56 protein-coding genes and 2 tRNA genes (2 of these 58 cut by a window edge) are annotated in these 57,049 nt (G+C 62.1%); 29 read left to right on the forward strand and 29 right to left on the reverse strand.

Annotation, left to right across the window (positions count from 1 at the left end):
- Positions 1–402, forward strand: partial view of a LysR family transcriptional regulator gene (locus XB14_RS15090; protein ID WP_077962401.1) — the final stretch only. Its footprint begins 498 nt before the window's first position; the window shows 402 of its 900 coding nt (coding positions 499–900); its start codon lies off the left edge, out of view; it ends in the stop codon at positions 400–402.
- A 182-nt stretch (positions 403–584) separates the two neighbouring features.
- Here XB14_RS15090 and XB14_RS15095 read toward each other — a convergent pair whose 3' ends face one another.
- On the reverse strand, positions 585–1,784 hold the full coding sequence (locus XB14_RS15095) for a tyrosine-type recombinase/integrase (protein WP_077962402.1): 1,200 nt from the start codon (positions 1,782–1,784) through the stop codon (positions 585–587).
- Positions 1,785–2,115: 331 nt separating this feature from the next.
- Between XB14_RS15095 and XB14_RS15100 the strand changes: the two genes are divergently transcribed.
- The 5 genes from XB14_RS15100 (at position 2,116) to XB14_RS15120 (ending at position 4,608) form a co-directional block, all read left to right on the forward strand.
- Complete coding sequence (locus XB14_RS15100) at positions 2,116–2,328, forward strand: helix-turn-helix domain-containing protein (protein WP_077962403.1); 213 nt, start codon at positions 2,116–2,118, stop codon at positions 2,326–2,328.
- Complete coding sequence (locus XB14_RS15105) at positions 2,325–2,834, forward strand: DUF3102 domain-containing protein (RefSeq protein ID WP_077962404.1); 510 nt, start codon at positions 2,325–2,327, stop codon at positions 2,832–2,834. The genes XB14_RS15100 and XB14_RS15105 overlap by 4 nt, the downstream gene beginning before the upstream one ends.
- A gap of 88 nt (positions 2,835–2,922) precedes the next feature.
- Positions 2,923–3,168 (forward strand): hypothetical protein, encoded by a 246-nt coding sequence (locus XB14_RS15110; protein WP_077962405.1) that lies wholly within the window; start codon positions 2,923–2,925, stop codon positions 3,166–3,168.
- Positions 3,158–4,330, forward strand: coding sequence for a hypothetical protein (locus tag XB14_RS15115; protein ID WP_077962406.1), 1,173 nt, complete (start codon positions 3,158–3,160; stop codon positions 4,328–4,330). Before XB14_RS15110 ends, XB14_RS15115 begins: the two co-directional genes overlap by 11 nt.
- Positions 4,327–4,608 (forward strand): hypothetical protein, encoded by a 282-nt coding sequence (locus XB14_RS15120; RefSeq protein WP_077962407.1) that lies wholly within the window; start codon positions 4,327–4,329, stop codon positions 4,606–4,608. The genes XB14_RS15115 and XB14_RS15120 overlap by 4 nt, the downstream gene beginning before the upstream one ends.
- A gap of 127 nt (positions 4,609–4,735) precedes the next feature.
- On the opposite strand, the gene XB14_RS15125 is transcribed toward XB14_RS15120, so the two are convergent.
- On the reverse strand, positions 4,736–5,218 hold the full coding sequence (locus XB14_RS15125; RefSeq protein WP_077962408.1) for a hypothetical protein: 483 nt from the start codon (positions 5,216–5,218) through the stop codon (positions 4,736–4,738).
- 264 nt (positions 5,219–5,482) lie between these two features.
- Between XB14_RS15125 and XB14_RS15130 the strand changes: the two genes are divergently transcribed.
- From XB14_RS15130 to XB14_RS33260, 9 genes are all read left to right on the forward strand, one after another.
- Positions 5,483–6,457 carry a hypothetical protein gene (locus tag XB14_RS15130; RefSeq protein ID WP_077962409.1) on the forward strand — a complete coding sequence of 325 codons (975 nt, stop codon included), beginning with the start codon at positions 5,483–5,485 and terminating at the stop codon, positions 6,455–6,457.
- 292 nt (positions 6,458–6,749) lie between these two features.
- Positions 6,750–7,289, forward strand: coding sequence for a hypothetical protein (locus tag XB14_RS15135; RefSeq protein WP_077962410.1), 540 nt, complete (start codon positions 6,750–6,752; stop codon positions 7,287–7,289).
- A 3-nt stretch (positions 7,290–7,292) separates the two neighbouring features.
- Positions 7,293–7,871, forward strand: a complete 579-nt coding sequence (locus XB14_RS15140) for a hypothetical protein (protein ID WP_077962411.1) — start codon at positions 7,293–7,295, stop codon at positions 7,869–7,871.
- Positions 7,872–8,035: 164 nt separating this feature from the next.
- A complete protein-coding gene (locus XB14_RS15150) occupies positions 8,036–8,557 on the forward strand; it encodes an HK97 family phage prohead protease (protein ID WP_234804049.1) in 522 nt (173 codons plus the stop codon).
- A 144-nt stretch (positions 8,558–8,701) separates the two neighbouring features.
- Positions 8,702–9,043, forward strand: coding sequence for a P27 family phage terminase small subunit (locus XB14_RS15155; RefSeq protein WP_077962413.1), 342 nt, complete (start codon positions 8,702–8,704; stop codon positions 9,041–9,043).
- A gap of 306 nt (positions 9,044–9,349) precedes the next feature.
- On the forward strand, positions 9,350–9,583 hold the full coding sequence (locus XB14_RS15165; protein WP_077962415.1) for a hypothetical protein: 234 nt from the start codon (positions 9,350–9,352) through the stop codon (positions 9,581–9,583).
- Positions 9,570–11,852 (forward strand): phage tail length tape measure family protein, encoded by a 2,283-nt coding sequence (locus tag XB14_RS15170; RefSeq protein ID WP_179119596.1) that lies wholly within the window; start codon positions 9,570–9,572, stop codon positions 11,850–11,852. The genes XB14_RS15165 and XB14_RS15170 overlap by 14 nt, the downstream gene beginning before the upstream one ends.
- A gap of 61 nt (positions 11,853–11,913) precedes the next feature.
- A complete protein-coding gene (locus tag XB14_RS15175; RefSeq protein ID WP_077962417.1) occupies positions 11,914–12,234 on the forward strand; it encodes a hypothetical protein in 321 nt (106 codons plus the stop codon).
- A 70-nt stretch (positions 12,235–12,304) separates the two neighbouring features.
- On the forward strand, positions 12,305–14,446 hold the full coding sequence (locus tag XB14_RS33260; RefSeq protein WP_179119597.1) for a hypothetical protein: 2,142 nt from the start codon (positions 12,305–12,307) through the stop codon (positions 14,444–14,446).
- Positions 14,447–14,483: 37 nt separating this feature from the next.
- Here XB14_RS33260 and XB14_RS15185 read toward each other — a convergent pair whose 3' ends face one another.
- The 5 genes from XB14_RS15185 to XB14_RS15205 form a co-directional block, all read right to left on the reverse strand.
- A complete protein-coding gene (locus XB14_RS15185) occupies positions 14,484–14,795 on the reverse strand; it encodes a hypothetical protein (RefSeq protein ID WP_143348391.1) in 312 nt (103 codons plus the stop codon).
- Between the two features lie 128 nt (positions 14,796–14,923).
- Positions 14,924–15,415 carry a helix-turn-helix transcriptional regulator gene (locus XB14_RS33565; protein WP_234804050.1) on the reverse strand — a complete coding sequence of 164 codons (492 nt, stop codon included), beginning with the start codon at positions 15,413–15,415 and terminating at the stop codon, positions 14,924–14,926.
- Positions 15,412–15,726, reverse strand: a complete 315-nt coding sequence (locus tag XB14_RS15195) for a hypothetical protein (RefSeq protein ID WP_077962419.1) — start codon at positions 15,724–15,726, stop codon at positions 15,412–15,414. The genes XB14_RS33565 and XB14_RS15195 overlap by 4 nt, the downstream gene beginning before the upstream one ends.
- Before the next feature lie 54 nt (positions 15,727–15,780).
- The gene (locus tag XB14_RS32675; RefSeq protein WP_143348392.1) at positions 15,781–16,608 is read right to left on the reverse strand and encodes a ParB/RepB/Spo0J family partition protein; all 828 of its coding nucleotides are present in this window, start codon (positions 16,606–16,608) and stop codon (positions 15,781–15,783) included.
- Entirely contained in the window at positions 16,605–16,838 is a 234-nt protein-coding gene (locus XB14_RS15205) for a helix-turn-helix domain-containing protein (protein ID WP_234804051.1), read from the reverse strand. Before XB14_RS15205 ends, XB14_RS32675 begins: the two co-directional genes overlap by 4 nt.
- A gap of 104 nt (positions 16,839–16,942) precedes the next feature.
- Here XB14_RS15205 and XB14_RS15210 point away from each other — a divergent pair, with 104 nt between their 5' ends.
- Positions 16,943–17,272, forward strand: a complete 330-nt coding sequence (locus tag XB14_RS15210; protein ID WP_077962421.1) for a hypothetical protein — start codon at positions 16,943–16,945, stop codon at positions 17,270–17,272.
- Between the two features lie 337 nt (positions 17,273–17,609).
- On the opposite strand, the gene XB14_RS15215 is transcribed toward XB14_RS15210, so the two are convergent.
- The 10 genes from XB14_RS15215 to XB14_RS15260 all read right to left on the reverse strand — a co-directional run bounded on the left by XB14_RS15215 (position 17,610) and on the right by XB14_RS15260 (position 24,158).
- Positions 17,610–17,685, reverse strand: a tRNA-Phe gene (locus tag XB14_RS15215).
- Positions 17,686–18,021: 336 nt separating this feature from the next.
- Complete coding sequence (gene yacG, locus XB14_RS15220; protein ID WP_077962422.1) at positions 18,022–18,231, reverse strand: DNA gyrase inhibitor YacG; 210 nt, start codon at positions 18,229–18,231, stop codon at positions 18,022–18,024.
- Between the two features lie 5 nt (positions 18,232–18,236).
- Positions 18,237–18,857 carry a Maf-like protein gene (locus tag XB14_RS15225; RefSeq protein WP_034797002.1) on the reverse strand — a complete coding sequence of 207 codons (621 nt, stop codon included), beginning with the start codon at positions 18,855–18,857 and terminating at the stop codon, positions 18,237–18,239.
- A 148-nt stretch (positions 18,858–19,005) separates the two neighbouring features.
- Positions 19,006–19,224: a translation initiation factor IF-1 gene (infA, locus tag XB14_RS15230; protein ID WP_004435948.1), complete on the reverse strand. Its 219-nt coding sequence runs from the start codon at positions 19,222–19,224 to the stop codon at positions 19,006–19,008.
- Between the two features lie 271 nt (positions 19,225–19,495).
- Complete coding sequence (locus tag XB14_RS15235) at positions 19,496–19,963, reverse strand: low molecular weight phosphatase family protein (RefSeq protein ID WP_077962423.1); 468 nt, start codon at positions 19,961–19,963, stop codon at positions 19,496–19,498.
- A gap of 13 nt (positions 19,964–19,976) precedes the next feature.
- Entirely contained in the window at positions 19,977–20,453 is a 477-nt protein-coding gene (locus tag XB14_RS15240) for a UPF0262 family protein (protein WP_077962424.1), read from the reverse strand.
- Positions 20,450–21,754 (reverse strand): histidinol dehydrogenase, encoded by a 1,305-nt coding sequence (hisD, locus tag XB14_RS15245; RefSeq protein WP_077962425.1) that lies wholly within the window; start codon positions 21,752–21,754, stop codon positions 20,450–20,452. Before hisD ends, XB14_RS15240 begins: the two co-directional genes overlap by 4 nt.
- Before the next feature lie 50 nt (positions 21,755–21,804).
- Positions 21,805–22,245, reverse strand: coding sequence for a DUF2948 family protein (locus XB14_RS15250; RefSeq protein WP_077962936.1), 441 nt, complete (start codon positions 22,243–22,245; stop codon positions 21,805–21,807).
- A gap of 106 nt (positions 22,246–22,351) precedes the next feature.
- The gene (murA, locus tag XB14_RS15255; RefSeq protein WP_077962426.1) at positions 22,352–23,644 is read right to left on the reverse strand and encodes a UDP-N-acetylglucosamine 1-carboxyvinyltransferase; all 1,293 of its coding nucleotides are present in this window, start codon (positions 23,642–23,644) and stop codon (positions 22,352–22,354) included.
- A gap of 262 nt (positions 23,645–23,906) precedes the next feature.
- On the reverse strand, positions 23,907–24,158 hold the full coding sequence (locus XB14_RS15260; RefSeq protein WP_077962427.1) for a hypothetical protein: 252 nt from the start codon (positions 24,156–24,158) through the stop codon (positions 23,907–23,909).
- 151 nt (positions 24,159–24,309) lie between these two features.
- On the opposite strand from XB14_RS15260, the gene XB14_RS15265 reads away from it, so the two are divergent.
- Positions 24,310–24,384, forward strand: a tRNA-Thr gene (locus XB14_RS15265).
- Positions 24,385–24,709: 325 nt separating this feature from the next.
- Positions 24,710–25,423 carry a DNA helicase gene (locus XB14_RS15270; RefSeq protein WP_077962428.1) on the forward strand — a complete coding sequence of 238 codons (714 nt, stop codon included), beginning with the start codon at positions 24,710–24,712 and terminating at the stop codon, positions 25,421–25,423.
- A gap of 344 nt (positions 25,424–25,767) precedes the next feature.
- Here XB14_RS15270 and pncB read toward each other — a convergent pair whose 3' ends face one another.
- The 3 genes from pncB to XB14_RS15285 form a co-directional block, all read right to left on the reverse strand.
- Positions 25,768–27,072, reverse strand: coding sequence for a nicotinate phosphoribosyltransferase (gene pncB / locus XB14_RS15275; protein WP_077962429.1), 1,305 nt, complete (start codon positions 27,070–27,072; stop codon positions 25,768–25,770).
- 45 nt (positions 27,073–27,117) lie between these two features.
- Positions 27,118–27,717, reverse strand: a complete 600-nt coding sequence (gene pncA / locus XB14_RS15280) for a bifunctional nicotinamidase/pyrazinamidase (RefSeq protein WP_077962937.1) — start codon at positions 27,715–27,717, stop codon at positions 27,118–27,120.
- Positions 27,718–27,897: 180 nt separating this feature from the next.
- Positions 27,898–29,085 (reverse strand): polysaccharide biosynthesis/export family protein, encoded by a 1,188-nt coding sequence (locus XB14_RS15285; RefSeq protein WP_077962430.1) that lies wholly within the window; start codon positions 29,083–29,085, stop codon positions 27,898–27,900.
- A gap of 407 nt (positions 29,086–29,492) precedes the next feature.
- Between XB14_RS15285 and XB14_RS15290 the strand changes: the two genes are divergently transcribed.
- From XB14_RS15290 to XB14_RS15310, 5 genes are all read left to right on the forward strand, one after another.
- Positions 29,493–37,004: a type I polyketide synthase gene (locus XB14_RS15290; protein WP_077962431.1), complete on the forward strand. Its 7,512-nt coding sequence runs from the start codon at positions 29,493–29,495 to the stop codon at positions 37,002–37,004.
- Entirely contained in the window at positions 37,001–38,416 is a 1,416-nt protein-coding gene (locus tag XB14_RS15295) for an aminotransferase class I/II-fold pyridoxal phosphate-dependent enzyme (protein ID WP_077962432.1), read from the forward strand. Before XB14_RS15290 ends, XB14_RS15295 begins: the two co-directional genes overlap by 4 nt.
- A gap of 147 nt (positions 38,417–38,563) precedes the next feature.
- The gene (locus XB14_RS15300; RefSeq protein WP_077962433.1) at positions 38,564–39,403 is read left to right on the forward strand and encodes an SDR family oxidoreductase; all 840 of its coding nucleotides are present in this window, start codon (positions 38,564–38,566) and stop codon (positions 39,401–39,403) included.
- Positions 39,404–39,500: 97 nt separating this feature from the next.
- A complete protein-coding gene (locus XB14_RS15305) occupies positions 39,501–41,093 on the forward strand; it encodes an LTA synthase family protein (protein ID WP_077962434.1) in 1,593 nt (530 codons plus the stop codon).
- A 28-nt stretch (positions 41,094–41,121) separates the two neighbouring features.
- A complete protein-coding gene (locus XB14_RS15310; RefSeq protein ID WP_077962938.1) occupies positions 41,122–42,435 on the forward strand; it encodes a capsule biosynthesis protein in 1,314 nt (437 codons plus the stop codon).
- A 42-nt stretch (positions 42,436–42,477) separates the two neighbouring features.
- Here XB14_RS15310 and XB14_RS15315 read toward each other — a convergent pair whose 3' ends face one another.
- Positions 42,478–43,650, reverse strand: a complete 1,173-nt coding sequence (locus tag XB14_RS15315; RefSeq protein ID WP_077962435.1) for an MFS transporter — start codon at positions 43,648–43,650, stop codon at positions 42,478–42,480.
- A gap of 48 nt (positions 43,651–43,698) precedes the next feature.
- Here XB14_RS15315 and XB14_RS15320 point away from each other — a divergent pair, with 48 nt between their 5' ends.
- Entirely contained in the window at positions 43,699–44,223 is a 525-nt protein-coding gene (locus XB14_RS15320; protein ID WP_077962436.1) for an Lrp/AsnC family transcriptional regulator, read from the forward strand.
- A gap of 33 nt (positions 44,224–44,256) precedes the next feature.
- Here XB14_RS15320 and XB14_RS15325 read toward each other — a convergent pair whose 3' ends face one another.
- The 8 genes from XB14_RS15325 to XB14_RS15360 form a co-directional block, all read right to left on the reverse strand.
- Positions 44,257–45,267 carry a KpsF/GutQ family sugar-phosphate isomerase gene (locus tag XB14_RS15325; protein WP_077962437.1) on the reverse strand — a complete coding sequence of 337 codons (1,011 nt, stop codon included), beginning with the start codon at positions 45,265–45,267 and terminating at the stop codon, positions 44,257–44,259.
- A gap of 147 nt (positions 45,268–45,414) precedes the next feature.
- Positions 45,415–45,867 (reverse strand): RrF2 family transcriptional regulator, encoded by a 453-nt coding sequence (locus tag XB14_RS15330; protein ID WP_034797035.1) that lies wholly within the window; start codon positions 45,865–45,867, stop codon positions 45,415–45,417.
- A gap of 220 nt (positions 45,868–46,087) precedes the next feature.
- Complete coding sequence (locus XB14_RS15335; RefSeq protein WP_077962438.1) at positions 46,088–46,300, reverse strand: hypothetical protein; 213 nt, start codon at positions 46,298–46,300, stop codon at positions 46,088–46,090.
- A 512-nt stretch (positions 46,301–46,812) separates the two neighbouring features.
- Positions 46,813–49,353 carry a protein translocase subunit SecD gene (secD, locus tag XB14_RS15340; protein WP_077962439.1) on the reverse strand — a complete coding sequence of 847 codons (2,541 nt, stop codon included), beginning with the start codon at positions 49,351–49,353 and terminating at the stop codon, positions 46,813–46,815.
- 111 nt (positions 49,354–49,464) lie between these two features.
- Positions 49,465–49,872 carry a hypothetical protein gene (locus XB14_RS33570; protein WP_077962440.1) on the reverse strand — a complete coding sequence of 136 codons (408 nt, stop codon included), beginning with the start codon at positions 49,870–49,872 and terminating at the stop codon, positions 49,465–49,467.
- Positions 49,873–50,035: 163 nt separating this feature from the next.
- Positions 50,036–51,643, reverse strand: coding sequence for a 5-guanidino-2-oxopentanoate decarboxylase (locus tag XB14_RS15350; RefSeq protein WP_077962441.1), 1,608 nt, complete (start codon positions 51,641–51,643; stop codon positions 50,036–50,038).
- Positions 51,640–52,830, reverse strand: coding sequence for a pyridoxal phosphate-dependent aminotransferase (locus tag XB14_RS15355; RefSeq protein ID WP_077962442.1), 1,191 nt, complete (start codon positions 52,828–52,830; stop codon positions 51,640–51,642). Before XB14_RS15355 ends, XB14_RS15350 begins: the two co-directional genes overlap by 4 nt.
- A 17-nt stretch (positions 52,831–52,847) precedes the next feature.
- On the reverse strand, positions 52,848–53,471 hold the full coding sequence (locus tag XB14_RS15360) for a TetR/AcrR family transcriptional regulator (protein ID WP_077962443.1): 624 nt from the start codon (positions 53,469–53,471) through the stop codon (positions 52,848–52,850).
- 271 nt (positions 53,472–53,742) lie between these two features.
- On the opposite strand from XB14_RS15360, the gene XB14_RS15365 reads away from it, so the two are divergent.
- The 5 genes from XB14_RS15365 to XB14_RS15385 form a co-directional block, all read left to right on the forward strand.
- Positions 53,743–54,516 (forward strand): ABC transporter ATP-binding protein, encoded by a 774-nt coding sequence (locus tag XB14_RS15365; RefSeq protein ID WP_077962444.1) that lies wholly within the window; start codon positions 53,743–53,745, stop codon positions 54,514–54,516.
- A 36-nt stretch (positions 54,517–54,552) separates the two neighbouring features.
- Positions 54,553–55,335 carry a transporter substrate-binding domain-containing protein gene (locus XB14_RS15370; protein ID WP_077962445.1) on the forward strand — a complete coding sequence of 261 codons (783 nt, stop codon included), beginning with the start codon at positions 54,553–54,555 and terminating at the stop codon, positions 55,333–55,335.
- 97 nt (positions 55,336–55,432) lie between these two features.
- Positions 55,433–56,158, forward strand: coding sequence for an ABC transporter permease (locus XB14_RS15375; RefSeq protein WP_077962446.1), 726 nt, complete (start codon positions 55,433–55,435; stop codon positions 56,156–56,158).
- A complete protein-coding gene (locus XB14_RS15380) occupies positions 56,155–56,979 on the forward strand; it encodes an ABC transporter permease (RefSeq protein WP_077962447.1) in 825 nt (274 codons plus the stop codon). Before XB14_RS15375 ends, XB14_RS15380 begins: the two co-directional genes overlap by 4 nt.
- A 1-nt stretch (position 56,980) precedes the next feature.
- Positions 56,981–57,049: the beginning of a M20 aminoacylase family protein gene (locus XB14_RS15385; RefSeq protein ID WP_077962448.1), read on the forward strand. It continues 1,101 nt past the right edge of the window; the window shows 69 of its 1,170 coding nt (coding positions 1–69); the start codon lies at positions 56,981–56,983; the stop codon falls past the right edge of the window.

Consider the following 57,049-nt stretch of genomic DNA (forward strand, 5'->3'; position numbering starts at 1 on the left):
GACCCCTTCGTGCTTGCCTGTCGCCGCGACCATCCGCTGGCGACCTCGAAGCAGCTGACCTGGGCGGATCTGACCGGCCACCCGCTGATCGGTGTCAGCAAGACCAGCGGCAACCGCGCCGTGCTCGACCGGGCGCTGGCAACGGCACAGGTGCAGCTCAACTGGTTCTACGAGGTCAACCACCTCTCCACCTCGCTCGGCCTCGTCGAGGCAGGTCTCGGCATCTCGGTGATGCCGCGCCTGGCGACCCCCCAGGTCGAACACCCTGTTATCGCCACCGTGCCGCTGACCGCCCCCACCGTCAGCCGCACCATCGGCCTCGTCGAACGCCGCGGCGGACGACTATCGCCGGCCGCGATCAGGTTTCGCGAGATGCTGGTGCAGGAGTGGACGACGTATTGAGGGGTGGAGGCGACTGCGTCACAAAGCTGCGCACATGCGGGACGTTGCGCTTATCTTACTTTGGATACCAAACATTCCAGGGAAAGAATGGTGCCCGGAGGCGGATTTGAACCACCGACACGCGGATTTTCAATCCGCTTTGCAGCGTTGAAAACAAATAGAAAAATGTCGATTGTGTTGCATTATGTTGCACTTCCGAGAAGCACAGCCTGAGCGGCTGCCAGTTCATCCGCGAACGTGTCCACTGGGAACAAGTGACCATAGGTGTCTGCCGTGATGCTCACCGTTGCGTGTCCCATCCGGTCCTGAACGACCTTCAACGGGAGACCGAGACCACCATCCTCCTTTCGGTTGATGAGCCAAGAAGCGAAGAAGTGGCGCGCGCTGTGCAATCCGGAATACTTCGCATCCATTATGGGGTTTCCGTCGTCATCTTCTTCGCCAGTGTCGGTCGACACTCCAGCCTTGATCTGAACTGGCATCCAGCCGCGGCGGCGCATGTTTGCCAAGCCCTCGATCGATCCGGCGCCAGTCGGGAAACACAAATTCAGATCGCCTTTTGGGCAGACTTTCTTCCAGCCGGTCAGCGCCTCGGTAACCACCGGAGGAATCGGCACAGATCTCTCGCCAGCCTCCGACTTGGGCTGGCCGATCTCATTGAAGCGGTCGGCTCGTTGCCTGACGTGAATTATGCCCTTCTTGAGATCGACATCGCGCCATGTCAGGCCGCGCAGTTCGGACGCACGCAGCCCAGCGAAGATCGCGGTTAGGAAGAGTGGTCGCCAGCGCCCCTCGAGCGCGCCGACAATAGCGCGGATCTCTGCAGGGGTTGGTATGTCAACCCCGACGCGTAGTTTGCCCTTCTGGCGCTTCTCGACTCGTCTATCCACTCCCCGCTGACGTGTCTTCGATTTCTCCCTGACGACGTTGCGGGCCACGTGGCCGCGTTCCTGAGCGTCGGCGAGTAGCGAGCCAAGGCTGACCAGAACCTTTCGCACCATCGCAGGCGACCTGCCTTCCGACCGCAGCTTGTCTTCAAAAGACCGAACTGCCGCAACGTTCAACTTGCTGAGCTTGGTTGCACCCAGAAACGGCTTGATGTGAATTTCGACATGCTGTCGATACTGATCTGCAGTCGATCGCTCCAGCCCACGAGCATCGGCCGTGGCCAGCCAGAGTTCGCCGGCCTTGCCCACAGTCACGCTCTCCGACTCGGCTACGTGAACCCCGGCACGCACTTCGCCACGCGCCGTTAACAGAAAGTCGTCTGCCAGCTTGCGAGTTTTGAACTGTTTGAAACGACGCTTCCCCTCGCCGTCTCGGTATTCTGCGAGCCAGGCGTGAGCGCCAGAGGGAAGGGTTCGTTTTCTGATTGTTGCCATTACGCACCACTACCCGACACGCGGACATGCTGCAACATATTTCCAACCACTTCCACCCATTGACAAAAATGTAAATCGGACCTTTATTCATGGTGTCGACGTTGTGGTGGCGTCGAAGCGCGGGGTGGTGCCCGCATCGAGGTAAGGCTGCTCGGACGTAAGCCCTTATCCATCAGGACGCAGCTAAAGCTGCCTAGCCTGCCGAGCAGGTGGCGCCTCAGGCGTCGAGAAACTTTCAACCCGGTCATGGCGACCGGCACACCGAACCCTCTCGATTTCAACATGATTAGAACGACGCCAGGACTCTATCCCGCGCCGTAGAGGAGACACCATGATTCCAGCCAATGACAATGTATCCGCTGATATCCTGAAGGGCGCCGAGGAGATCGCCGCATTTCTTGGAGAGGATAGCCGCGCAATTTACTACGCCCTTTCAAAGGGCCGCCTGCCGCACTTCCGGGTCGGCCAGAACATCCGCGCCCGCAAGTCGACGCTGCTGGCGTGGATCGCCGAGCAGGAGCAATCGGCGAGGGCAAGCGCATGAGCGGCCCCATCCTTTCAAACTCCCTTGCCGTTGCGGCAGAGACGATCAGGGCTACCGTTGCAGAGGCCGAGGCTGCCGCACGAACGTCCGTGGATAAGTCGATAGAGGCGGGCCACGCACTCGTTTCCGCGAAAGCGCTGTGCAAGCACGGTCAATGGCTGCCATTCCTTGAGCGTGCCGGTATCCACGAACGGCAAGCCCGTCGTCTAATGCAGCTTGCGGAGGCGGGACTGAAATCGGACACGGTGTCCGATTTGGGCGGCATCAAAGCCGCGCTCGAGTTCATCTCGAAACGTAAGCGAAGCACATTCCTGTTTGATGCAGTCGAGTTTAAGGGCTGGGCAGGCATTCTGAACCCAGATGGCACCCATAACCCAGCAGTTGCTGACACGGTAGACCGTGATGTCCTCCATCGGGATATGGCACGTCTAACAGAAACAATGCGCTTGATGCAGGAAATGCACGACATGTTCGACGACCCAGAGACATTCGAGCGAGCCGTCTAGGCCACATCACCAATCATAAACTGCCATCACCCTACCGGCCATTGCCGGTTGGGTCGCGCCTTTGTGCGCCTTGACCCAGGAGACACTAATGAAAGTCTTGTATGCTCACCCCACCGGAGAGACCGGCCAGAGGGGTTGCGTGGCGTTCATCGATATCCAGATGAACGCCGATATTCGCATGTACGGCTTGAGGTTGGTTCGCCAGCCTGATGGGCGCTTTACTATCTATGCTCCCCAATTCGGCAGGCGCCAGGCAGCTACCTTTAGCAAGCCCCTCGCCGAGCGCCTCACCGAGCTTGCCGTCGAAGCGCTGGAGGCCGCCAATGAGCGGTAAAGCCAAGCAGGGAAGTCTGGAAAGTAAGTTCAAGCTGATGCAGCTTGTGCCCTTCGACAAGCGGATGAAGCGGAAGCACATCCTTGTCTATGGCTTCATTCTCGATTGGTTCCATTCAAAGTATGGCGACGCCCTCGCCAGTTCACGGCACGTGCTTGCCGAACTCAAGGAGCGCGACCCGTTCGGCCAGGGCCTCTATATGGGCGACGTCCACAGCGCACTCACCGAGCTTGTTGCGTGGGGCTATCTCTCCCAAGAAAAAGGTGCTGGCAGAAGAGCCAGCCGCTACGTCCCGGTGTGGTCAATTTTCGATAGCGTTCAGAAATCTCCGAACGCTACGGAAGACGAAATTAGCGTTCGGGAGCCTCCGAACAGTAGCGTTCGGGAAACCCAGAACGCTACAGGCGATAGCGTTCAGAAATCTCCGAACAAAGACCCATCTACCCCGATCCGGTCACAAGACCCGGAGACGGGGAAAGATGGACATGATTGCGCCGCGCCTGTGGCGCCGCCTGTGGCCCCGCTGGAGCGGGCCAAGGCGGAGACGGCGCAAGGAGGGTTTGAAGAGCTATGGAAAACGTACTTCCCCAAGCGCGGCCAGGGCGACAAGAAAAAGGCACGCGCAGCATATGAAAAGCTGGCTCCTGATGCAGGCCTGCATGCCGAGCTCGTTGAATCTGCTTCAGCTTGGTTTGAGGCGTGGGCTGCACAGGGCAAGCCAGACGCACCCCGCAAGCATCTCGATACGTGGCTGACCGATGAGCACTATGAATGTGATCCGCCGACGTCCTTCAAGCCGAAAGAGCGGAAAGCCAAGACCCCCACGCCAGAGACGGTCGACAAGCCACGTTGGCCGCGGGTGGTCGATATCATCATGGCCGATGTTGAAGACGACAGCGTCAGGTCAAAGCTTAAGTTGTTGTTCTGCGAGCGGGGCGAGCCGAAGACGTGGGAGCACGAGATTATCCTTCAGCACCCTAACATGGATATCCAACAAGGCGGCCAGGCTGAGTTCGGCAAGTTGTGCAGGGCTCTTGGACTGATCAACGTCACCGAATCCAGCGAACTTGAGAACCACGCCATAGAGATCATGCCGGGGAAGAAAGGCGCGCTGGAATATTATCCCGCGCCGGCAAACGACAACATGGAGATAGCAGCATGATGGACGCGACCGAAATCTACCACGCCACCAAAGATGCTTTCATCGACGCTCACCGCGAGATCAGCCACCCGCTTGTAATACCTCTGTCGCCGTTTCGTGCCGAGCGCATGCTGGCTGATGGTGATACCGATCCTGCCCACGTGACCGGGATCAGGTTCGATTCTGTGAAAGGGGAATGGCTCTTCGTCTGTCTCGTCTCGGATGGCACTGGCAGCATCTACGTTACCGAGGAAGATTCCTTGGAGGGAGAGCTTCCACCGATCGCCTCCAGTAATTGACGCTCGCACCAACGATTTCAGGAGAGCCGATTGACCAACGCCGAACAATTCCCTGAGCGGCCGTTGCGCGGCCGTCGCCTGACTTGGGCAGAGTTCTATCGAGAGCGCCCAGATCTAATGCCGGTCGCTAACGATAATCATAATCAGCCAGCCCGCCGAGAAAGCTCTTCGGCTGTTCTTTCTGGCGAATAAGCGCACCAAGGCCGAACAATCCCCCAATCGCCGCGGCAGAAGGCTGCTCGTTGAGCGGGGTGTAGTGTCCGTTGCGCAGGTCGGTCTCGACATGGAAGCGGTCATAACTTGTTTTCGCGAGGAAATGCGCGTGCAACTCCCTCGCGCCAAGGCCGTAGGCAGTGACGAGCTTGTCCTGGGCGTGTTCCATCATGCGACGGCGCAGGTCGTCAGTCTGCCCGATATAGATCGGCGAACAGCTACCGTCCGCCAGCCTCTTCACCATCACGTAGACGGACGGGATGGGCGGGAAGTCTGCAAACATCGAATAAACGTTCGTGACCCACCACGCGCCAGACCGTCCTTGCCAGTCATGGTGTTGCGGCGGCTGGCGCTGCGGGAGGGAACCCGAAAGAAGTCCGAAAATGCCAGTGCTCATTTCAAACGCTCCGTCGTGAGAATCGCCTCCACAATCCGAGCTTACCAGAACATTAGCGGAACTCAATAGTGGGCCATTTCGCGAAAATCATACCAGATATTGATTACCTCGCGAATTTTGCGCGCTGGATCACATAATGAACTATTTGTCAATAGGCATATTGACAAATTTGTAAAGCCGTCATAATTTCAACCTGCAATCCCCCCCACACAGGCCGCCGACACGAGTCGGCAACGACTTCCTCTTTTGAAAGGCTGCTCCCTTTTGAAGAAAATCACCCTGTCGAAAAATCCGCTTAAGCACATCCCCGCGAACGACAACCACGTTGACCCGAAGGACGTACCAGCCGCCGATAGACGACATTGGCTCGGCGACATTGAGCGTGGTGCCGGATTCCCGGCGATGGAGCGGCACCCATACCGTCGGGACACAAAGTTCCTTCGCGGTGCCAGCGGCCAACTAGTGCGCGATGAAGACGGATATCCTGTTCCGTTGGCATTTCAGTCCATCGTCATTAAACCGCGCGCGATCGCCTGGGCAGACGCGCATCTGTTCGACACTGGCGAAAGCGACGGGCCGGAGAGCGCACGCATCACACTGGCTCGCAAGGCCGCTGACGAGCGCCTCAAGGAAATGCCTCACCGATACCGCCTCTCAGTGATGGCCAACATTGCGGCGAAGGACGAAAGCCCGAAGCTGCTTGAAGACGCTCGCCCACTGCTGGCTACACCGGAGGAGCGCAAGTGGGCCGGCGAAGGCATGCCGGTGGAGGCTGAGTTTCGAACTGGTCGCATCAAAGAAACACTCCGCACCACTGCCGCTGATTTCGTTGACGTCTATGAGACCGCAAACATTGACCGCACGGAGATAAGCGACCGTCGCCTTGATGCCAGGTCCGCAGCAGCCTTCCTTCGTTACCGCCTCATGCATCTCTGGCGCCCCGCTGTCGACGCGCTGGTGTTCGGGAAGACCATGGCGGCCATCGGCCGAGACTATGGGGGCAACAAGGAAGACAGCGCCAAGCTTGGTCGACAGAAAGTCATCGACGCGTTGCTGCTGGCTAAGGAGTGCTTCGACGATATGCGCGACATGAAGGCTCGCGAGCGGGTCGCCGACAACGACAACGCGCCAATGGTCAACCCGCACGTCTCCACGCTGGGTCGAAAATCTGCTGGCCTTCCGATCCACTTCCACGTGGCCGCCAACGACAACCGAAGGGCCATCAAGAATGTTGCATAAGGGGGGGTGGGGGTCGCCCAGCCCAAATGTGATATAATGGTTGTATGATTTTGAATTGGCGTCCTTCGGGGCGCCTTTTTCTTTTCGACGGCAGGACCAAGGGTCGCGCTATCGAAAGCCGGGTCGAGCAGGATCCGGCACCCCATTTTGCTGAGTTCGGATGTAAAACCAGCAAAGACAGATCCGGTCCCGCTCCATGTGACCGGACCTTGAGGGCCAGAGCGCGCATCAACTCGCGCTCTGGCCCTTTCTTTTTTGGCCATCACAATCGTCAAATTCCAAAGGATAAAGAATGAGCACCACGAAAAAGGTGGTCGACGCCCTGGTGACGCATGCCGGATTCGATCCGCCGCGTTGCCGTGCTGTCGCTCGAAAACTGACCGATGCGGGCATCCTGCCCATGGGCGCCCCCGGCAAGGCTCCTGAACTTGAAGTCTGGCACTTCGTCGACCTTCTGATCGGTGTTTCCCTGGACGTGCCGCTTAGGGCCGTGCCGGAAACGGTGTCGGCGTATCGAAAGCTGGCGCCAGGTGGCGCCGACCTTTCCGGGGCTCCAGAACACTTAAATCGGTCGGCCGGGGACTTCCTGGACATCACGGCGGAAATGGCAGCCAACGGCACGCCCGATGCGCAGCGCGACGTTTCTGCATCGATGATCGAGGTGGTGAGCACTTGGCCAGAAATCGTCATCCGCGAGGCTTGTGCAACGCTTCGCTTCCAGCCCGTCGGAACCTTACCCGATCATTGGCAGGAAACAAAACAACGGCGCGCGGTCACCATCAACGGCGGCGCATTTGTTCGCGCGATCCGCGCAGCTTTCAAAGGAGAATGACAAATGGTTTTCAAGAAACCCTCTCCGGCAACTGAGCCCTTCCGCGTCCCCTCTCTCGGCGAAGTCGATCAAGATTACCGCGAGATCGAGCAGAAGATCGCTGGCCTGCGCAACGACCAGTCGACAACGGCTCTCGAAATTGTCGAGCTGGAGCAAGACTTGCGAGCGCGGCAAGCACCATCGATGCGTTCTGGAGTCGCGGCTCTCCTCGGAGAAGTCGTAGATACCACCTTGGAGCAGCGTCCTGCTCGACTGGCGGAACTACGCAAGCACGCCGGTGATATCGAGGCGGCAATTGAGATTCTTCAGCGTCGACTCGCAGAGCGTCGCGACCGAGCAAGCGCCAACGTCCGTGCTGCTGCCAAGCAAGAGTACGGCCGCCGCGTGAAGGCAGTTGCCGAGGCGCTGCAGCAAGCAAATGCAGCCCACTTGGAACTGATCGACATCGTCGACCAATTCGAACGCGAGGGCGTCTCTTGGACTGCACTCGGCCCGATGCAGCCGAACTTTCTGGGGAGCGCGTACGATGGTCACGTGCAGCGGTATGCTCGTGAGGCAAGGGAGCTTGGGTATGTCGATTGAGCGCGCAACCAAGAAAAGCGCAAAGGCGATGCGCAGTGTGACGCTTCCTGGCAAGCGGGCAGCGCACATGGCTACCGACCCTGTCGACATCGCGCGTGAGCTTCGGGCTAAGTCGCGCCTGGGGCAGCGAGAGGCCAAGTTGGCTGCCGCGGAGGCGAAGCTCCGTGGCTGAGAAAATCAGCGGCTATGCGGCCACCTTCAACTCACCGACTACCATAGCCGGTGAGTTTCGCGAGCAGTTGGCGCCAGGTTGTTTCACCCGCACCCTCAGGGAAAACCCCGACGTACTTGCCGTCCTGGATCATGATTTCGGCCGGATCCTTGGTCGTACAACGGCCGGCACGCTTGAGCTCAAAGAGGATCGCACTGGCTTGTGGTTCAACCTGCTACCCGACTCCACCACACCCAGCGGCCAGGAAGCCATTGGTACGGTACGGCGGGGAGACGTCAAAGGTTGTAGTTTCTCGTTCAGAGTTCGGGCCGAGCGATGGGAAGATGGCGGCGATCGGCTGCCCCTCCGCATCCTCGAAGATGTCGACTTGTACGAGATCACACTGACCGGCGTGCCGGCGTATCCGACGACCACGGCAAGCCTACGCGTCGACGGCAGCGCGAATACAGGATCGTCGGCCATTAGGGCCAAGGCCGAGGCTGCGATGCTGGCCCGGGGCATTCCCCTCGCCTGACTGGGAGGGGGCGGAGTCATCCTTCCGACCGCCTGAGCCGCGGATCGGTGCTGCCCCGCAGCGCACATTTGTGATGCCCCGGTTGCCTAAAAAATTCGACCCGCCGCGGGGGCCCCTTTTAAAGGATTCTGACAGGAGAAGACGGTGGCAAAATCACCGAAAACGCCGCCACATCTGCGGCCAGAGACGCAGAAATGGTTCAAATCTGTGCTCGCCGACTTCGATCTTGATGGCCATCACGTGCGCCTTCTGACGCTTGCGGCCGAGGCTCTGGATCAAGCAAAGACGGCCCGCGAGGTACTAGACCGCGACGGGCAGACCTACACCGACCGCTTCGGCCAGCCAAAAGCTCGACCTGAGGTCGATATTCTACAGAACGCGCGCATATCGTTTGCCAGGCTCATTCGAGAGCTCGCACTGGATGGCGTCGACGCGCCAGAAGCGCCGCGCGGGCCGAGAACGGCCGACTACGGGAGTCGTCGCTGATGCCGGTTCGCCGTAGGACAAACCGTCGCCACGCTGGCGAGGCTGAAGCGTGGGCGGGATACATGATGTCTGGCTTCGATTTCTTCGATGAACTTAGCGCTATCGGCCTCACCGAGGAAACCGCCTGGCCGATAGCTGAAGCCACATGGCGACGCATCGGCCAGGATGTTATCGCGCACATCGATCGCCTCCATGAGGGGTACTACCCACCTCCCCGCCCGTTCTGGGCCGAAGAGGAATTCGGGCCGCCTAGCGCGCGAAAGCGCTTGCGCTAAAAGGTCGCCGACAAACTCACAAGGAAACCCAATGACCAACCAAGCGAACGCCACCCCGTTGGCGGCTGCGCAGACCTGCGCGCGCGAACTCCTGCAATCGGGGCATGACTATCTCGATATCGCCAATGGCTTTTTCAGTGCGGCAGCCGGCATTCTATCGGTGCTGACTGGCCGTGAACCGGAAGTAGCCAAGCTCGCTACGGCCTGGGCACTCCTCGGATGCGCCATTGATGCTAAGGGGGCTCGCGCGGATGGCTGCAAATGACGATACCGCGCGCCTGTTAGTCTCGATTGAGGCGACGCACGCCAAATTCGAAAAGCAGTTGGCCTCCGTAGCCAAGGCCGCCGAGCGCGCGGCACGTAACACGGAAAGCGCCTTCCAAAGCGCGAACGACAATATCGGCAAGGGTTTTGACGGCGCCGCTCGCAAAGTCGAGCGATCGACAGGTGCGCAGCGCGCCGCGGTTTCCAATCTATCCGCGCAGCTGAACGATATCGGCGTGCAGTTGGCTTCTGGCACGTCGCCTTTTACCGTGATGGTCCAGCAGGGCTCACAGGTCTCGGCTGCCCTACAAGGTAGCGGCGGACTGGTTGGCGCGGTGAAGACGCTTGGCGGCGCCTTTACTCAGCTAGTCAATCCCGTATCCCTGGCGTCGTTCGCGCTGATAGGCCTCGCTGGATATGCGGTCCAGTACTTCACCAGCGTCGAGGACGGCGCCGCAGACTCTGACAAGGCACTGAAAGCCCACGCTGACCTGATTGCCGCCGTAGCGAAGGAGTGGGGCGACGCGGTCCCGTCACTCAAGGCATACGCTGAAGCGGCGAAGGAAGCGCAGAACGTTGCGCAACTCCGCGAAGCGACAGACCTACACATCGAGAAAATCCTGGCCGAAGCGCGCGCGCAGGTCAAAGGCCTGAGCGTCGATATCGCATCCCTCGTAGCTGACTTACGGGCCGCCGGCGCAAGTGATGAAAACATTCTCCGCATTCAGGATGCGTTTAAGGCTGTACAGAAGGCTGCCGCTGACGGTGGCGACGCAACGAAGCAAGTTGCCGAGCTCCAGACTGCGCTAAATTCGGCGTGGCTCGACGACGGTGTTCCCGCCGCGCAAGCGCTCAAGGCGCAGTTGGATCGCATCGCCGATGCTTATGCGGAAGTTGCAAAACGCGCCGCAGAGGCAAAGCGGCAATCGGAATCGGCGATTGGCAACAGGGCGCTTAACGATCCGAGGACTTGGCGTTCTTTCGGCCGCGGGGATTTCCAGAACGCGGATGGAACTATCCAAGGCTCAGGTACGATCTTGCCTGACAACGGCCCAACGCCTGCTAGCCGCCCACTGATCGAACTCGACGGGCTCGGCGATGCCGCAGGCAAAGCAGCAGATTCGTTTGAAGGTTTGGATGGGGCGGTCAGGCGCTACGTCGACAACGTCGTCAAGGCAGAGAGCGGTGGCAACGCCAGCGCCAAAAACCCGAACTCGAGCGCTACTGGCGTCGGCCAGTTCATCGAAACCACCTGGCTAAATCTGTTCAAGAAGCACTTTCCTGATCGCGCTCAGAACATGGCAGATGCCACGATCCTGGCGCTACGTGAAGATGCAGATATCTCGAAGGCGCTCATTGAGGCATATGCTCGCGAGAACGCCGGCATTCTTCGGCAGGCAGGTGTTTCGGTCAACGAGGCGGCGCTGCAGTTGGCACATTTCCTTGGGCCGCAGGGTGCTGTCAGTGTTCTGACTGCAAAGAGCGGCACGCCTGTGTCTCAGGTGCTCGGCCAAGGCGCGATCGCTGCTAACCCCTCCATTCTTGGCGGCGGCGCTACCGTCGACGACGTCATTGCTTACGCCCAGCGGCGCACGCAGGCCGTCCAGGGGGAAACCGCAGCCGTCCACCAGTTGAACGACGCTTGGGCAGGCTTGCGCGGCCCGACTGACGCGCACACGCAGGCAGTTAACCAGCAGTCGCAAGCTTATGACCAGTTCGGCCAGATCGCCCAGTCAGCCTTTCAGGGGCTGGCAAACGCACTGGCAGACGGGAAGCTTGAGGGCAGGGAGCTGCTGCAGATCGTCATGCAGCTCGTCCAGCAACTGTTCAGTATGCCTGGCGGTGGTTTTGGCGGTGGAGGCGGAGGCTTTTTCGGATCGCTGCTCGGTGGCATCTTCGGGTTTGCAAACGGAGGCGTGGCTTCTAACGGTCGTCCGCAGCCATTGAAGACATTCGCTCGAGGCGGCGTTTCTCGAACGGCGGCAATCTTCGGCGAAGCAGGGCCGGAGGCAGCAGTACCGCTTCCCGACGGACGCAACATCCCGGTTAAACTGATGGAGCCAAGGGTTCCGCGAGCGGCAACCAAGTCGAACGACACAGTAACAATCGTTCTTCAGGACGACTCTGGCCGCATGGCAGACATTGCGGACCAGCGGATCCAGACTGCGTCAGGAACCATCGTCAAAGTCGCCGTATCCGAATCCGGCAAGCGGGTGGTGCCGACCATGGCGAAATACCAATCGGAAAAATCCGGCGGCGAGTGGCGCTAGCCCTCTAGCCCTCCCCACCCAATTCCAGCCCGCCTCGCGGGCTTTTCTTATGTGAGAAACCATGACCAAAACTGTCTCAATCTTCAACATGCGCCGCATCAGCCACCAAGGGGAGAAATCCGATGTAGTGGCGTCCTTCAACGCCCACGTGGGTGACTTCCTCATCAGCCGCGCGCAGGTTCGCCGCCGCCATTCGGATGGCGGGCTGTTTGTAGCGACACCTGGCCGGGGTGACGACCGCGCGCACATATCGCTCACCAAATTCAGCCCTACGATGATCGCTTTATCGGACGCTGCGCTGACGATGTACGCGGCGTTCCGCGCCCCGGTCACTTTCGACGACGGCTCGACCTTCGACGACGGCACTGGCTTGGACCAGTAAGCCGCCAAAACCCAAAATCTAGTTTCTTCAGCCCTGGCTAGCGCCGGGGCTTTCTTTTATGGGAGATCCTATGGCTACGGCCGCAACAGTCTATCGAGACTATACGACCGACGGAATTCCCTCGTCGGGAAACCACAAGGTAAGAAAATCGGAGATTCGCCAGCTTCTCGGCGGCTACGAAGCGATTATTAGTGCCTTCACCTCGAATGGCGGCTTGGTTTACGACACCCTCGCGCTTCTGAACGCGGACCTCACGCGCGCTGACAAATCTCAAGCTTGGGTCGTCAACGATCCGGTAATGGCGAATAACGGCGTCTATGGCAAGAACGGTGCCCCAGGTACTGGTTCATGGTCGCGAAAAACAGACCTGCCATTCTCGTTCATCATCGCGAGCGACGTCGGCGCGGGCACGCCGAACGCCATCCAGGCGACGACAAGCATCCCAGTCAGCGGCAACGCGCTTGTCTGGACGAACATATTCGAGGCGAACACGGGCAGCCCGGTAACGATCAGCTTCAACGGCGCCGCGGCTCTCACGATCAAGACGAACTCTGGCAACAACATTGCGACTGGCGGCCTAGTCGCCGGCATGATCGTGCTTGGTATTGTTTCCGGAACGACCTTCCGACTGGTCAGCGATCAGGCGAGTGCGGCAATCGTTGCTGCGGCTGAGGCTGTACTCGCCGAGTTCAAGACGACCTATTACGGCCCGCTCGCGGCAGACCCGACGCTGAACCCGGAAGGCGGCGCGGTGAAGCAGGGCGACCTCTACCTCAACACCACGTCTCAGGTGATGAAGTACTATTCCGGTTCGGCTTGGGTCTCGATCCAGGCGCCGGATCCATACGCGAGTGATGCCGAGGCGACGGCAGGCACAGCAACCAACCGGAATATGAACCCGGCGAAGGTTAAGAAGGAGATCGAGACCGTCAGCCTGACGCTCGATCAGATGGCCAATGCGGAAACGCTCACTGCGATCATCAATAGGACCGGACTGGCGCCGCAGATGCTGGGTGCGCAGGCTAGCGACACAAACCACTCGCCAATGATCAATGCAGCGATCGACCGGCTCATCACTGCTGGCGGCGGCACGCTCTGGCTGCCGCCCATGGCTGGCGATTGGAAGATCGGCACGGCCATCAGTTGCCACAAAACCGGATACACTGGTTCCTACCTGAAGGTGCGGGGCTTGGGGGACAAGGCCAGGCTGAAATGGTTGAACACGACAGGAGACATGATCCTGATCGGCAATGGCACGAACCCGGTCTATTACGTCACACTCGAAAACCTTTACCTCTATGCGGGTGGCGGTGCGCGTACGTCGGGCATCGATATCAAGGCGATCAAGGCAAATGTCGTCAACATCAACGACGTTGTGACAGATGGCAGCTATGCCGGCTTTTATGGGGAAGACTTGAATTCGGTCTACCATAAGCTTGTGCACTACAACATGCCGAACCAAACGACGGGCGCCGGCGTCACCGTCCGAAGCAACCCGGCCGGATCGGGGCGTACTGACATTGTCAAGTTCGACGAGGTCACGGTGCAGGCATACAACGCCGGCTCCTATGGCCTGATCGTCGACGGTCGCGTTGCAGGCGTTCACACGGATGGCTTCTATGCGCTCGGTTGCAACCGAGGGCTACAGCTCACGTCTTCGGCAACCGCACTCGCAGACGTGCCCAATTTCTGCGACTTCCGGAAGTTCGAAGTCGACCGCGCCCTCAACATTGGGGTTGTGATCGAGAAGGCCTACAGAACGGAATTCAGCAGGTGCGACATCTCGAACACCTCTGGTGCGATGGATAGCCCATATCCTCAGGGTAGCAATGACGACTGCGCTATGTTCCTTAGCACCGGGGCCTGGGACACGAAGGTCATCGGCGGTCGCATCGGCAACTGCCGCACCCAGGCAGTCAACCTGCAGGGGCGGAACACGAAGTTTATCGGCACTACATTCAATGACATGTCAAAGATCGGCAGCGCCGGCGCGGCTGCCGTCTACATCGCAGCGACTGCAAACGGCTTCAATTTCCGCGATTGCACGGTCGAAGGCTTCAGCCGGGCGTCGTACGCGTTTCAAGTTGAGGCTGCAGCGAAGAATGGGTCCATCCGCGACACCCTCTACAAGGACGTCGTCACGGCGTATGCGACTTCGTTCCCCGCTACCGTTTCGAACGCCGGACAGATCCTGTGCGACTACACGTACTAGAGAAGGTGGGCGCCTACCCCTCATCGCGTTGCGGTAGCTACGCCTTCGACGCCACCGTCGAGCATTCGAACCAGAATTCATAAAGCGGCTTGCTCAGCAGATAACCCCGCGTGATCTTGCAGCCCCCGCGGCCAGTATTCGCAAGATGCTGCTGGGCGGCCGCCTCGAGCTTCTGTTCCGGCGTCATTGTATCGGCCAGTCCAAGGGTGGCGCCTTGGGCTGCGCCAATCGCCATGGTCTTGCCGAGGCTCGGCGCGACCATCAGAGAATTGTCAGTCTTGTGGTCGTAGACCCGGTATGTGTCATCGGCCATCTTCACGTGATGGACCGGGAATTTGTAGGTATTCATGCGCGACATACTCTCGCCTGTTGCGCATGACGAAACGCCCACGGCGACTGCTGCCGTGGCCAGTATCCTAAAATACATCGAGTCGCCCCTCCGTTGCCGGCGGATGTTTGCTCGACTCTGGGTGGTGGTCAAGGGGAAAGCCATTGCTCAAGCCTGGCCGCTTCTTCCTTGCCCAATTTGGTCAGCGCGTAGTGGCGTTGGCCAGCTTCATCCATACCGATCGACTTCACTGCGCCCTCGGTCATGAGCTTGTCTATTGTCCGCTGCCCTGCCCCACGGATCTGATCAATCGTGTCGCATTCCGGGTGCTCGGCCATAAACACAAGAACACGTCGTGGCCCTTCCCTAAGTTTGAGATGAGGTCGGAATGCCTTGCGCGCTTCCTGTTTCCCGCCGTACTCCCTCATCCACTTGCCGTAAGCGTCTTCCGGCTCCGCGGAGGATCCGAGACCACTGAGCTCGTCGAGCTTCGCATCGATCGCCCTACGGTCCCACTTGCGGGTTCCAGGCACAGCCGGCGGCATCTTGTGGCTTGCTACCCACATGGAGAAGCATGACGGTGATATGCCGCAGTAATCGGCGGCTTCCTTGCGGCCTATAAGGCGGGGAGCGTCATTCATGGCGCAGCATCTCCCCATTTGCTTTTGGGCTTCCTAACGCGATCCCTCTTCCACAGGCCCAGCCTTTCCTCGCCGTCTGGAGCGGCCGCCGCGAAGCCGGCAGTGATGCCAAAGTACCCATCGTAGAACTTCCGCACGAGCGGCACAGGTCTCCCATCGTGGAGCGGATCGATGCGCGGAAAACCTTTGCGCTCCAGTTGCGGAACAACCGCTTTGATCCACATCGAAGCGCGATCTTTGCCGACGATTGCGACGGCAAGCTGTTTGTCGGTAGCGAACATGGGAAGTTGTGAGAGCGGATCATTCATCATTAGGCGCGCGCCCGTTTCTTTCGAGCCTGGCGGAGCATGGTAAGTGCGTCGGGCCTATTGGATTTCTTTATCAGGCGCTCGCGTTTTTCTGCTTTGGTTTCTTCCTTGAGGAGCAGCGGAATATCCTCGACAGCTACCAACGTAGCCCTGCCGATCTTCTTGCCGACGCCGATGCGTCTGGCTTTCTCCCAAACCGTGCGAGCCGTCACGTGCACACCGCTGGACGTCGTGATACGACGCGCGATTTCTTCGGGCGTGAGCAGGCCGTCGAGGATGGTCGGCACCATGGCCACCTCCATGAAAGAGCAAAGACGTTGCCGCCGGCACTGATGCCGGATGCTTTTGCTCGCCGGATGCGGCGCGATCGATGAGTTCTTTGCGCTCATCTTGCGGCAGCTTGATAAGGGCATCCATTTCAACGCCGCTGTCCAAACTCGTGTTGACGATCGCGGAAACATCATCGCCCAGTTCGCGGGCGCGCCGTAGTTTTCGATTGATGTCAACCTTGCTTGCGCCGGTAACCTCGGCGACTTCGGCAGCGAACTGTTTGTTGCCTCGTCCTGTTTTCGGTAAAGTGGAACAAGTTGTTTCACTTTTCCCGTTGATTTCCATCCAGATTGCCTGCCGCCGCAAAATGTATGCGCTCTCTTCTGCCGGTGTCAGCTCAGACCGAGCAAGGTTCTCGTCGATCTCCATTAACTCAGCATGCAGATCGTCGACATCATAGACGATGCACTCAACTGCGACTTCGCCTCGCTTCTGCAGTGCGGGTAGCCTGTGGTGACCGTAAATAAGAACTGGCACGGCGTCGCAAATCTCGCCATCGTGCAGCACGAAATCGGCCGCGATGTGGAAGCTATGGGCTTCAATTGGCGCGGTCAAGCCTGGCGGTCACGCAGGCGAACGCCTGGGCCGTTGCCGTTCTGGGCGATAAAGATGATGCCGGCTTGCTCTAGAGCGGCCTTAAGCTTGGCGCTGGTGGCCTGGTTGAGGCCGCCACGTTCATTTTCGAAGCGCGTGATTGTGGCCGTCGTTACGCCTGCCAGTGAAGCGAGTTCACGAACCCCGATTTTAAGGGCCGCGCGAGCCATCCTCAGTTGAGCCGAATCCATAGTTATTACCCTGTGACAAATTATTGATACGGGGTGTTGACTTTGGATTTGTCACCCTGTATCAAATACCTATTACAGGGTAACAAGTCAACGAGGAGACCAACATGACCACCAAAGCAAGATTAAGAGTAGTACCTCCCATCGCTCACGAACCGGAAGAAGGACTAAGATTAAGACGCGCAACCGGGGAAGCCGGTTTAGAAAAAGCGCAGGGCGCCGAGAAAGGCCGCCCGCGCCAACCTTGGTCGGAAGACATCTATAACGTTCAAATGATGGCCAAGATCGCGGTGACGCTCCTCAACGAAGTCTTCAGTAACGTTCGCGCGATGGAGGATCTCCACGAGATTGCTCTGCACGAGCAGATTGGATTTGACGAGCTATGCTTCCAAGTCCATGCGCTGCGACACGCCGCCGAGGCGTTGCAGCCACAGTAGTTTCCCTGCGGCACCTCCGCAGCCTTGCCGCGCTCCGTTCTTCGTCGAGCGCGGCCTTTTATCAGAGACCCCCGCGCGGGGCGGCTCGGTGCTTGGACCATCGAGTCGGGCGGGTGGCGGTATCTCACAGGTGCCGTCGCCCGTCACCCATCCAAAGCCCACCACAGCGCCGTCGGCCTCACCAGCCGGCGGCCTTTTCGTGTTGCACACGTGTTGCATGGAGTGATTTGCAACACGTGGTAACGCATTGATTTCATTGGATGCGTGTTGCATCGTGTTGCAACACGTTCGCTGCACGGTCAATTTGGGTAAGCATTTGATTTTGCTTGTAAATTAATGGTGCCCGGAGGCGGATTTGAACCACCGACACGCGGATTTTCAATCCGCTGCTCTACCAACTGAGCTATCCGGGCATCCTGCCGTTTCGGGCAGCGGTTCCTCTCGGAACCCTCGGGGCGCTTGTTTGTGCCCCGGAAGCGAGCGGGGTTATAACATCTTGTTCGGCGGTGTCCAGCGGCAAATGAAAGTTTTTTGACCGGAATCCTGTGGACAGTGGAAAAAACCGAAAAATCAAACGGATTCAGAGAGATCGCACTCGCGCCCTTGCGCGGTGCGCACGGGAAACACCGCCCGAAAACCTAAGCAATCGCCGCATACGAGGCCGGGACGCCGGGCGACGGCGAACACTTAGACGACAAGAGGTGGTCGGAAATGCCGAGCCCCTGCTCGGCGCAACTGGCGGACGGGCGTCAACGCTCGTCGTCGTCGGCCTTCGCTTCGTCGTCGGCAACCGGAATGGCGTAGGAGCCGGAGAGCCAGCGGTTGAGATCGACGTTGCGGCAGCGATCGGAGCAGAAGGGATAGTGTTCCCGATGCGACGGCCGTCCGCATTCCGGACAGGGCCGCGGCGCCCGCAGGGGTGCGACGTTCGAACCGCTTTTCTTCGTATCGTCGGTCACTGGCTTCAGCCTTCCAGCCAACGATTGTGCACGTCGTAGCCTTCACCGACAAGTAGGCTGACGGTTTCATAGAGCGGCAGGCCGACGACGTTGCTGTAGGAGCCGACGAGCTTGACCACGAAGCTGCCGGCGATGCCCTGGATGCCGTAGCCGCCCGCTTTGCCGCGCCATTGGCCCGAGGCGAGGTAGCTCTCAATATCGAAGCCTGAGAGGCGCTTGAAGCGCACCTTGGTATCGACCACCTTCTGGCGCACGGTCTTGTCAGGGGTGATCAAGCAGACGCCGGTATAGACGCGGTGGCTGCGGCCGGACAAGAGATGCAGCGCGCTCGACGCTTCGCTGACGAGTTCCGGCTTCGGCAGGATACGCCGGCCAACGCAGACGACCGTATCGGCCGCCAGGATGTAGCTTCCGTCCCAGCCGGCTTCACCCTTGACCGCAGCCAGGGCTGCCCGCGCCTTTTCGGCCGACAGGCGCCTTGCGAGCGAACGCGGATGTTCGGCACGCTTCGGCGTCTCATCGAGATCCATCGGCATCAGGCGCGCGGGCTCGATGCCCGCCTGCGCCAGAAGCTCGACGCGACGCGGCGAACCGGACGCCAGTATCAGTTTCTTGGCCACTGTCATCGGAACGAGCCGTCACTCCAGAGCAATTCCAGCAAAATGCGGGTAGGCGGTTTACGTCTGAAATTGCAATCCAACCAAAGGTTAGAGCGTTTTCGCGATTCGAAGAAGAAGCGGAAATGCTCCAGGAATTGCTAAGAGCCGGAGCGGCTTACTTGAAGCGGTAGGTGATACGGCCCTTGGTGAGGTCGTACGGGGTCATTTCAACGAGAACCTTGTCGCCGGCAAGCACGCGAATGCGGTTCTTGCGCATGCGGCCAGCCGTGTGCGCGATGATCTCATGCTCGTTTTCGAGCTTCACGCGGAAGGTCGCATTCGGAAGCAATTCGGTGACCACGCCCGGAAATTCAAGGACTTCTTCTTTCGCCATGTAGGACTGTTCTTTCTATCTTTGTTTAGGGAACCGTCAGGTATCCCGAAAAATTCGCCGGAAACTACACAATCGACGAGGATTTGTGAACCATCTAAGACCGGCTTTTGCGCTTTTGTGACGGGCTACTGCGCCGCGCGTCGGATCAGAAGCGCGAAGCCGCTATAGCACTTCGTACCGCTCCATGTCTCTAGTCTTAAATCGATCGGGATTTCAGCCGCCATGGAAGCAACGGAGACTGGGGACCGCGCGCGGATTTTCCGCAGCACTCTCAGGGGTTTTCCGGCTTCCTGGAGCCAACCAACCGATGATTGATCAGCGTCGACAGATGATCGCGCACGGCGCGATAGGCATCGACGATCTGCTCGCGCGTGCCGGCAGCAACCGTCGGATCCGGCGTCGGCCAGTAGACCACGTCGACGGCCATGGAGCGCGTCAATTCGAGCGCCTTGTGATGCGCCTCCGGCGCCAGCGTGACGATGAGGTCGAAATAGTCGTCTTCCAACTCGTCGAGCGTGTGCGGCTGGTGGCGGCCGAGGCTCAAGCCCACTTCGGCCATCACCACGTCGACGAAGGGGTCGCGTTCGCCATGTCGCACGCCCGCGGAAGCGACATAGGTTCCCTGTGGCAGCGCCGCCTTGGCAAGGGCCTCGGCCATCGGCGAGCGGATGGCGTTCATGCCGCACATGAAGAGGACCGAGCGGGGCGCTTTCAAGTGCGGTGCCTCGGTTCCCGTCATGCCGGTCCCCGCCCTACCCGCGCCAATAGAGCACGCAGACGAGCGTGAACAGGCGTCGGGCGGTGTCGAAGTCCAGCCGGATCTTGCCGGAGAGGCGATCCATCAGGGTCTGCGAACCCTCGTTGTGAATGCCGCGACGCCCCATGTCGATCGCCTCGATCTGGCTCGGCGTCGCCGAGCGGATCGCCTCGTAATAGCTTTCGCAGATCATGAAATAGTCTTTCACGATCCGTCGAAACGGCGTCAGCGAGAGGATATGGGTCGCGACATCGTCGCCCTTTTCGGTCGAGATCGCGAAGACCAGCTTGGCGTCGACGAGCGAGAGATTAAGCCTGTAGGGGCCGCCGGGGTGGCCGGCCGGCTCGAACAGGTTCTCTTCCAGCAGGTCGAAAATCGCAACCGCGCGCTCATGCTCCACGTCAGGGGTCGAGCGGCCGATGGTCTCGTCCAGAACGACATCGCAGAGACGCTGATTGCGGTCCGCCTTCATCCAGCATCCCCGAGATTGAGGCGAATGGCGACGGAGCGCGCATGGGCCTCAAGGCCCTCGGACTTGGCAAGCACGATCGCCGCCGGCCCGAGGATCCGCAACTGCTCGGCATCAAGGCGCAGGATCGAGGTACGCTTCATATAGTCGAGCACGCCGAGGCCGGAGGAGAAGCGGGCCGAACGGGCGGTCGGCAACACGTGATTGGAGCCGCCGACATAGTCGCCGATAACCTCGGGCGTATGGCGTCCGACGAAAATCGCGCCGGCATTGCGGATCCTGGCGACCATCGGCTCAGGGTCGGCCAGTGCCAGCTCGAGATGCTCCGCGGCAATGCGGTTTGCCAGAGGCACGGCCTTTTCGAGGTCGGGCACCAGAATGACGGCGCCGAAATCGCGCCAGCTCGCCGAAGCGGTTTCAGCCCGCGGCAGGGTCTTCAACTGCCGTTCGACCGCATCCTCGACTGCCTGGCCGAATTCCGCATCGTCGGTGATCAGGATCGACTGGGCGCCGACGTCGTGCTCGGCCTGGGCAAGCAGATCGGCGGCGATCCAGTCCGGATCGTTGTGCCTGTCGGCGATGACGAGCACCTCGGAGGGTCCGGCGATCATGTCGATGCCGACCGTGCCGAAAACCTGGCGCTTGGCGGCGGCCACATAGGCATTGCCCGGGCCGACAATCTTGACGACCGGTTCGATCGTCTCCGTGCCGTAGGCAAGGGCGGCCACAGCCTGCGCGCCGCCGATGCGGTAAATTTCCTCGACGCCGGCAAGCCTTGCCGCGGCGAGCACCGCCGGGTTGATCTTGCCGCCCGTTGCCGGCACCACCATGACGATGCGGGGAACGCCGGCGACCTTTGCCGGCAGCGCGTTCATCAGCACCGAGCTCGGATAGCTCGCGGTGCCGCCCGGCACGTAGAGGCCGACGGCATCGACGGCCGTCCAGCGCGAGCCGAGGCCAACGCCCATGGCGTCTTCATAGATATCGTCCTTCGGGCGCTGGCGGGCATGGTGCGCCTCGATGCGGGTGGCTGCGACCTTGAGCGCGCCCAGCACTTCCGGCTCAACCGCCTGGATTGCCGCATCGATCTCCGCGGCGCTGACGGCCATTGGAGTGGTCGAAAAATCGATACCGTCGAAGCGCTTGGAATAGTCGGCGAGCGCTGCGTCACCACGCACCCGCACGTCATCGATGATCGCCTTGACCACCGCATTGACGTCCTCGGACACCTCGCGCTTGGTCGTCAGGAATGACGCGAACTCTTGTTCGAAGTCACCGTCGAGAAAATTGAGCCTGATTGCCAAAACGAAAGTCCTTGTATGCCAGTGTCATATGCCTCGTTCGGAGCGCGGGCTCACGCACCTTCCGGATGCTTGGGCTTGAAAGCGGTTTCCCACGCGCCGCCGGTATCCGCAAGCTGCGTTTCGATGCATTCGACGTCAAGCGCAATCGAGGCGTCACCGGCCAGAACCAGTTCCAGCGTGCCTTCCGGGCCTTCGCCCTCTACCGTGAACTTCAGCGCCAACAGGTCAAGAACCGCCTCGCCATCGCGTCGGTCGAAGCCGACGGAGCGAACTGCATTTACCCGCTTGAACAGGAGGAGCGCACGCCGACGCTCGAAGGAACGACGCTTGCCCTCAGCCGTCTCCCAGACGAAGCGATTGACGACGAGCGAAAACTGCTTACGGCGGGCATCGTATTCCAGGCCCGATACCTTGAACACGGCATCCTGGACATGGGCGGAGACGACAGCGAGATCCTCCTCGTCGAGCGCCAGCAGCTTCAATCCGGTCATGCCATCCATTCCTTTCGTTTCGCCGCACATCTTGCCGTGCCACAATTGAAATGGACATAGGATGTTGCGCCTGAAACCGCAACGGTATCAGGCGCAACCGATCAAATCAGTCGCTGACGCGCTCGACGTGCGCGCCGCAACGGGTAAGCTTCTCTTCGAGCCGCTCGAAGCCGCGATCGAGGTGATAGACGCGCGAGACCATCGTCTCGCCTTCGGCGGCAAGACCGGCGATGACGAGCGAGACTGAGGCGCGAAGGTCGGTCGCCATCACAGGCGCGCCCTTCAGCCGGCTGACACCCTCGATCTTGGCCGTCTGGCCGGAGAGCGAGATCTTTGCGCCGAGACGGGCCAGCTCCTGCACGTGCATGAAGCGGTTCTCGAAGATCGTCTCGGTGATGTGCGAGGTGCCCTTCGCCATGGTCATCAGACCCATGAACTGCGCCTGCAGGTCGGTCGGGAAGCCCGGGAAGGGGTCGGTGACGATATCGACCGGCTTGATGCCGGCGCCGTTGCGCACGACACGGATGCCGCTGTTGGTCTCGGTGATCTCGGCGCCGGCGCGGCGGATCGCTTCCAGCGCCGTGTCGAGCAGCGCCATGTCGGTGTCTTCGAGAATGACGTCGCCACCGGTCATCGCGACAGCCATGGCATAGGTGCCGGTCTCGATGCGGTCAGGAAGAACGCGGTGACGGGCGCCGGAGAGCGAGCGAACGCCCTCGATCGTGATCGTCGACGTGCCCTGGCCGGTAATCTTGGCGCCCATGGCGTTGAGGCAGTTGGCAAGGTCGGCGACCTCAGGCTCGCGCGCGGCGTTGCCAAGCACCGTGGTGCCGTTGGCAAGGGTCGCTGCCATCATCAGCACGTGGGTCGCGCCGACCGATACTTTCGGAAACGTGTAGCGCGCACCGATCAGGCCGCCCGCGGGCGCCGTCGCATTGACGTAACCACCGTCGATCTCGATGTTGGCGGAAAGCGCCTGCAGGCCCTCGATGAAGAGATCGACCGGACGCGTGCCGATGGCGCAGCCGCCGGGCAGCGATACGCGTGCCTTACCTTCGCGGGCGAGAAGCGGGCCGATCACCCAGAAGCTCGCGCGCATCTTCGAGACCAACTCATAAGGGGCGGTCGTGTCGACGATGTTGCGGCAGGTGAAATGGATGGTGCGGGCGTAGCTCTCGCCCTGGCGCTCGCGGCGGCCGTTGACGGAGATGTCGACGCCATGGTTGCCGAGAATACGGATCAGCTGCTCGACGTCGGCCAGATGCGGCACGTTTTCGAGCGTCAGCGTGTCGTCGGTCAGAAGCGACGCAATCATCAGCGGCAGGGCCGCGTTCTTGGCGCCCGAAATCGGGATGACGCCGTTAAGCTTGTTGCCGCCTACAATCCTGATGCGATCCATGAGGCCTCTTGAACGGGCTTGGCCCGCCTTTCCAAAATAATCCGATATTGTCTGAAGGCGCCTCTTTAGTGGAGACGCCGCGAAATTAGAAGTGCCTTGAACGCCGCGCATCCCTTTAGACGCCTGGCGCTGTAACATTTAAGTCGCTGCACAGCCTCCCTTCTCGATCGGGCCCGATTTACGGAATAGTGCAGTCGAACACCCGATGGTCACGCCAGCGGCAAAATAGGAACGAAGCGACGAATGCCGCCTCCCGTCGGTACTAATCTTGGGATTCGTCCGTTTTTGCGGCAGGAAGACCGCTGACGTCATCGGCGGCGCCGGATCGGCGCGCCCGCATCTGCTGCTTGCGGCGCATGAGGTTGTCGCGCAAGTTCCTGGCAAGACGCGCCTTTTTCAGGTCCGCCTCGGTCGTATCCTTCTTCTTTTCCCGGCGCACCTTGCCCTCGGCCTGCCGTTCGTCAGGCGCAGGCGCGGCTTTGCCGTCTTCTTTGTCGTCTGTTTGCATGTCCATGCCTTAGCGCAAAACCAGGGGCTTCGGAAGCGGCGAGGACTTTTCTCACAGCTCTTCACGAAAAACTTCGAATTCCGGCTTGCACTCCCCGCTCACCTATGGCAATAGCCCCCTCGCTTGATGCGGCTGACACACAAACCGGCCGCCAGATGCTGCTATAGCTCAGGGGTAGAGCACTCCCTTGGTAAGGGAGAGGCCGAGAGTTCAAATCTCTCTAGCAGCACCAGTTTTCTTCCAAGACAATCAGACCCTTGATCCTGACGAACTGGTCGTGATGCCTCGCCGGGTTTCGTCGGCGCTGCTCCCCCGCTAAGCTGCCGCTTCGCCGGTGTCGACCGACGCCCTCAGCCCTTGCCTCGATTTCGGGCACCACAGGGGTCAATTCACCTCGGCCAGCATCTGCGCTATCCTCCGATTCGGGCGCGCCCACGCCTCCCCCCCTCCAATCGGGAAAGTAGATTTCATACGGGGCATTTTCATCATCGAACCGACTGTTCGGGCATTGAGCATAAGGAGGGAGTGCGAAGATCGCTCGCATCAGGAGGTTACCGATGACGTTGTCTGCGCCCATCTATCATTTGAAGCGCGAAGCAAAGCGCCTGTCCCGCGATCTGGGAGTTCCGCTGCATGAAGCTCTCGATCGCATTGCCGTGCGCGAGGGCTGCGCGAGCTGGAGCCTGCTTGCCGCTAGGCATGCCGCCGCAAGACCCGATGGCGCACTGCTTGCGCGGCTGAAGCCCGGGGATCTCGTTCTTCTCGGCGCCCGGCCCGGTCAGGGCAAGACGCTGAAAAGTCTCGAGCTTGCCGTCGATGCGATGAGGTCGGGGCATCAAGCCTTCTTCTTCACGTTGGAATATACGGTCAGGGACGTGATCGATCGTTTTCCGGCCATTGGAGCGGACTATGCCCGATTTGCGACGCTCTTCGAGATCGATTGCTCCGACACGATCAGCGCCGACCATATCGTCGGCAAGTTGGCGTCGGCAGCGCGCGGTACGCTGGTTGTCGTGGACTATCTCCAGCTTCTCGACCAGAGGCGCGAGAACCCCGCGCTTGGCGACCAGATCCGCACCCTAAGGTCTTTTGCGCGGGAACGCGGCTTGATCTTCGTCTTCATTTCGCAGATCGACCGGGCCTACGAGGCGACAGAAAAGCCGTTTCCCGACATTCACGATATCCGTCTGCCAAACCCGGTGGATCTCCGGCTTTTTGACAAGACCTGCTTCCTGAACAAGGGAGAGCTCCAGTTTCGAGCGATGAATTGACACCCGGTGCCGGGCCGACATCGGGAACGTATTTCGCGGTGTCGCGTTACCGCTTCAAAGGCAGCAACGCGGAGGCTCTTCAATGAAAGGCATCGTACTCTGGCTCATGGGCGTGCCGCTCATCGTCATCATCCTTCTCTACATGTTCGTATTCTAGAGAAGCAAAATGCAACGGCAGGTTGGCATCTTAACACAACCTTAAGAATCCACTGCCAGATTTGACATCGCGATGATGGACAATCGCAACATCTTTGATCCCCTTTTGAAACCGGCTTTTGCCGGTTTCTTTTTTTTTCAGGAATGCTCAACACTCGGCGTCGTTTGACTTCGGCGTTACTTGGCGGTCAGACCTTGACGGCCTGCTCGACGAAATCCTGGGAGCCGAAGAACTTGAGGTAGCGCTCGACCTCGGCCGGATCGCCGGTCGCCTTGCGCGGGTTGTCGGAGAGCTTCACCGCCGGCCGGCCGTCGGCTTCGCTGACCTTGCAGACGATGGAGATCGGGTTGAGGCCGCTGATTTCCGTCGGGGCACAACCGGCAAAATCATTGGTGAGGTTGGTGCCCCAGCCGAAGCTCATGCGCACGCGCCCCTCGAAATGCCGGTAGGTCTCGATGATCGTGTCGACGTCGAGACCGTCGGAGAAGATCAGGAGCTTTTCGCGCGGGTTGCGGCCCATCTTCTTCCACCAGGCGAGGATTTTTTCACCGCCTTCGATCGGCGGCGCGCTGTCCGGCCGAAAGCCCGTCCAGTCCGCCACCCATTTGGGTGCATCGCGCAGGAATGCCGCCGTGCCGAAGGCATCCGGCAGCACGATCAGGAGATTGCCGCCATAGAGCTGGTTCCAGTCCTGCAGCACCTTGTAGGGTGCTTGAGCCAGCTCCTTGTCGTTGCGGGCAAGGGCTGCGGCCACCATCGGAAGCTCATGCGCGTTGGTGCCGAGCGCTTCCAGATCCGTATCCATGGCAAGCAGCACGTTGCTGGAACCCGAAAACGAGCTTCCGATCCCTTCTTTCAGCGCCTCGACGCACCAGCGCTGCCACAGGAAGCTGTGCCGGCGGCGCGTGCCGAAGTCGGAAATCCTGAGGTTCGGATACTGCCGCAGGCGCTCGACCTTGGACCACATCTTTGCCTTGGCGCGGGCATAGAGCACGTCGAGGGTAAAGGGACCGAGGCCCTTCATCGCCGAGCGCGATCGCAGCTCGTTGATGATCGCCAGCGCCGGGATCTCCCACATGGTGGTCTCCGCCCAGCGGCCGCGGAAGGTCAGCTCGAACTGGCCGTCGCTGCGCTTCAGCTCATAGTCCGGCAGGCGGAACTTGGCGAGCCAGCCAAGAAACTCCGGCGAGAAGATCTGCTTGCGGCCGTAGAACGTATTACCGGCAAGCCAGATCATTTCCTTCTTGGAAAAGCGCAGCTCGCGCGCATGATCGAGCTGGTCGCGCAGTTCCTGCTCGTCGATCTCGTCGGCAAGCCGCACCGTCTTCGTCCGGTTGATCAGCGAGAAAGTCGCGTCGACATCCGGATAGAGCTGCCAGATCATCTGCAGCATCAAGAGCTTGTAGAAATCCGTGTCCAGCAGGCTGCGCACGATCGGATCGAGCTTCCAGGCATGATTGTAGACGCGCCTGGCGATATCGGTCTTCGTCATCGGTGAAATTGCTCCTTCCCCTTGGGCGAGGCTAGATCATCTCGTCTAGTTCAGCTCGACGCCGGCATCACGCATGCGCGTGATCATGGCCTGAAGCGAACCGTTGAGATCGATGCCTCGACAGGCGTCGAGAATGACGGTCGTCGAAAACCCCTGCGCAACCGCGTCGATGGCGGAGAAGGCGACGCAGAAATCCGTCGCAAGGCCGCAGAGCGTCACCTTCCTGATGCCGCGATCCTTGAGATAGCCCGAAAGGCCTGTCGGCGTGCGGCGATCGTTTTCGAAGAAGGCGGAATAGCTGTCGATCTCAGGCCGGAAACCCTTGCGGATCAAAAGCTCGGCGCGGGTCCATTCGAGCGCCGGATGGAAATTAGCGCCGGCGCTGCCCTGGACGCAATGATCCGGCCAAAGCGTCTGCGCGCCGTAGGGCATGGCGATCATCTCGAACGGGCTCTTGCCGGGATGGCTGGAGGCAAAGCTGGAGTGGCCGGCCGGGTGCCAATCCTGGGTCAGCACCACATGCTCGAAGCGGCCAATCAGGCCGTTGATCATCGGCACGATCTCGTCGCCGCCGGCAACACCGAGCGCTCCGCCCGGGCAGAAATCGTTCTGCACATCCACGACGATCAACGCTTTATCCGCCATCATTCACCTCTTGGCCGATCAATCCTCATCGATCACCAAAATCGATTTAAGTCCAAGATCAATCACAGAATTTGAGCGGCGACAAGCCAGTTCCGCATCCATCCGAAATCGGGAAGACAGATAAGCAAAAAGGGCGCCGGTCCAAGCCCGACGCCCTTAATCGAATGCGATCGAAATCGATCAGTTTCCGAGACTGTTGATGTTGTCGGCGATCGAGAAGCCGGAATTGGCGATGCCCACCGGCTGAGCGACGAAGTTCAGGAACTTCGAGAAATCGACCGACGGGTGACGCGAGGCGTAGATGACGTCGCGGTTCTTGATCGGGAAGGTCTGACCGACGATCAGGCTGTCCGGCTTGCTCATGTCGAAGCGGTAGACGATCGGGTAGCGGCCGACGTTGTCGGTCTTCATGCCCTTGCGCAGCATTTCGTTGAAACGCTGTTGGCCGAGCAGGCTCATCACGACATCGGGCTCTTCGTAGCGGAAGATGAAGTAGCCCTTCATGTCGAGCGTGTAGTCCGCACCGCCGCCGGCAAGCCCCATGGCCTCGAGCAAATTGAGATCGTTGGCGCCGAACTCGACGCGCTGGTTGGCCTTGACCGCACCGAGGATCGTGAAACGTCGCGGATCGCGCGTCACGAAAATCTGGTCGCCCGGCTTGACGTGGATGTTTTCCGACGGGTTGTCGATGATCGACTTCAGGAGAACCGTTCCGGTCTTCTTGCCGCGCACCAGCGTGACGAAGGTTTCGTAGGGCTGCGCGACCGGACCGCCGGCCTTGGCGATGACCTCGTTGATCGTCTCGTCGACGAGGCTGAGCGGCACCACCGACGACCTACCGACGGCGCCCGAAACCGTGACGTTGCGCGACGCGGTGCTCATGCTGGTGACGATCACGTCCGGCTCGACGGCCTTCTGCTTCAGCGCTTCCAGGATTTCCTGGCGCGCCTGTTCCAGCGTCAGGCCGGCAAAGCGAACCGGACCAACATAGGGGATCGCCGCCTTGCCGTCCGGCTGAACGACGAGATCGATGCTGGTCTGCTTGGAATCCTGCGTCGAAAACAGGCCGTCGCTGCCGGCTTCGAAGATCGAAACTTTCAGTGCGTCACCGACGCCGATCACGACCCGGCCTACACCGCCGCCAACGCCGAACCGGCGGTTCAACGTCGAGGAGACATAGTCGGAGACGAGGCGCGCCGAGCGGCCGTCCACATCGACGATGTCGAAGACGGTCGCGTTCTGGCGGCCGATTTCGGCACCGGACTGGCCGGCGTCCTTGACGATCGCTCCGGCCAGCGGCCCTTCACCAGGCACAGCCTGGCATCCGACGAGGGCGGAACAAAGCAGAAGGGCACTGACTCGTTTCAACTACGACACTCCACATTCGGCACAGCCATGATTTTGCTCATAGTTCTGCACCGCATCATCTCCCGGCAGGGAATTCGCCGGTCTCTGAAAAGCACAATCGCCGTCCCACAACAAGTCACCCCAAGACCAAGACGGGCAATTTATTTGAGCCCGCGTCTTTCTGGTCATACCTTCGATACCTTGAGCGTGGTTTGTCGCCCCATCCGACTTGGACTGGCGTTGACAGCGTGTATATCTTCAGTCTTTGGGGTTGAAAGCTAGGGACTTTAAGTTAAAAGCTGACTAATGAGGCGGAACGAATATAGCTGGGGATAGCCCGGAAGCATGACGATTGGCGATTGCATTTCGACCTCCGCTGCGCAATCGCAGGTGCAACTTTAACGGCATTTTAGAGCGTTCGATCATACATGGCTGTTGAGATTATTGGGCGTGCATGCCTCGCCCCTGGAGCAGAATCGCCCTCGGCGTTGTTCAAACTTCTACGTCAGGGCAAGTGCACCGTCACCAGCATTCCATCGGATCGCTGGGACGTCGCGCGATTCTGGCATCCCGTCATGGGCACCCAGGGGAAAACCTATTCCTTCGCGGCCGGCGTTCTGGATCAGCTCTACGATTTCGATCCGGCCGTCTTCGGCATGTCGCAGCGCGAGGCCATGTATATGGACCCGCAGCAGCGCGTGCTGCTCCAGCTCGCCTGGCGCGCGCTTGAAGACGCCAACATCTCGGCAACGTCGTTGCATGGCGAAAACGTCGGTGTCTATATCGGCGCATCGAGCCTCGATCACGCCAACCTGACCGTCGAGGATCCGGCGGCGGCCGGGCCCTATTTCATGACCGGCAACACGCTGTCGATCGTCTCGAACCGCATCTCGCACATCTTCGGTCTCAGCGGCCCGAGCATGACGGTCGACACCGCCTGTTCCTCCTCGCTGGTCGCGCTCGACCAGGCGATGCGGGCACTGACATCGGGCGAGATCGACACGGCCATCGTCGGCGGCGTCAACATTCTTGCCCACCCCCTGCCTTTCGTCGGCTTCGCCCAGGCGCGCATGCTGTCGCCGGAAGGCCTCTGCCGCGCCTATGACAATGACGGCGCCGGCTACGTGCGCGCCGAAGGCGGCGTGGTCTTCGTGCTGCGCCGTTCCGACCGGGCGCGGCGGGAGAAAGACCGCAGCTATGCGCGCATCGTCGCGACCGGCGTAAATTCGGCCGGGCGCACCAACGGCATTTCGCTGCCGTCGCGCGAAGCCCAGGCCAATCTGCTGAGGGCAATCTACGAAGGAAACGGCATCGACGCCAATCAGGTGGCCTTCGTCGAAGGTCACGGCACCGGCACCAAGGTCGGCGACCCGGCCGAGGTCTGGTCGATCGGAACGGTCATCGGCGCCAAGCGCCGCGCTCCGGTGCCGATCGGCTCGATCAAGTCGAACATCGGCCATACCGAACCGGCCTCCGGCCTCTTCGGCATGCTGAAAGCCGTGATGGCGCTCGAAAACAACTACCTGCCGGCTTCGCTGCATTTCGACACGCCGAACGAGCATATCGACTTCGACGGCCTGAACGTGCGCGTCACGGCAAACCCGATCGAGCTTCTGCGCGGCAAGCGCGCGCGCCTCGCCGGTATCAACTCCTTCGGCTTCGGCGGTGCCAACGCGCATGTCGTCATCAGCGACCCCGAACCGGCAGCCGATGAAAAGGCCGTAAACCCGTCGTCTTCCGGACATGTTTTCCTGGCGAGCGCCCATACGGCGTCGAGCCTGGAGGCGCTTCTCAGCGACTACAAGACGGCTTTCGCCCATGCTTCCAAGGGCGAAGCGCGCGCGATGATCGCCGCATCGGGTGCCAACCGCACCCATATGCGCCATCGTTTTGCGGCGCGCAGCGATCAGCCCGAGGATATTGTGCGCGCGATCGCGAGCCACCTGGAAAAGCCGGGCTCCGGTATCGGCGAGATCGGCGAGGCCGTCGCGCGCGACGCCAAGGTCGCCTTCGTCTTTTCGGGCAACGGCTCGCAGTGGGCCGGCATGGGCGTGGAAGCCTTCCGCGAAAACCTGCATTTCCGCCAGTGTTTCACCTCGGTCAGCGCACTGTTCAAGTTCCATTCCGACATCACGCTCACCAATCTCCTTTCCGATCCCGACCTCGACAAGAAACTGGCCGACACCAAGATCGCCCAGCCGCTGCTGTTTGCCGTGCAGGCCGCCCTGTCGGACTCGCTGGTTGCCATGGGCATCAAGCCGGTCGCCGTCTTCGGCCATTCCGTCGGCGAAATTGCCGCCGCCTACGCGGCCGGCGCGCTCTCGCTCGTCGATGCCGTTTCGATCGTCGCCAAGCGCTCGCTGCACCAGGACCTGCTTGCCGGCCACGGCACCATGGCCGCCGTCATGCTCGGCGAGGAAGCCGCCCGTGCCTTTGCCGAAGCGCGTGGTCTGGACGAACTCTGTGTCGCTGCAGTCAATGCCCACAATTCCGTGACGATCTCGGGTCCGGCCGAGCAGATCTCGGCCTTCCGCGATGCCGCCCGCAAGGCGAAGATCCCGGTCCAGATCCTCGACATCAATTACCCGTTCCACCACCCGATCATCGACCGGGCGAAGGACGCCTTCCTCTCGGACATCCCGGACATCGCGCCACGTCGTACGGAACTCACCTATCTCTCGACGGTCACAGGCGCCGCGCTCGAGGGCACGCAGCTCGATCCGGACTACTGGTGGAAAAACGTCCGCGAGCCGGTCCGCTTCCAGGCGGCTGCAGAAGCCGCGATCGAAATGGGCTGCCGCCTGTTCATCGAAATCTCGCCGCGCCCGATCCTCTCCTCCTACGTCAAGGAGACGATCAAACAGGCCGCGGCTCCCGGCATGGTGGTGCCCACGCTGCTCAGAGACGTCGCCGAAAGCGGCCAGGATCCGATTTCGGCCGCCATGGCGCGTGCCGTCGCGCATGGCGCCGTGGTCGACACGACCCGGGTCTTCGGCAAGCGTAATGCCTCGATCGCCCTGCCAAGCCTGCCCTTCGAGCCTGTCGAACTGCGCCCGGCAGCAACGACCGATGCCACCGACCTTTTCGGCCGGACCGCTCGGCCCTACCGCCTGACCGGCTGGCGCAGCGATCCGAACAGCGGCAGCTGGAAGAACCATATCGACGCCCACCTCTTCCCGGACCTTGCCGAACACGTTGTCGACGGCAAGGCGATCCTGCCGGGCAGCGGCTTCATCGAAATCGCCGTTGCCGCGGCGCAGCAGTTCTATGGCAGTGACGAAGTCGAGGTCACCAATCTCGAAATCGTCCGGCCGCTGGAGCTCAGCGACACGAAGATCATGGAGCTGTCGACGGTTATGTCACCGGAGACCGGCGACATCGAGATTCGCTCGCGCGAACGGCTTTCGGAAGACGACTGGGCCGTGCATGCGGTTGCCCGCTGCCGCAAGCCGTTGCCGGCGGAAGAGCGCGCCTATCCGTCGCTTGCGGGCCTCGCGAAGACGGCAACGGTGGGCCCTGCCCGCGCCTACGAAACGGCGCGGCAATTCGGTCTCGACTATGGCCCGCGCTTCCAGCTGCTGGCGAAGGCGGTTGCCTACGGCGACCGGCTGGTCGACGTCGAACTGAAGACAGCCGACGCCACGGGACATCCGCTCGTCAGCTATGCGCTGAACCCGATTTCGGTCGATGCGACCTTCCACGGGCTGGTGGCACTCTTCGACCGGTTCACCGGCGACAAGAGCGGCGCGCCTTACATTCCGGTCCGTTTCGGCTCGGTGCGGGTCGTCAACGGCGGCCTGCCGATCGCCCGCGCCATGATCGAGATCGAGCGCGTCAGCGCCAATTCGATCAAGGCGAAGTTCCATTTCTTCGGCCAGTCCGGCGAACCGATCGCCCATTTCGAGGATTGCCGCTTCCGCCGCACCTATCTGCGCAAGCACAAGACGCTCGATGCGCTGTCCTTCCACTACGAGGCGGTGCAATCGGAAGCCGCCCTGCCAGGTCTTCAGCGCAACAGCCTGGTGCCGGTGTCGATCGCCATGCCGGCTGCCGGCGAGGCCGGCGTCGACAATGCAACGCTCTTGTTCAATGCAGCCATCTACCGCGCCTGCCAGGAGATCGCTCTCAAGCTCGCCAAGGGACGCTCGACGATTAAGGGCGGCAACCTGCCTGGCGATTTCGCCTTCCAGTGTTTCCTGACGAGCTGCCTCTATGTGCTGGAGGATGCCGGGATCAGCCAGCACAAGGATGGCGTCTGGACCGTCGCGCAGGAATACACCCTGCCGAGCGTGCCCGAAATTCTGAGCGAGCTTTACGGCGAGCGGCCCGACCGTGCCGTCGAGGCCGTGCTGATCAACAACGCCTACGCGGAAGCGCTCGCCCGTATCGAAGCGCTGCAGGCCGGCGACGAAGCGAACTCCGGCTCGAGCTTCATCAGCGACGCCACGCTTGACCATCAGGCCGTTCATTCGGAGGCAAGCCGCCAACGGATGACCCACGTGCTCGCGGCCCTTGAAAAGGTCTTGGCAACGCAGCCGGCCGGAGCGCGTCTGCGCATCGTCGAAATCGGCAGCGTATCCGCTGGCTTCACCCGGCGGCTGGCAACGCTTACCGAGAAGCATGGCGCAAGCCTTACCGTCTTCGAAGCACGCGACAACGCCCAGCGGGGCCTCGAGCTCGCCTTCGAAAACGACGCCCATGTGCGCATCCTCAAGAAGGGTGAGCTCGCAACGCTTGCGTCCTTCGACCTTGCCGTCAGCGCCTCCGACGCGCTCTATGGCCTGATCGAGGACGATGTCGCCGTTCGCACGGCGCTGCGGACCGCGCTGCGCGATACGGGCGGACTGATTGCCGCCGTCAGTGCGCCTTCGCTGTTCAACGATTTCGCGCTTGGCCTGTCGGAAGGCTGGTTCGCGCACAGCCAGACGGCGGAATTCCCGATCGGCAACCTGGCAGCGGTCCCGCACTGGCAGAAATGTCTTGGCGATCTCGACCTGCGCGACATCGATATTGCCGACCGTGAATGTGCAAGCGGCAACGTCATCCTGGTCGAAGCGCGCGGCGCGGCAACGGCCGCCGTCGGCGCTGCGGTGCCGGCTTCCGGCCCCTACCTGCTGCTGGAGACCGCTGGGCATGAACAGCACGAGCCCTCTGATTCAGCTGTTCGCGTCAGCCTGACCGGCGACGCGTCCGCGGACAAGGTCGTGCTTCTGCAGGCCTTCGAGGCCCTGGGAGACCAACCGCTTCGTGCAGTCTTCCTTGCCGCGACGACGGCTGCGTCGCGCACCGACGATTCCGCCTCTCTGCAAACGCAGATCCTCGTGCTCGGCACATTTGCCGAAGCGTTGCGCCAGCACATCGGCGGCACCGAGCCCGCCGATGACAAGCGGCCCCGTCTCGTACTCGTTGCCCCCGGCGGCGCGCCGATCGCCAGCCGGACGGTGGGAGCGGCGGTTGCAAGCGACGGCGTCAATGCCGGCCTCTGGGCGTTCGCCCGCGTGCTTCAGAACGAGTACGAATTCCTCGACATCCACGCGCTCGATATCGACGGTTCTCCGACGACGGCTGCTCAGATGGCTGCGGCATTGCCTCTGTTGACGGTTGCCGGAGCGAACCGCGAGTGGCTGCTCGAAGGCGAAGAGGGCGCCGCGCTCTCCGAGATCCGGGCCGTGCCGGGTCCGGTCGACAATGCGCACGCAGCAACAGCGGCCTTCAAGGCCGCCACGATCCGCCAGCGCGTCAGCTCTCAGGTCGGCAGCATCGTCTGGGAAGAAAGCGACATTCCGGCCGCAGGTCCGGGTGACGTCGTCGTCGCGGTTGCGGCGACCGGCCTCAACTTCCGCGACGTGATGTGGGCAATGGGCCTGCTGCCGGAAGAAGCGCTCGAGGACGGTTTCGCAGGCGCGACGATCGGCATGGAGCTTTCCGGCCACGTGGTTGCCGTCGGCGACGGTGTCGATGACCTCGCCGTCGGCGACGCCGTCATGGCGATCGCGTCCTCCGCCTTCTCGACCCATGCGGTCGTCTCGCGCGCCGGCGTCGCCAGGCTGCCGCAGTCGGTCAGCCCCGTCGCCGCGGCGACGGTCCCCGTCGCGTTCCTGACGGCCTACTACGCGATGGTCGAGCTCGGGCGGATCCAGCCGGACGAGACGATCCTGATCCATGGCGCCGCCGGCGGTGTCGGTCTCGCAGCGCTCCAGGTCGCAAAGCTGAAGGGCGCCAAGGTGATCGCCACGGCGGGATCGCGTGAGAAGCGTCGCTTCCTGTCGATGCTCGGCGCCGACCACGTCTTCGATTCCCGTTCGCTGGATTTCGTCAACGACGTTCGCGCCGTGACGGACGGTGAAGGCGTCGACCTCGTGCTGAATTCCCTCTTCGCCGAAGCGATGGAGCAGAGCCTGGCGCTGGTCAAACCGTTCGGCCGCTTCCTTGAACTCGGCAAGCGCGACTACTACGCCGACAGCAAGATCGGCCTTCGGCCGTTCCGCCGCAACGTCAGCTATTTCGGCATCGACGCCGACCAGCTGCTGGTCAATCAGCCGAAGCTGACCAAGCGGATCTTCACCGAGATCGGCGCGCTGTTCGAAGACGGCAAGCTGACGCCGCTTCCCTATCGCGCCTTCGACTTCGACGAGATCGGCAATGCCTTCCGGCTGATGCAGAATGCCGGGCATATCGGCAAGATCGTCGTGCTGCCGCCGGTCGCCGGCAAGCACCGTGTCGCCAAGCGTCCGCATGGCGGCATGAAGGTCGACCCGACCGGCATACATCTCGTCGTCGGCGGCATCGGCGGCTTCGGCCTGGCTGCCGCCAACTGGCTCGTCGAAAAGGGCGCGACGAAGATCGCGCTCTGCTCGCGCCGCGGCCAGGCGGATGCCGAGACCATGGCCATGATGGAGATCTGGGCAAAGGCCGGCGTCTCCGCCACGGTTCACGCCTGCGACGTCACCGATCCGGTGGCGACGGAGCGCCTGCTCAAGCAGTTGCGTGCAGCGGCACCGCTCCGTTCGGTGGTGCATGCCGCGATGGTGCTCGACGACGCGCTGATCAGCAACCTCAACCGCGAGCGCAACCGGCCGGTCATCGACACTAAGGCAAAGGGTGCTGCGGTTCTCGACGCTCTGACCAGCGATGACACGCTCGACAACTTCATCCTGTTCTCGTCGGCGACGACGCTTGTCGGCAACCCCGGACAGGCGAACTACGTCGCGGCCAACGGCTATCTCGAAGGTCTCGCCCGCGCCCGCCGCGCCCGCGGCCTTGCGGGCCTTGCCGTCGGCTTCGGCGCGATTGCCGACAAGGGCTATCTCGTCCAGAACACGGATGTGAACGACATTCTCGCCAAGCGCATCGGCAAGACCGCGCTCAAGGCACAGACGGCGCTCGACATGGTCGAAAGCCATCTGGCCTTCGATCCGGGCACCGTCGATGCGGCAACCGTGATGATCTCGGAAATCGACTGGTCGGCCGCGCGCAACTTGCCGGTCGCCAAGAACGCGCTCTTCGAAGTCATCTTGCGCAGCGCCGACCAGCATGCGACGGGCGGCGAAGGCACGAAAATGGACTTGGTCGCCATGATCGAGGGCAAGTCGCCGCAGGAGGCCGAGGATATCCTCTTCGACCTCGTCGCCGGCGAGATCGCCGCGATCCTGCGCGTGTCGAAGGATACGGTCACGCGCGCCAAGGTGTTGAAGGAAATCGGCCTCGACAGCCTGATGGCCGTCGAACTCGGCATGAGCTTCCAGCAGAATACCGGCTTCGACATGCCGCTGAGCGGCGTCGCCGACAACACGACGGTTGGCGATGTCGCCCGCAAGCTCTATGAAAAGGTCAGCAAGCGCGACCAGAGCGACGATGCCGAGCCCGCCGACGACAAGATCGTCAGCGAACTTGCGCAAAGGCACGTTGGGACGGCAAAGGAAAAAGCACAAGGCCAATGAGCACGAACGGAAACGGCCCAGGCGCATCCAAGATGACCAGCAGCCTCAAGGAGAACCTGCTGGACCGGATGAGAAACACGCATCAATCCTCCGAGCGCAACCGCATGGCGCGCTCGGAGCGGGAGATGCCGCCGCCGGCGCGCAGGCAGCAGGCCCGTTTCGAGGACCTGCCGGAATACAAGCAGGTGATGACGCAGAAGTTCGCGAGCGAGCAGCTCGGCATTGCAAATCCGTTCTATCGCGCGCACCAGACGGCGGCGGGGGCCACCACCGTCATCGATGGCCGCAAGCTGATCAACTTCGCCTCCTATGACTATCTCGGCCTCAACCACCATGCGGAAGTGCTGGCGCGAGCGCGGGATACCATCGGCACCTTCGGCATCTCCGCCTCGGCGAGCCGTCTCGTCGCCGGCGAACGCCCGGTGCATATGGCGCTCGAAGAGAAGATCGCAAGCTTCTATGGCGTCGATGCCGCCGTCTGCTTCGTCAGCGGTTACCTGACCAATGTCGCCGCCATCAGCTGCCTGATGGGACCGAAGGACCTCGTCGTCCACGACGAGTTCATCCACAACAGCGCCCTTGCCGGCATCAAGCTCTCGGGCGCGACCCGCCGGCTGTTCAAGCACAACGACGTCGCCGACCTCGAACACGTGCTGCGCACCGTTGCCGGCGACTATCGCCGCATCATGGTGATCGTCGAGGGCATCTACTCGATGGACGGCGATGTCGCCGACCTGCCGGCACTTTTGAAGCTTCGGGCCGAGTATGGCTTCTGGCTGATGGTCGACGAGGCGCATTCGCTTGGCGTTCTCGGCAAGACCGGCCGCGGCCTTGCGGAACATTTCGGCGTCGATCCGCACGAGATCGACATCTGGATGGGCACGCTGTCGAAGACCACCTCGAGCTGTGGCGGCTACATTGCCGGCAGCGATGCGCTGGTCGAAGTGCTGAAGGCATCCGCGGGCGGCTTCGTCTATAGTGTCGGCCTCGCGCCGGTGCTGGCGGCCGCGGCGACCGCGAGCCTGGAGGTGCTGGAACGCGAGCCGGGGCGGACAACGGCACTGCGCCGCAACGGTGCCCTCTTCCTCAAGCTTGCCAAGGAAGCGGGCCTGGACACGGGCCTCTCGAGCGGCTTTTCCGTCGTGCCGGTTCTCGTCGGCGATTCCCTGCGTGCGGTTCAGCTTTCAAACGACCTGCTTGCCGAAGGGGTCAACGCGCTGCCGATCATCCACCCGGCGGTGCCCGAGGGACTTGCGCGCCTGCGCTTCTTCATCACCAGCGATCATACCGAAGAGCAGATCCGCCGGACGGTAACGCTGACGGCCGAGCGTCTGGCCGACCTTACCGAACGCAACTTCGGTCTCGGCGGCATCGACATCGACCAGATGATGAAAGCGCTCTCGGCGCGATAAGCGAAGGCCCCGCATTGCCGCCGGGAATGCTGGAGCGGTTCCGGTAAACAGTTCGCCACGGAAACGCTCTATCTCTTTGTTTCACGCAATTCCGGACACAGGGCCACCTCGCGCCTTTCCGGAATTGCTCCACAACGGACGACCTGCATGACGCATGTGATCATCACCGGTGGCTCGAGCGGGATCGGCCTGGCGGTCGCGTCGATCTATGCGGCGCGCGGCGCACGCGTCTCGCTGATCGCACGCTCTCGCGACCTTCTCGAACAGGCGCAGGCGAAGCTGGCCGCCTCCAACGGGGCGAGCGCCGGCAACGTCAGGATCGAGACCACCGATGTCGCGGAGGAACGCGACGTCGCAGCGGCGATCCGGCGCTGCGAACAGGCTTTCGGTCCCTGCGATATCCTGGTGACGTCGGCGGGTATCGTCGAGCCGGGCCGTTTCGAGGAACTCGACAGTGCCTCGTTCCAACGGCAGATGGAGGTCAATTTTTCCGGCACGGTGCATGCGGTGCGGGCCGTCTATGACGGCATGAAGCGGCGCGGACAGGGCCGGATCATGATGATCTCCTCGGGCTCCGGCCTCATCGGCATCTATGGCTATTCGGCCTATTGCGCCTCGAAGTTCGCGCTTCACGGCTTTGCCCAGGCCCTCCGCTTCGAAGCACGCCCGCACGGCGTGAGCGTCTCCGTGTGTTTCCCGCCGGACACTGAGACGCCGCAGCTTCAACGCGAACTTGCGACCCGCCCCTCCGAAGCCGAGAAGATCATGGGCGTGGTCCGGCCCTGGCCGGCGGACCTGGTGGCGAAGCGGATTGCCGGGGGCATCGACCGGGGCCGGTTCGAGATCTTTTTCGGGCTGACACTCTACCTGCTCGGTCGTTTCGGACCGGCCGTTCGCCCCGTTATCCACTGGTGGTTCGACAGGGCGATCGCACAGGACAGCGCCCCCGCCGCGCATAATCGTGGAGTGTCGGAGCACCAGACCTGACGGCGCTTGTACCTAGCATCGATAAGATCTAAGTGTCGGGCGGACGCTGTGCCGCATAAAGCGGCGTCGGCCGGCATGAAGACATGAAGGTTTCCGCTTGGCGTTGCTTCCCTTTCAGTTGCACGATTACCCGATAACACTGACGCTGAGCTGTTATCTGCTGTCCTGTGCGGTGATCTTCTTCACCGACCGCTTCGCTCTGCCGAAGCGGGAGCGGCGCGCCAATCCCTCACCCTTCGGAAGCACGCAGGACGTGGTCGATGTGCTTGCCCGCCTGCCGGTCATCGCGCTGGTCTTTGCCGGCTTCTTCGCCGGCTCCTGGCGTCCGCTCTATGCGGCAGCCGGCACGATGAGCTTCTTCATCATCTTCACCGGCATTTCCCGCGCCAAGTTCAAGTTCATCCGCGAGCCGCTGATCTTTTCCGACATCGCGCTCGTCGTCGACGTTTTCAAGTACAAGACGATCTTCTATGCGAGCTCGCTGAACGTCGTCTTCTGGACCGTGGCGTTCCTCTACGTCTTCGGTGTTTCCGGCCTCTACTTGTACTTCGAGCCGTCCATCCTGCCGGATCGGGGCAAGGCCTTCTGGATCCTGTTGATGCTCGGCGTCGCCTACGGTCCCTGGCTCTTGCTCTTCTATGGCCCGGTTAACCGGCCGACGGCGGCATTGGTGCAGCGGCTGCTCAAGGTGCTCGACGTCAAGATGAACACGGTGCGCTTCGGCACCTTCGGTTCGGTCGTCTTCCGCTTCATTATCTGGCTCGGTGTCCGTCGCGAAAAGATCGTCGCGGAACTCTCGGAGATCGTCCGGGCCGCCGTGCAGGATCTGATCGGCGACGATGGCTCGCCGCTGATCGTCGTCTGGCAATCGGAATCCTTCATCGACATGCGGCACTTCGGTGTCGATACGCTGAAACTGCCGACGCTGGACCGGTTGCGGCGCGAGGCGGTGCAATGGGGCCGGCTCAGCAGCGTGTTCGAAGGCGGCTATACGCTGCGCACCGAATTCGCCGTCATCAGCGGGCTGGAGCCCGACGACATCCATGTCGATGCGAGCTATCCGTATCTGCGCGCGTCGCACTATGCCGACGTCGTCTGGCCGGGAAAGATGAAGCGGGCGGGCTGGAACACCCACTTCATCCACCCCTATGACCGGACCTTCTTTCTCAGGCACAAGGCGATGCCGCAGCTCGGCTTCTCCAAGCTGACGATGCTCGACGGTTTCGACCATCACCCCGAGCGAGACGGACCCTACGTCACCGACGAGAAGCTCGCGGCGAAGGTGATCGATGCGTGCGAGAAACTGCCCGAAGATGACAACGGCTTCATCTTCGTCGCATCCATGGCCAATCACGGCCCATGGGAGCCGGGCCGTGTCGGAGACCTCACCAATCCCGTCGATATCTACCTCGCCATCCTCGAACAGTCCGACGCAGCGCTCAACACATTGAGCGAGCGGCTCGACAAGCTCGACCGTCCGGTCTGGCTCGTCTTCTACGGCGACCACGCGCCGCTGCTCAAATCCTTTGCCGACCCCTTTCCGGATCCGCGTACGGACTACATGATCGTGCCGCTCGCTAAGGCAAAGCGGTCGTCCCACAAGCCGGTCGAGCCGAGCAGCGTCGAGGCGTGGAACCTGATCGAGGCGCTTCTCAACCGCGCGAACCTGAGAAAGGATAAGCTGCGGTAGCGGCGGTCGACGGATGGAGGACGCTTCGATGATATCGGCCGGTGCGGCCGGCCGCCCGGGACAGCGGGTTTTCCTGTTCCTGCAGGGCCCCTCCTCGCCGATCTTCGGCAAGATCGCCGACCGGCTCGAAGCCCTTGGCCACCGCTGCCTGAGGATCAATCTGAACGCCGGCGACCAGATCTTCTGGCGACGCAAGGGCGGCTTCAACTATCGCGGCACGGCGGCGGGCTGGCCCGGCTATCTTGAGACTTTCATCGCGACTCACGGCGTCACCGATATGCTGCTTCTCGGCGAGGAGCGGCCCTATCACCGGGCAGCCACCGCCGTCGCCAGGCAGGCGGGCGTCAGCGTTGCCATCATCGAAATGGGCTATCTGCGGCCGGACTGGCTGACGCTCGAGCGCAACGGCATGTCGTCGAACTCCCATTTTCCGAACGACGCCGGACAGATCCTTTCGGCTGCTTCAAGCCTGCCGGAGCCGGACTGGCGCAAGCGCTACAGCCAGACGTTCCTCGCCGATGCGAGCTACGACCTGCTCTACAATCTGCCGAACGTCTTCTTCTGGTTCCTGTTTCCTCACTATCGCCGCCACGCGATTTTTCATCCGCTCGCCGAATATGCCGGCTGGGTGCGCCGGCTGCTGTCCGAGAAGCGGCGCAACGCGGAAGCCGAGGCGACCGTCGCGAAACTTCTTTCGGACGATGCCCCCTACTTCGTCTATCCACTGCAGCTCGAAACCGACTTTCAGCTCCGGGCGCATTCGCCCTTCCACAGCCAGAGGGATGCGATCTCAGAGGTTCTGGCTTCCTTCGCGGCAAGCGCTCCGCAAGATGCCCGCCTCGTCTTCAAGGTTCATCCGCTCGACAATGACCTCATCCCCTGGCGCAGCTTCATCGAACAGCGCGCAGCCGGATTGGGCCTGGGCGGGCGCGTCTTCTACCTCGATGGCGGCAACCTCGACACGCTTGGCGAGGCGAGTGCCGGCATGGTCACGGTGAATTCGACGGCCGGCCTGCATGCCCTGAAACAGGGGCGATCGGTCAAGGTGCTCGGGACTGCCGTCTTCGATATTGCCGGGCTGACCGACCAGCAGCCGCTCGACACCTTCTGGCAGGGGCCGCAAGCGCCGCAGCCTGAACTCAGTGATGCGATGTTCCGCCTGCTCGCCGCGTCGATCCAGGTGCGCGGCAACTTCTATTCCCGCGCCGGAACCGACGCCGGTGCAGAAGCGATCGCCCGGCGGCTGGACGAAAGCAGCCTCAATGAGCCCGGCGCCTTCATTGACCCGCCGCCGCGGCAGAAGCCGGCGAAGCGGGTGCGTTCCCCTTCGCGCCAAGGGTAACGCACCTTTCGTTATCTGCCAGTCGGCCTCACGCGCCGCGATCTAACGCGGTGCAAGCATCGCGGCGACCGCCGCCGCCAGCATCAGTCCGGACGCGACCAAGGGCAGCGCCGAAAAACCGGCCCCAGCGTAGACCACGCCGAAACCAAGCGTTCCCGCAAAGAGCGACAGATAGGTAACGCCGCTGTTCAGCCCCATGATCGCGCCACGCCTGGCCGGATCGAGCCCCGTCAGCCGCATGATCAGCACGTTGAGACCGAAATGGTTGGCAAGGCCCCAGCAGAAGACGACGACGAGCATGGCCGTGTAGGAGCCGCTCGCGGCCGCCATCGCGCCATAAACGCCCGCGACGACAAGGAAGATCAGGGGCAGCAATTTGCCCGCGCCGAAGCGATCGATCAGGCGGTCGAGAAGGGCCGCCGCACCGAAGCCGAACCCGTAGGATACGGCCACAAGACCATTGGCGCTGAGGGGCAGTCCGAGTGCCGCATGCAGGTGTTCGCCGATATAGGCATAGACCCCGTAGAAGGCGGCCATGAACGCGGCGCAGGCGACCAGGAGCGGCCCGGCGCCACGCACGCCAAGCGCCGCCAGCGGCGACGTCGTCGTGCCGGTCGCGCGTTCCCGCACCGGCGCGAGCCTGACGGCGGCGCAGGCGACCACCGTGGCTGCGGCAACGACGAAGTAGACGGCGCGCCATCCCCCGAAGTCGGCGATCGCTGCCGATAGCGGCACACCGGCCACCATGCTGAGCGTCCAGCCGGTCAGCACCAAGCCGATGGTCTCGCTCTCCCGTCCGGCCGGCGCGATCATCGAGGCCAGCGTATAGATCGAGGGAAGCGCGATGCCCGTGGCGACGCCGACAACGAGCTGGGCGGCGACCAGGAGCACCAGCATCGGCGCCAGCGCGCTGGCGGCAAGCCCGGCGGCCAGAAGCAAGAGGGCTGCCGCCAGAACGCAATGGGGACCGTAGCGGTCGATGAAGCGGCCGAGGAAGATGGCGCTGACGGCCGTGCCAAGTCCGAAGGCTGCCGAAGCGACCATCACGGAGGGAACATCCGCACCGAGGCTGCGCGCCACTTCGGGCGCGATCGGCCCGAGCGCCAGCGAGTTGGAGCCGATGACTCCGATGCACACGGTCAGGACATAGGCGAAGCGCGGGATACGTACTGTGTCGATGGAGACCGGCGAAATGGGTTGATTGATGTTCGTCATTCCTTCATTTTTGCAGAATGAAGTTCAGCAACAAGAGGAATTTTCGGTATGGACCAAAATACAGATGACGTTCGGCGGAAACGTCCGCCGGAACGCGACCTCGACGCGATGGACCGAAAACTATTAGGCGTGCTCGTCGAGGACGCGACCACAAGCTATGCCGAGCTTGGCGAACGGGTCGGGCTTTCGCCACCGGCGGCGCATGAACGGGTAAAGCGGCTGCGACGGTCGGGCGCGATCCGCCGCGTGTCGGCGCTCATCGATCCCGAGGCGGTCGGCAAGACGCTGCTCGCCTTCGTCCATGTCGATACGACCGGCTGGGGCAAGACACAGGCGCTGCTTGCGATCGAGGAATGCCCGGAAGTGGAGGAGATCCATTCCGTCGCCGGCGATACCTGCATGCTGCTCAAGGTCCGTACCGAGAGCACGCATGCGCTCGAAGGGCTTCTGGCGCGCCTCTACGACACGCCCGGCGTCAAGGCGACGCGCAGCTATGTGGTGCTTTCGACCTATCTGGAACGGCCGGTGCAGCCGGGCACGACGGGCGACTGGCCCGCCGTGGTGAAGGGTTAGGCTGGTTTCGCCAGGCGGACCCGCCTGCCTGCCTCAGACGACGCCGGCGCGCAGCAGGTCGTGGATATGCAGGATGCTGACCGGGGCTCCGCCATCGTCGACGACGAACAGCACGGTCACCTTGTGCTGCTGCATGAACTCCATGGCGCCGCTTGCAAGCACGTCGCCGCGGATGACGCGCGGATTGCGCGACATCACTGCCTCGACCGGCTGCAAGAGCAAGTCGCCGGACATGTGTCGACGCAGGTCGCCGTCGGTGATGACGCCGACGAGCTTGCCGCCATCGTCGACGATACCGACGACGCCGAAGCCCTTGGATGACATCTCGATCAGCGCCTCGCTCATCGGGCGCCCCATGCTTAGCAGGGGCATCTGGGCGCCCTCATGCGCCAGTTCGCGCACCAGCCGCAGTTGCGCGCCGAGTTTGCCGCCCGGATGGAAGGTCTTGAAGTCCTCGGCCGAAAAGCCGCGCCGCTCCAAGAGCGCGATGGCGAGCGCGTCGCCAATGGCGAGTTGCAGCATCGCCGAGGTCGTCGGCGCGAGGCCGTGCGGGCAGGCTTCCTGAACCTTCGGCAACACGATCGGCACTTCGGAGTTGCGGGCAAGCACGCTGTCGCGGTTGGCGCAGATCGAGACGATCGGCACGTTGAAGCGCTTGGCATAGGTGAGCATGTTGGCAAGCTCGGCGGTCTCGCCCGACCAGGAGAGCAGGATCAGCACGTCCTGCGAGGTGACCATGCCGAGGTCGCCGTGGCTTGCCTCGGTGGGGTGCACGAAATAGGCGGACGTTCCGGTCGAGGCCAGGGTGGCTGCGATCTTGCGGCCGATATGGCCGCTCTTGCCGACGCCGGAGACGACGACGCGCCCCTTACTTTCGCCGACCAGTTCGACAGCTTCGACGACACTGCGGGCAAAGACCTCGTCGGCGCCGAATTGATCCGCCAGCGCCCTGATGCCGGCCATCGCGGTCGTCAGCGTCCGGCCAATCGACTCCAAGGCCGCAAGTGCGGTGCGATCATCCGCCGATACATGTCTCAAACCCATGATGACCCCAATTCTGCGAAGACTTAAGCAACAGGCAGATATTCTGCCCGCCAGACCCATTGACGGCAGATAAGCGCTTTTTCTTGGCAAACCAAGTCTTGGAAGCAGAGTTTGGGGGAAAACTGGCCGCGATCAGCGTCGTTTTCGTCAGCCGGCGCGCTTTTCTTCCATTTCGAGCGGCATCGACTTGTCGGCCGCGAATTCTTCGAGCGTCATCGAATCAAGAATAGCAGCGACGGCATCGCGGACCGTCGTCATCGAAACCCGCACCTGACAGGTCTCGGGATCGTTGCAGTCCTCGCAGACCTCATAGGCCGTACGGCTCGCACAGCGGATTGGCGCGAGCGGCCCATCCAGCGTGCGGATGACATGACCAATGCGGATTTCCGAAGCGGGCCGCGAGAGCGAGTAGCCACCGCCGGGCCCCTTCTTCGAGCGCAGCATGCCGGCGTTGCGCAGTTCGAGCAGGATTGTGTCCAGGAATTTCTTCGGGATGTTGTTGCGCTGCGCGATCTCGGTAATGAAGGCGGTCTCCCCCGGCTCCAGCCGTGCAAGATCGACCAAGGCCTTCAGTCCGTACTTTCCCTTCTTCGTCAGCATTCCGGCACGCTTTCCCTGCGGCGGCACCCCATAAAACGGGAATCATCCGCGCAAATGCAAATATAGCTTGGCATAGCACAAGAAACGTACTGCCAACATATAATTATAGTGGGGAATTGGCCAGTGTCGCGGACATTGCGTGCGGCCGACGCGGCGGAGATCTCGGGGTGCCTTCCGGGCGAATGCGGGAGAAAAGCCGAACCGGCTTTTCTCGTCCGCTTCAGGCGGCGGCGCTGTGGCTCTGCCGCTTTGCCTGGACGGCCTGGTGGGCCAACAACTGCCGGATCGCGGCGCGCGCCTCATCGGCCGAACCGAAGCGCTTCGCGTCCAGATCCCAGACATGATACTTCACCGCCAGGAACTTGAAGCGATCTTCATCCGGGACAACAACGCCGACGGCCTCGCCGCCAAATTCGATAACCTGCTTGCTCATACAAATAACGCTCCATCCACGCCGTCGGCGCGGAAACTTTCAATTTCGGCAAAAGATAAAGTTCGAGGGGTTCGAAGGTCACATTCGGCAAAGATTGCGAATGAGCCATTTTTTCTCTGTTGCGCGACAAAGAAGACGCGTGCCGAAGAAGGCGGCGGTCGAGACGGTTTCGGACATGTCACTCTCCTTTGGCTGGCCCGGCATCAGCAATGCCGGAGCGTTCGATGAACAACCGTGAGGCGGACTCCCCGCGTTCACGTAGTGGCAAACTAGAATAATCTACCAATTCCGTCAATTAAAAAGATGAAGACGCAGAAAAAATTTCTTCACCCTTTAAATTTCAGGGGCGATGGACGCAAAATCCATCCACCCGTTCCGGAGCCGGAGACCCACGCTATTTAGGAAGCGAAGAATCAGTCTGCAGGCACGGGTGGATAAAGACAGCACATTCGGACAAAAAAGGGGCGGCCCGTCAGGCCGCCCCTTCACGTTTTGTGTTCCAATGCCCGATGTCAGGCAGCAGGCGTGCCCGCCTGCGGCGTGGTCGTGCCGCCGCGGGATGCTTCGCGATCCTTCCACCAACGATTGAGGAAGAGCAGGATCGGGCCGCCGATATAGATCGACGACGTCGTTGCCACGATCACGCCGAAGATCATCGGCCAGGCGAAGCTCTTGACGGCATCGCCGCCCCAGATCGCCATCGGCACCAACGAGAAGGCGGTCGCCATCGAGGTGAAGATGCATCGCGCGATCACCTGGTTGATGCTCATGTCGATGAGGTCCGAGAACGGCATCGACTTGTACTTGCGCAGGTTCTCGCGCATGCGGTCATAGACCACGACCTTGTCGTTGACCGAGTAGCCGATCATCGTCAGCAGCGCGGCGATAGCCGTCAGGTTGAAGTCGATGCCGGTCAGCGCGAAGAAGCCGATCGTCTTGGTGATGTCGAGCAACAGCACCGCGATCGCGCCGACGGCGAAGTGCCATTCGAAACGGAACCAGATGTAGAGCAGGATCGCCACCATGGCGAGACCGACGGCGAGGAAGCCCGAACGGGCAAGCTCGGTACTGACGGTCGGGCCGACGACTTCGGTACGCTCGAAGCTCGCATCCGGGATCGTCTGGACGACGGCGTCCTTGATGCGGTTGAGCGCTGCCGTCTGCTCCTGCTCGCCGCCCGGCTGGCGCTGGACGCGGATCAGGACCGACTTGTCCTGGCCGAATTCCTGCAGTGCCACTTCGCCGATGTTGAGCGCTTCGAGATTGTGGCGCAACGCCGGCAGGTCGAGCGTGTTCTTCGAGGTGGTTTCGACCTGGATACCGCCGACGAAGTCGATGCCGTAGTTGAGGCCCGGGGTGAAGAACAGGACCACGGAGCTGACCGACAGGAACGCCGACATGCCGATGGCGACGAAGCGGCCCTTCATGAAGGAGAAGGACGGAAGCTTCGGAACCTTGCCGAACAGCGACGGGATCTCGAGCTTCTTCATCTTCCGGCGGACGACGACCTCGCGCATCATCAGGCGCACGATGGTGATCGAGGTGAACATCGAGATGATGATGCCGAGCATCATGGTGACGGCGAAGCCCTTCACCGGGCCGGAGCCGAAGGCGAAGAGCAGCACGGTGCCCGAGAGCGTCGTGACGTTGCTATCGATGATGGTCGCATAGGCCTTGTTGAAGCCGATATCGAGCGCCTTCATCGCTCCGGCACCCGCTTCCGTTTCTTCGCGGATACGGGCGTTGATCAGGATGTTGGCGTCCACCGCCATGCCGATGCCGAGAATGATACCGGCGATGCCGGGCAAGGTCAGCGTCGAGCCGAGCATGGCCAGAAGCGCGACCGTGAGGATCGTGTGCAGCACCAGGCCGACATTGGCGATCATGCCCCAGGCGCCGTAGAGCACGACCATGAGGGTGACGACGAGCGCGAAGCCGGCGAGACCGGTGTAGATGCCCATGCGGATCGAGTCGGAACCGAGGTTCGGTCCGACGGAGCGTTCTTCGATGACGGTCAGCGGTGCCGGCAGCGCGCCGGAGCGCAGCAGCGCGGAAAGAACGGTTGCTTCCTGTGCGGTGAAGTTGCCGCTGATCTGGCCGTTGCCGCCGATGATCGGCTCGCGGATGACCGGTGCGGTCAGGACCTTGCCGTCAAGAACGATGGCAAAGGGCTTGCCGACGGCAGCCTGGGTGATTTCCGCGAACTGGCGCGCACCGAGCGTGTCGAAGGTGAAGGACACGATCGGTTCGTTGGTGCGCTGGTCGAAGCCGGCCTTGGCATCGGCCAGGCGCTCGCCCGAAATCGCGACGCGGCTTTCGACCGCGTACTTGTTGTTGTCGTGCGCGCCCGGCAGGATGTCGACGCCGCGCGGCGCCGGCTGGTTCGGATCCACAGTCTGGTCGACCATGTGGAAGCTCATCTGCGCGGTCGAGCCCAGGAGCTGGCGCAGTGCCGTCGGATCCTCGAGGCCCGGAAGCTGGACGAGAATGCGGTCGGAACCGACACGCTGGATCAGCGGCTCGGCGACGCCGACGGTATCGACGCGCTGGCGAATGATCTCGAGGCTCTGTTCGACGGCCTTGGTGGTGCGGTCGGCAAGGCCGGCCTCGGTCATCGCGATGTTGATGCTGTCGCCGTTCTCGGTCACATCGATATCGGAAGCCGCGCCGCCGAAGCCAAGCGTACCGACGGGAGCGGCCAACTCTTTCAGCTTCGGCAGAACCTTTTCGCGGTCAGCCGCGTCTTCGATCTTCACGGTAACGGTATCGCCGGCGATGCGGGCCGAGGAGGCCGAAATGCGCTCGGCGCGCAGCGCCCGGCGCGTATCGTCAAGCAAGGTTTCGAGGCGAGCCTTGCGCAGGCCGGCGGCATCGACTTCGAGAACGAGGTGCGAGCCGCCCTTGAGGTCGAGGCCGAGGGTCACCGGCTTGACCGGCAGCCAGGCTGCGAATTGTTCACGTTGTGCTGGCGTCAGCACGTTCGGAAGCGCCGCGACACATCCGAAGATGATCACGACGAGATAGACGAGAATCGCCCATTTCGGTGTACGCATGGTGTGGTTCCAGAAGAGCCTGCACGGGCACGGGGCGCGTCGTCAGGGCTTTGTTTTCATTGAAGGCAATGCTGCAGCCGAAGCCGCAAGCCAGCCGGAGTATCTGGTGGATCAAGCGCGCGGAGGCGCGCGGATATGGGGGCCATGGCTCGGCGTATTGCCGATGGAAAGGGCAATGCGGCCCAGGACCTGGCCGCCCGAAAGTTCAGGAAACTTCAGCTCGTCGGATGCCGGCAGCAGCGCCGGCAAGCCATCGTCGGCCGCGGACTTGGCGTCCTTGCGCTCGACGGTGAAGCGGAGATCGGAAAGCGGCGTCGCCCGCGAAACCTGCCTTGCGGCGGGACGGTCGCCGGAACCCGTGTCGGCAGCGTTGCCGGCCTGGGCGCCCGACGACGACCGGGAGGGGATGCTTTGTCCGACCGAGATGACCTGCATCGCGAAGGAGGCACAAAAGAGCCACAGCACGGCGAGAAGCCGGCCGGCCTGCATGTTCTTGCTGCCACCACCCGTGCGGTCCATCAAGGACGCGGTCCCTTTCCTTGGCGACTAGGCGCCAGCGAGACGAAATTCAGCCTGAATGCCGACCTTAACGAAAAAACGTGGCCGGAATCGAGCATGAGCGCCCTTAACATCATTCCAGGCCGGAAAAGTCAAATCCGGCCGGTTTCGCGGTTGTCGTTGTTCAGGCCGTGAGGCCGCTCGTTCTCCGTTCGTGGATCTCGATGAGCGACGGCCCCTTGCGCTTCGCCGCCTCGGCAAGCGCCTGGGAGAGATCACCGACGGAAGCAAGCCGTTGCCCTTCGACGCCATAGGCCTTGGCCGCCATCAGGAAGTCCGGCGCCGAAGGCTTGACGCCCTCGGGTGTGACGCCGGCGTCGACCATGTAGCTTTCGATTTCCTGGTAGCCGTCATTGTTCCAGACCAGGAAGATCACCTGCGCCTGCGCATCGACGGTCGAACCGATCTCGGCCAGCGAGAACTGGAAGCCGCCGTCGCCGACGAGGCAGACAACCGGTCGCGATGGATCGGCGACCGCCGCGCCGACGGCGGCCGGTGGTGCGTAGCCGAGCGAACCGTAGCCGGTCGCCGAATTGAACCAGCTGCGCTGCCGCGGTGCATCACAGTAGAGGTTGCCGGCATAGACGGCCTGGGTCGAGTCGCCGACGACCGTGCAGTCGGGAAGCGTGCGGTAGATCGTTTCGATGATGCCGATTTCGGCCCGCATCTTGGCGGTCAGTTCCTTCAGCGCCGCCCGCCGCGCGGTTTCGGCACGCGCTGCGCCATCCTTTTTGCCGTGCCCCGGCAGGAAGGCGAGGATGCCCGATGTCGCAGCCTTCGCGCCCGAAAGGATCGAAAGCGCCGCGTGCGGGCCACGCGCGAGCTGTGCCGCATCGATGTCGGTGCGGATGAGATTGCGCAAGGCCGGGAAGCCGCCGTCGGCATACATGTCGTAATCCGTCTGGCCCATTTCGGTGCCGAGCGCCAGAACGAGGTCCGCCTCCCTCAGCAGCGACCGCACGGCCTTGAGGCTCGGGCTTGCGGGCACGCGCAAGGGGTTGCCCGCAAGCATGCCGCGAGCATTGACGGTGGTGACAACAGGCGCGCCGATCTGGTCGGCGAGCGCCGTCACCTCGGCTTCCGCCGTCAGCGCGCCGCCGCCGCAGATGATGACCGGGCGCGAGGCGTCGGCGCAGAGGATCGCGGCGCGCTGCAGCGTCTCACTGTCGGAGCGCGGGCGCGTGGCAGTCGCCGGTCGCACCGCCTGCGGCGCGATCTTCGCCGACATCACGTCGGTCGGGATCTCGATATGAACCGGTCCCGGCCGGCCGGAGACGAGCACCGAGAAGGCCCGGTCGACGACGAAAGGCAGGTCTTCCGGATTGAGGAGGGTGTGCGAATAGAGCGCCAGCGTCTTCATCATCCCGTGCTGATCGGGCAGTTCGTGCAAAAGCCCGCGGCCATGGCCGAGTGAATCGCGGCGGTTCACGCCTGAAATCACCAGCATCGGGATCGAATCCTGGCGGGCCTGCGCCATCGCCGTGATCGTGTTCGTCAGCCCCGGCCCGGTTATGACGAGGGCAACACCCGGCTTGCCGCTGACGCGGGCGTAGCCGTCGGCCATGAAGCCGGCCCCCTGTTCGTGCCGCGGCGTCACGTGGCGGATCTTCGATGCCGCAAGGCCCCGGTAAAGCTCGACCGTGTGCACGCCGGGAATGCCGAACACCACCTCGACGCCATTGGCCTCGAGCAGATCGACGAGGACTTCACCAACCGTCTTTTCCATCGTCATGCGCGGCGCTCCTTGCGCAGGCTGGCCCGTTCGGCAAGTGCGGTGATGCGACGGCAGGCTTCATCGATGGCGTCATCGGGCACGGTCAGGCTGACGCGCAGATAGTTCTGTGCTTCGTCGCCAAAGGACGATCCGGGCATGACGGCAACCCCCTCTTCTTCGAGCAGTGCCCAGGCAAACGCATCGCCATCGAGGCCGGTTCCGGAAACGTCGATCAAGGTGAACATGCCCGCCTCGGGCGCGAACACCTCGATGCCCGGCGCCGAGGCCAGGCCGGCGACGATCCGTGCGGCCCGCGACTTGTAGGATTCGCGCATCCGGCGTGCCGTATCGATGTCGTGGGTCAGGGCGTAGGCGGTCATGTCGGCGATGAAGGGCTGGGTGCCGAAAAGCATCGTTTCGGAGACCGGCAGCAGCCGCTCGGTGAACTCGACCGGGCCGACCGCCCAGCCGCTGCGGAAGCCGGGGGCGGCGTGCGATTTGGAGATCGACGAGACGACGATCGTGCGTTCGGCGAGATCGGGATTGTCGAAGGGCGAGGCAAAGACGGCGTCGAACACCAGCTCCTCATAGACCTCGTCGCAGACGATCCAGAGATCGTGACGACGCGCGACCTCGCCGATCGCGGCAATTTCTTCCGCCGTCAGCACGGCGCCGGTCGGATTGTGCGGCGTATTCAGCAGCAGCACCCGGCTCTCCGGCGTGATCGCCTTTTCGAGGTCGGCGGCCTGCATGTGGAAACCGAATTCCGGCTTCAGCGGTACCAGCACCGGATGGGCGCCGGTGGAGCGGATGACGCCTTCATAGGTCGCATAGAGCGGATCGCCGACGAGCACGGCATCGCCGGCCTCCGCCAGCCCCAGGATCACGGCGAAGAGCGCCGTCTGCGTGCCGGGGAAACAAAGCACGTTCTCCGTCGTCACGTCGGCGCGACGGCGGCGGTACTTCTCCGCGACGGCCACCACGACCGCCGGCTCCCCGCGGCCATTCGAATAGCGGTAGCGCCCGGCATTCATCGCGCGCTGGCATTCGTCGAGAAGAGCGCGGTCCGGCGGAAGATCCGGTTCACCGATCGTCAATTCGATGATGTCGGCACCGGCAGCCCTCAACTGGCGGGCGCGAATATGCAGCGACCATTTTCCCGAACCCAGATCGGCAAGACGTTCGGTGATGGACGCGTAGCGCATGGTGCTTTCTCCCGTTTTCATTGTTTTGCGTTTCCGATCGAAGTCCCGAGCAGAGCCTCGACGGAGGACATGGCGATGGCGACGAGCTCGCCCTCGCGAAAGAGGTCGCCCGCCAGGCACCCTTCCACCCAGAGGCCGTCGACCAGCCCGTTGATGGCGATAGCGAAGGCCCGGCAGGTTTCGGCATCGGCCGGCTTGCCCTTGGCCGCGAGGAAGTCGGCGAGCAGTTCCTGCAGCGAATTGCGGAACGTCAGGTAACCCTCGCGGTGGATCTCCGACAGCACCGGGTCGACGCGCACCTGGCTGATGAAGGCGGCCCAGAGCGAGATGCTGCGGCTGTCGGCGACCGGCTCGGTGAGATTGATCGCGATGAAATCGCGAAGCCGCGTTTCCGGATCGCCCACGACCTTGCTCGCCTTCTCGGTCAAGGAAGCGATGACGGCACGATAGGCCTCGGCGACCATCTGGTCCTTCGATTCGAAGTAGTGGCGCACCAGCCCGGCCGTGACGCCGGCGCGGATCGCGATCTGCCGTACCGTTGCGCCCTTCAGCCCGAATTCGGAGATGCAGTCGAGCGTCGCTTCGATCAGTTCCTGGCGGCGCTCGCCTTCCGCAGCGCGATGAAAGCTGCGCCTGTTCACTTGGCAACCCGCCGGACCGGATGCCGTGACACGGTCGAAAAGGGCTTCGTCCGGGACGGGATCATGGGCGGCTCCTTCGGGAAATCGGTGCTTTGGGCGGGCGTCAAAAAATCGACGATGCGTATTATTATACGCTTGAATAATAGCTACACAAGTGCAACCATGCCGGCCAACAAAACCCGTGACAGGCCAAAGATGCCGCGCGGAAAATGACAGGGGAACTGTTCATGCTGACGACAAAAGCTCGCAGAGCCATGGGAGCGGCGCGCCGATGACGGATGCGGCCCAGGCAATCGCGGTCACTGACCTGCACAAGCGTTTCGGGCCATTGGAAGTGCTGAAAGGTGTTTCGCTCACAGCGAAGCAAGGCGACGTGATCGCGATTATCGGCGGCAGCGGTTCCGGCAAGTCCACCTTCCTGCGCTGCATCAACCTCCTCGAACTCCCGTCGGCCGGCAGCGTCAGCGTGCACGGCGAGAAGATCAAGATGAAAGCCGACGGCCGCGGAGGCCTGGTGCCGGAGGACCGTCGCCAAGTCCAGCGGATCCGCAGCCAGCTCGGCATGGTGTTCCAGAGCTTCAATCTCTGGCAGCACATGACCATCCTCGAAAACGTCATCGAGGCGCCGATCCATGTGCTCGGCAAGCCGAAGCCGGAAGCGGTCGCGACGGCCGAAACGTTGCTCAAGCGCGTCGGCCTCTACGAAAAACGCGACGCCTACCCCTCCTTCCTCTCCGGCGGACAACAGCAGCGCGCGGCCATCGCCCGGGCGCTTGCCATCCAGCCGCTGGTCATGCTCTTCGACGAGCCGACCTCGGCGCTCGACCCCGAGCTTGTCGGAGAAGTGCTCTCGGTCATCGGCGATCTTGCACGTGAAAAACGCACGATGATCCTCGTCACCCACGAGATGAAGTTCGCGCGCGATGTCGCCAACCACATCGTCTTTCTCCACAACGGCGTGATCGAGGAGCAGGGCCCGCCAGAAGCCATCTTCGGTTCACCGCGCTCGGAAAGGCTCAAGAAGTTCATCAGTTCCATTCACTGAATTCCTGAATGCTAAACAACCAAAAAGGGGAACAGCATGAAGAAGGCATTGAAAGTCCTGGCCGTTGCGGCGGCAATCGCCGTCAGCGGCGGTGTCGCTGCGTCGGCGGAAGCGCTGAAGGTCGGGGTCGCCGCCGAGCCCTATGCGCCGTTCACGGCGCCTGATGCCAGCGGCAAGTGGGAAGGCTGGGAAGTCGAGTTCATGAACGCGATGTGCGCCGAGGCCAAGCTCGAATGCGTGCTGACGCCGGTCGCCTGGGACGGCATCATTCCGGCGCTGACTTCGAAGAAGATCGACATGATCATCAGCTCGATGTCGATCACCGATGAACGGCTGAAAACGATCGATTTCTCCGACAAGTACTACAACACCCCGACCGGCATCATCGGCACCAAGGGCCAGGACATCAAGCCGACGCCGGAGGGCCTCAACGGCAAGTCGCTCGGCGTCCAGGTGTCGACGGTCCACCAAGCCTACGCCGCCAAGCACTTCGCGCCGGCAGGCGTCGACGTCAAGGAATACCAGACGCAGGACGAGGCCAACAACGACCTCGCCGCCGGCCGTCTCGACGCCGTCCAGGCGGACGCCATCGCGCTCAAGGCGTTCCTCGCGACCGACCAGGGCAAGGAATGCTGCGACTACAAGGGCGACGTCGCCGAAGATGTCGCCGTGATCGGCCCGGGTGTGGGGGTCGGCCTGCGCAAGGGCGAGACCGAGCTCAAGGACAAGGTCAACGCCGCGATCAAGGCGATCCGCGACAACGGCACCTACGACACGTTCTCGAAGAAGTACTTCGACTTCGACATCTACGGCAAGTAAGGCGCGATCGGCCAGCGATCGACCTGCTGCAGCGTTGGGTGTCTGAAGGGCACGCAGCGCTGCAGCGTCCGCCGGCCGGCGTCATCGGAGCTCGACCATGGCTGCGGATTCCCTCGTCAACTGGGGCCTGCTCTCGCTTTCAGCACCCGGCTGGGGCGGCGTGCTGCTGCAGGGTTTTTTCAACTCGATCCAGATCGCCGTCGGCGGCTTCACGCTCGGACTGGCGCTCGGCGTCGGCGGCGCTTTCGGTAAGCTCTATGGCGGTCCGGTGCTGCGGGACCTGCTCGAATGCTACACGACGGTCGTGCGCGCAGTGCCGGAACTGGTGCTGATCCTCTTGCTCTATTACGCCGGCACCGATCTGCTCAACCAGGTGCTTGCGCTCGTTGCAATCGGCCCGGTCGACATCAGCGGCCTGATGGCCGGCATCTTCGTGATCGGCGTCGTGCAGGGCGCCTACTCGACCGAGGTGTTGCGCGGCGCGATCAAGGCGGTGCCTGCCGGCCAGATCGAGGCGGCGCGCGCCTATGGCATGTCGCCGACCATGGTCCTGCGGCGCATTACGCTGCCGGCGATGCTGCCCTATGCCATTCCCGGCCTTTCCAATCTCTGGCTGATCGCCACCAAGGATACGGCCCTTCTCGCCGTCGTCGGTTTCAGCGAGCTGACGCTGGTCACGCGCCAGGCGGCCGGCACGACCAAGGCCTATCTCCTGTTCTTCCTGGCAGCCGGCGCACTTTATCTGGCGCTGACGCTCGTCTCCAACGTCTTCATCGGCATGCTCGAACGCCACGCCCGACGCGGTCTTGCGGTGAACCGATGACCGACGAAACCACCCACGCCGTCGCCTTTACGCCCGAGGACCTGCCGACGGCGAAAAGCTTCTTCAAGCCGCATCGCATCGTGATGATGCTGGTCTTTGCCGCTTTCGTCGTCGCCGTCGCCGTCTTCATGCGCTGGGACTGGCTGCCGCGTTACCTGCCAAGGCTTGGCTGGGGCATCCTCGTCAGCCTGGCGATGCTGTTCAGCACCGCGATCCTCGGCTTCCTGCTGGCGGTGCCGATCGGCCTTGTGCAGGTGACCGGCCCCTGGTTCCTGAAACTGCCGGCCAAGATCTTCTGTACCGTCATTCGCGGCACGCCGCTGCTCCTGCAGCTCTGGCTGCTCTATTACGGGCTCGGCTCGCTGTTCCCGCAGTTCCCGGCGATCCGCCAATCCTTCCTCTGGCCCTATCTGCGCGAGGCGTGGCCCTATGGCGTGGCGGCACTGACCATCTCGTTTGCCGCCTACGAGGGCGAGGTGATGCGCGGCGCCTTTGCCGGCGTTCCGAACGGCGAGCTTGAGGCGGCCAAGGCCTATGGCATGGGCCGCTGGACGATGTTCCGCCGCATCTGGCTGCCGCGCGCCATCCACCGGGCGCTGCCGACGCTCAACGGCGAAACCGTGCTGCAGCTGAAATCGACGCCGCTTGTCGCGACCGTGACCGTCGTCGACGTCTATGCGGTCATCTCCAAGGTGCGGCAGGAAACCTTCCTCACCTACGAGCCGCTGCTTTTGCTCGCACTCATCTACATGTGCCTCACCGGCATTCTGGTGGTCGCTTTCCGCACCTTCGAAAATCGCATCCCAACCCGCGGTGCCTGACATGAAGCTTTCCCCCTCGATCACCAACGCCATGCCGGAACTGGTCGCCATCCGCCACGACCTGCATGCC

It is taken from the genome of Ensifer adhaerens (assembly GCF_002007205.1).
GTDB classification, from domain to species: domain Bacteria; phylum Pseudomonadota; class Alphaproteobacteria; order Rhizobiales; family Rhizobiaceae; genus Ensifer; species Ensifer adhaerens_D.

Coding starts and splice junctions, on each gene's coding strand:
- XB14_RS15095 (WP_077962402.1), bottom strand. CDS start 1,784: ATGGCAACAATCAGAAAACGAACCCTTCCCTCTGGCGCTCACGCCTGG.
- XB14_RS15100 (WP_077962403.1), top strand. CDS start 2,116: ATGATTCCAGCCAATGACAATGTATCCGCTGATATCCTGAAGGGCGCC.
- XB14_RS15105 (WP_077962404.1), top strand. CDS start 2,325: ATGAGCGGCCCCATCCTTTCAAACTCCCTTGCCGTTGCGGCAGAGACG.
- XB14_RS15110 (WP_077962405.1), top strand. CDS start 2,923: ATGAAAGTCTTGTATGCTCACCCCACCGGAGAGACCGGCCAGAGGGGT.
- XB14_RS15115 (WP_077962406.1), top strand. CDS start 3,158: ATGAGCGGTAAAGCCAAGCAGGGAAGTCTGGAAAGTAAGTTCAAGCTG.
- XB14_RS15120 (WP_077962407.1), top strand. CDS start 4,327: ATGATGGACGCGACCGAAATCTACCACGCCACCAAAGATGCTTTCATC.
- XB14_RS15125 (WP_077962408.1), bottom strand. CDS start 5,218: ATGAGCACTGGCATTTTCGGACTTCTTTCGGGTTCCCTCCCGCAGCGC.
- XB14_RS15135 (WP_077962410.1), top strand. CDS start 6,750: ATGAGCACCACGAAAAAGGTGGTCGACGCCCTGGTGACGCATGCCGGA.
- XB14_RS15140 (WP_077962411.1), top strand. CDS start 7,293: ATGGTTTTCAAGAAACCCTCTCCGGCAACTGAGCCCTTCCGCGTCCCC.
- XB14_RS15165 (WP_077962415.1), top strand. CDS start 9,350: ATGACCAACCAAGCGAACGCCACCCCGTTGGCGGCTGCGCAGACCTGC.
- XB14_RS15170 (WP_179119596.1), top strand. CDS start 9,570: ATGGCTGCAAATGACGATACCGCGCGCCTGTTAGTCTCGATTGAGGCG.
- XB14_RS15175 (WP_077962417.1), top strand. CDS start 11,914: ATGACCAAAACTGTCTCAATCTTCAACATGCGCCGCATCAGCCACCAA.
- XB14_RS33260 (WP_179119597.1), top strand. CDS start 12,305: ATGGCTACGGCCGCAACAGTCTATCGAGACTATACGACCGACGGAATT.
- XB14_RS15185 (WP_143348391.1), bottom strand. CDS start 14,795: ATGAATACCTACAAATTCCCGGTCCATCACGTGAAGATGGCCGATGAC.
- XB14_RS33565 (WP_234804050.1), bottom strand. CDS start 15,415: ATGAATGACGCTCCCCGCCTTATAGGCCGCAAGGAAGCCGCCGATTAC.
- XB14_RS15195 (WP_077962419.1), bottom strand. CDS start 15,726: ATGATGAATGATCCGCTCTCACAACTTCCCATGTTCGCTACCGACAAA.
- XB14_RS15205 (WP_234804051.1), bottom strand. CDS start 16,838: ATGGATTCGGCTCAACTGAGGATGGCTCGCGCGGCCCTTAAAATCGGG.
- XB14_RS15210 (WP_077962421.1), top strand. CDS start 16,943: ATGACCACCAAAGCAAGATTAAGAGTAGTACCTCCCATCGCTCACGAA.
- XB14_RS15225 (WP_034797002.1), bottom strand. CDS start 18,857: ATGACAGTGGCCAAGAAACTGATACTGGCGTCCGGTTCGCCGCGTCGC.
- infA (WP_004435948.1), bottom strand. CDS start 19,224: ATGGCGAAAGAAGAAGTCCTTGAATTTCCGGGCGTGGTCACCGAATTG.
- XB14_RS15235 (WP_077962423.1), bottom strand. CDS start 19,963: ATGACGGGAACCGAGGCACCGCACTTGAAAGCGCCCCGCTCGGTCCTC.
- XB14_RS15240 (WP_077962424.1), bottom strand. CDS start 20,453: ATGAAGGCGGACCGCAATCAGCGTCTCTGCGATGTCGTTCTGGACGAG.
- XB14_RS15250 (WP_077962936.1), bottom strand. CDS start 22,245: ATGACCGGATTGAAGCTGCTGGCGCTCGACGAGGAGGATCTCGCTGTC.
- murA (WP_077962426.1), bottom strand. CDS start 23,644: ATGGATCGCATCAGGATTGTAGGCGGCAACAAGCTTAACGGCGTCATC.
- XB14_RS15260 (WP_077962427.1), bottom strand. CDS start 24,158: ATGGACATGCAAACAGACGACAAAGAAGACGGCAAAGCCGCGCCTGCG.
- XB14_RS15270 (WP_077962428.1), top strand. CDS start 24,710: ATGACGTTGTCTGCGCCCATCTATCATTTGAAGCGCGAAGCAAAGCGC.
- pncB (WP_077962429.1), bottom strand. CDS start 27,072: ATGACGAAGACCGATATCGCCAGGCGCGTCTACAATCATGCCTGGAAG.
- pncA (WP_077962937.1), bottom strand. CDS start 27,717: ATGGCGGATAAAGCGTTGATCGTCGTGGATGTGCAGAACGATTTCTGC.
- XB14_RS15290 (WP_077962431.1), top strand. CDS start 29,493: ATGGCTGTTGAGATTATTGGGCGTGCATGCCTCGCCCCTGGAGCAGAA.
- XB14_RS15295 (WP_077962432.1), top strand. CDS start 37,001: ATGAGCACGAACGGAAACGGCCCAGGCGCATCCAAGATGACCAGCAGC.
- XB14_RS15300 (WP_077962433.1), top strand. CDS start 38,564: ATGACGCATGTGATCATCACCGGTGGCTCGAGCGGGATCGGCCTGGCG.
- XB14_RS15310 (WP_077962938.1), top strand. CDS start 41,122: ATGATATCGGCCGGTGCGGCCGGCCGCCCGGGACAGCGGGTTTTCCTG.
- XB14_RS15315 (WP_077962435.1), bottom strand. CDS start 43,650: ATGACGAACATCAATCAACCCATTTCGCCGGTCTCCATCGACACAGTA.
- XB14_RS15320 (WP_077962436.1), top strand. CDS start 43,699: ATGGACCAAAATACAGATGACGTTCGGCGGAAACGTCCGCCGGAACGC.
- XB14_RS15325 (WP_077962437.1), bottom strand. CDS start 45,267: ATGGGTTTGAGACATGTATCGGCGGATGATCGCACCGCACTTGCGGCC.
- XB14_RS15330 (WP_034797035.1), bottom strand. CDS start 45,867: ATGCTGACGAAGAAGGGAAAGTACGGACTGAAGGCCTTGGTCGATCTT.
- XB14_RS15335 (WP_077962438.1), bottom strand. CDS start 46,300: ATGAGCAAGCAGGTTATCGAATTTGGCGGCGAGGCCGTCGGCGTTGTT.
- secD (WP_077962439.1), bottom strand. CDS start 49,353: ATGCGTACACCGAAATGGGCGATTCTCGTCTATCTCGTCGTGATCATC.
- XB14_RS33570 (WP_077962440.1), bottom strand. CDS start 49,872: ATGGACCGCACGGGTGGTGGCAGCAAGAACATGCAGGCCGGCCGGCTT.
- XB14_RS15350 (WP_077962441.1), bottom strand. CDS start 51,643: ATGACGATGGAAAAGACGGTTGGTGAAGTCCTCGTCGATCTGCTCGAG.
- XB14_RS15355 (WP_077962442.1), bottom strand. CDS start 52,830: ATGCGCTACGCGTCCATCACCGAACGTCTTGCCGATCTGGGTTCGGGA.
- XB14_RS15365 (WP_077962444.1), top strand. CDS start 53,743: ATGACGGATGCGGCCCAGGCAATCGCGGTCACTGACCTGCACAAGCGT.
- XB14_RS15370 (WP_077962445.1), top strand. CDS start 54,553: ATGAAGAAGGCATTGAAAGTCCTGGCCGTTGCGGCGGCAATCGCCGTC.
- XB14_RS15375 (WP_077962446.1), top strand. CDS start 55,433: ATGGCTGCGGATTCCCTCGTCAACTGGGGCCTGCTCTCGCTTTCAGCA.
- XB14_RS15380 (WP_077962447.1), top strand. CDS start 56,155: ATGACCGACGAAACCACCCACGCCGTCGCCTTTACGCCCGAGGACCTG.